This window comes from Porphyrobacter sp. SLTP (assembly GCF_009905735.1).
Lineage (GTDB): Bacteria > Pseudomonadota > Alphaproteobacteria > Sphingomonadales > Sphingomonadaceae > Erythrobacter.
The window spans coordinates 1-57,024 of record NZ_JAAALE010000016.1 but is presented as its reverse complement, the minus strand read 5'-3'; the positions used below and the strand labels follow the sequence as shown (position 1 = coordinate 57,024).

Annotated in this window: 49 protein-coding genes, 1 tRNA gene and 2 pseudogenes (1 of these 52 only partly in view); 30 read left to right on the top strand and 22 right to left on the bottom strand. The window is 65.3% G+C overall.

Going from position 1 to position 57,024, the window contains the following annotated elements; all coding sequences use genetic code 11:
* The 4 genes from GVM20_RS13145 to GVM20_RS13130 all read left to right on the top strand — a co-directional run.
* Positions 1-3,007 carry the 3' portion of a TonB-dependent receptor gene (locus tag GVM20_RS13145; protein WP_166547644.1) on the top strand. Its footprint begins 302 nt before the window's first position, so the window shows 3,007 of its 3,309 coding nt (coding positions 303-3,309); the start codon falls outside the window, past its left edge; the stop codon is at positions 3,005-3,007.
* A 168-nt stretch (positions 3,008-3,175) separates the two neighbouring features.
* Positions 3,176-3,904 carry a TonB family protein gene (locus GVM20_RS13140; RefSeq protein WP_166547643.1) on the top strand — a complete coding sequence of 243 codons (729 nt, stop codon included), beginning with the start codon at positions 3,176-3,178 and terminating at the stop codon, positions 3,902-3,904.
* Between the two features lie 86 nt (positions 3,905-3,990).
* Positions 3,991-5,031 carry a mannose-1-phosphate guanylyltransferase gene (locus GVM20_RS13135; RefSeq protein ID WP_166547642.1) on the top strand — a complete coding sequence of 347 codons (1,041 nt, stop codon included), beginning with the start codon at positions 3,991-3,993 and terminating at the stop codon, positions 5,029-5,031.
* Between the two features lie 23 nt (positions 5,032-5,054).
* Complete coding sequence (locus GVM20_RS13130) at positions 5,055-5,828, top strand: class I mannose-6-phosphate isomerase (protein ID WP_166547654.1); 774 nt, start codon at positions 5,055-5,057, stop codon at positions 5,826-5,828.
* Between the two features lie 3 nt (positions 5,829-5,831).
* Here GVM20_RS13130 and GVM20_RS13125 read toward each other — a convergent pair whose 3' ends face one another.
* From GVM20_RS13125 to GVM20_RS13105, 5 genes are all read right to left on the bottom strand, one after another.
* Positions 5,832-8,381 (bottom strand): HWE histidine kinase domain-containing protein, encoded by a 2,550-nt coding sequence (locus GVM20_RS13125; RefSeq protein WP_166547641.1) that lies wholly within the window; start codon positions 8,379-8,381, stop codon positions 5,832-5,834.
* Positions 8,378-8,968: a biliverdin-producing heme oxygenase gene (locus tag GVM20_RS13120; protein WP_166547640.1), complete on the bottom strand. Its 591-nt coding sequence runs from the start codon at positions 8,966-8,968 to the stop codon at positions 8,378-8,380. The genes GVM20_RS13125 and GVM20_RS13120 overlap by 4 nt, the downstream gene beginning before the upstream one ends.
* A gap of 162 nt (positions 8,969-9,130) precedes the next feature.
* Positions 9,131-9,430 carry a polyhydroxyalkanoic acid system family protein gene (locus tag GVM20_RS13115; RefSeq protein ID WP_166547639.1) on the bottom strand — a complete coding sequence of 100 codons (300 nt, stop codon included), beginning with the start codon at positions 9,428-9,430 and terminating at the stop codon, positions 9,131-9,133.
* 3 nt (positions 9,431-9,433) lie between these two features.
* Positions 9,434-10,261 (bottom strand): hypothetical protein, encoded by an 828-nt coding sequence (locus GVM20_RS13110; RefSeq protein WP_166547638.1) that lies wholly within the window; start codon positions 10,259-10,261, stop codon positions 9,434-9,436.
* Entirely contained in the window at positions 10,261-11,472 is a 1,212-nt protein-coding gene (locus tag GVM20_RS13105; protein ID WP_166547637.1) for a toxic anion resistance protein, read from the bottom strand. The genes GVM20_RS13110 and GVM20_RS13105 overlap by 1 nt, the downstream gene beginning before the upstream one ends.
* 217 nt (positions 11,473-11,689) lie before the next feature.
* Here GVM20_RS13105 and GVM20_RS13100 point away from each other — a divergent pair, with 217 nt between their 5' ends.
* Positions 11,690-13,228: a TIGR00341 family protein gene (locus GVM20_RS13100; protein WP_166547636.1), complete on the top strand. Its 1,539-nt coding sequence runs from the start codon at positions 11,690-11,692 to the stop codon at positions 13,226-13,228.
* 64 nt (positions 13,229-13,292) lie between these two features.
* Here GVM20_RS13100 and GVM20_RS13095 read toward each other — a convergent pair whose 3' ends face one another.
* Both GVM20_RS13095 and GVM20_RS13090 read right to left on the bottom strand, forming a co-directional pair.
* Complete coding sequence (locus GVM20_RS13095) at positions 13,293-13,619, bottom strand: hypothetical protein (protein WP_353653160.1); 327 nt, start codon at positions 13,617-13,619, stop codon at positions 13,293-13,295.
* Between the two features lie 188 nt (positions 13,620-13,807).
* Positions 13,808-15,541: a fatty acyl-AMP ligase gene (locus tag GVM20_RS13090; protein ID WP_166547635.1), complete on the bottom strand. Its 1,734-nt coding sequence runs from the start codon at positions 15,539-15,541 to the stop codon at positions 13,808-13,810.
* A 227-nt stretch (positions 15,542-15,768) separates the two neighbouring features.
* On the opposite strand from GVM20_RS13090, the gene GVM20_RS13085 reads away from it, so the two are divergent.
* The 4 genes and pseudogenes from GVM20_RS13085 to GVM20_RS16370 all read left to right on the top strand — a co-directional run.
* Positions 15,769-16,350: a regulatory protein RecX gene (locus GVM20_RS13085; protein ID WP_353653159.1), complete on the top strand. Its 582-nt coding sequence runs from the start codon at positions 15,769-15,771 to the stop codon at positions 16,348-16,350.
* Positions 16,344-16,841: a DUF192 domain-containing protein gene (locus GVM20_RS13080; protein WP_166547633.1), complete on the top strand. Its 498-nt coding sequence runs from the start codon at positions 16,344-16,346 to the stop codon at positions 16,839-16,841. Before GVM20_RS13085 ends, GVM20_RS13080 begins: the two co-directional genes overlap by 7 nt.
* Before the next feature lie 201 nt (positions 16,842-17,042).
* Positions 17,043-17,474 (top strand): NADH:ubiquinone oxidoreductase subunit NDUFA12, encoded by a 432-nt coding sequence (locus tag GVM20_RS13075; RefSeq protein ID WP_166547632.1) that lies wholly within the window; start codon positions 17,043-17,045, stop codon positions 17,472-17,474.
* Between the two features lie 68 nt (positions 17,475-17,542).
* A pseudogene (locus GVM20_RS16370) lies at positions 17,543-17,884 on the top strand (DUF2155 domain-containing protein); the annotation flags it as partial.
* A 35-nt stretch (positions 17,885-17,919) separates the two neighbouring features.
* On the opposite strand, the gene aat reads toward GVM20_RS16370, so the two are convergent.
* Positions 17,920-18,726: a leucyl/phenylalanyl-tRNA--protein transferase gene (aat, locus tag GVM20_RS13065; protein ID WP_166547631.1), complete on the bottom strand. Its 807-nt coding sequence runs from the start codon at positions 18,724-18,726 to the stop codon at positions 17,920-17,922.
* Positions 18,727-18,820: 94 nt separating this feature from the next.
* On the opposite strand from aat, the gene GVM20_RS13060 reads away from it, so the two are divergent.
* The 9 genes from GVM20_RS13060 (at position 18,821) to GVM20_RS13020 (ending at position 25,060) form a co-directional block, all read left to right on the top strand.
* Positions 18,821-18,896 (top strand) — tRNA-Trp (locus tag GVM20_RS13060).
* 376 nt (positions 18,897-19,272) lie between these two features.
* Positions 19,273-19,425, top strand: coding sequence for a hypothetical protein (locus GVM20_RS13055; protein WP_166547630.1), 153 nt, complete (start codon positions 19,273-19,275; stop codon positions 19,423-19,425).
* A 197-nt stretch (positions 19,426-19,622) separates the two neighbouring features.
* The gene (gene secE / locus GVM20_RS13050; RefSeq protein ID WP_166547629.1) at positions 19,623-19,865 is read left to right on the top strand and encodes a preprotein translocase subunit SecE; all 243 of its coding nucleotides are present in this window, start codon (positions 19,623-19,625) and stop codon (positions 19,863-19,865) included.
* 58 nt (positions 19,866-19,923) lie between these two features.
* Positions 19,924-20,460 (top strand): transcription termination/antitermination protein NusG, encoded by a 537-nt coding sequence (gene nusG, locus GVM20_RS13045; protein ID WP_166547628.1) that lies wholly within the window; start codon positions 19,924-19,926, stop codon positions 20,458-20,460.
* A 172-nt stretch (positions 20,461-20,632) separates the two neighbouring features.
* Positions 20,633-20,872: a hypothetical protein gene (locus GVM20_RS13040; protein WP_166547601.1), complete on the top strand. Its 240-nt coding sequence runs from the start codon at positions 20,633-20,635 to the stop codon at positions 20,870-20,872.
* 63 nt (positions 20,873-20,935) lie between these two features.
* A complete protein-coding gene (locus GVM20_RS13035) occupies positions 20,936-23,011 on the top strand; it encodes a putative bifunctional diguanylate cyclase/phosphodiesterase (protein WP_234032004.1) in 2,076 nt (691 codons plus the stop codon).
* 322 nt (positions 23,012-23,333) lie between these two features.
* A complete protein-coding gene (gene rplK, locus GVM20_RS13030) occupies positions 23,334-23,765 on the top strand; it encodes a 50S ribosomal protein L11 (protein ID WP_160760105.1) in 432 nt (143 codons plus the stop codon).
* Between the two features lie 4 nt (positions 23,766-23,769).
* Entirely contained in the window at positions 23,770-24,462 is a 693-nt protein-coding gene (rplA, locus tag GVM20_RS13025) for a 50S ribosomal protein L1 (protein WP_166547626.1), read from the top strand.
* A 280-nt stretch (positions 24,463-24,742) separates the two neighbouring features.
* On the top strand, positions 24,743-25,060 hold the full coding sequence (locus GVM20_RS13020; RefSeq protein ID WP_166547625.1) for a hypothetical protein: 318 nt from the start codon (positions 24,743-24,745) through the stop codon (positions 25,058-25,060).
* Here the strand turns inward: GVM20_RS13020 and GVM20_RS13015 are convergent.
* The 4 genes from GVM20_RS13015 to GVM20_RS13000 form a co-directional block, all read right to left on the bottom strand.
* A complete protein-coding gene (locus GVM20_RS13015; protein ID WP_166547624.1) occupies positions 25,019-25,918 on the bottom strand; it encodes a GNAT family N-acetyltransferase in 900 nt (299 codons plus the stop codon). The genes GVM20_RS13020 and GVM20_RS13015 overlap by 42 nt on opposite strands.
* Positions 25,919-25,927: 9 nt before the next feature.
* Positions 25,928-26,908, bottom strand: coding sequence for a polysaccharide deacetylase family protein (locus GVM20_RS13010; protein WP_166547623.1), 981 nt, complete (start codon positions 26,906-26,908; stop codon positions 25,928-25,930).
* A gap of 57 nt (positions 26,909-26,965) precedes the next feature.
* Complete coding sequence (locus GVM20_RS13005; protein ID WP_166547622.1) at positions 26,966-27,727, bottom strand: competence/damage-inducible protein A; 762 nt, start codon at positions 27,725-27,727, stop codon at positions 26,966-26,968.
* Between the two features lie 149 nt (positions 27,728-27,876).
* On the bottom strand, positions 27,877-29,385 hold the full coding sequence (locus GVM20_RS13000; protein ID WP_166547621.1) for a flavin-containing monooxygenase: 1,509 nt from the start codon (positions 29,383-29,385) through the stop codon (positions 27,877-27,879).
* Positions 29,386-29,513: 128 nt separating this feature from the next.
* Here GVM20_RS13000 and GVM20_RS12995 point away from each other — a divergent pair, with 128 nt between their 5' ends.
* Together GVM20_RS12995 and GVM20_RS12990 are read left to right on the top strand one after the other, a co-directional pair.
* Positions 29,514-31,571 carry a TonB-dependent receptor gene (locus GVM20_RS12995; protein WP_166547620.1) on the top strand — a complete coding sequence of 686 codons (2,058 nt, stop codon included), beginning with the start codon at positions 29,514-29,516 and terminating at the stop codon, positions 31,569-31,571.
* Positions 31,572-31,776: 205 nt separating this feature from the next.
* Positions 31,777-34,332, top strand: coding sequence for a TonB-dependent receptor (locus GVM20_RS12990; RefSeq protein ID WP_234032003.1), 2,556 nt, complete (start codon positions 31,777-31,779; stop codon positions 34,330-34,332).
* A gap of 222 nt (positions 34,333-34,554) precedes the next feature.
* Here the strand turns inward: GVM20_RS12990 and GVM20_RS12985 are convergent, their stop codons facing one another.
* Both GVM20_RS12985 and GVM20_RS12980 read right to left on the bottom strand, forming a co-directional pair.
* Positions 34,555-35,718: an acyl-CoA dehydrogenase family protein gene (locus GVM20_RS12985; protein ID WP_166547619.1), complete on the bottom strand. Its 1,164-nt coding sequence runs from the start codon at positions 35,716-35,718 to the stop codon at positions 34,555-34,557.
* Positions 35,719-35,853: 135 nt separating this feature from the next.
* Complete coding sequence (locus tag GVM20_RS12980; RefSeq protein WP_166547618.1) at positions 35,854-36,627, bottom strand: crotonase/enoyl-CoA hydratase family protein; 774 nt, start codon at positions 36,625-36,627, stop codon at positions 35,854-35,856.
* A 117-nt stretch (positions 36,628-36,744) separates the two neighbouring features.
* On the opposite strand from GVM20_RS12980, the gene GVM20_RS12975 reads away from it, so the two are divergent.
* The 6 genes from GVM20_RS12975 (at position 36,745) to bchJ (ending at position 43,737) form a co-directional block, all read left to right on the top strand.
* A complete protein-coding gene (locus GVM20_RS12975; protein WP_166547617.1) occupies positions 36,745-38,013 on the top strand; it encodes an acetyl-CoA C-acetyltransferase in 1,269 nt (422 codons plus the stop codon).
* Positions 38,003-39,550 carry an acetyl-CoA acetyltransferase gene (locus GVM20_RS12970; protein WP_166547616.1) on the top strand — a complete coding sequence of 516 codons (1,548 nt, stop codon included), beginning with the start codon at positions 38,003-38,005 and terminating at the stop codon, positions 39,548-39,550. Before GVM20_RS12975 ends, GVM20_RS12970 begins: the two co-directional genes overlap by 11 nt.
* Positions 39,551-39,620: 70 nt before the next feature.
* Complete coding sequence (gene hppD / locus GVM20_RS12965; RefSeq protein WP_166547615.1) at positions 39,621-40,730, top strand: 4-hydroxyphenylpyruvate dioxygenase; 1,110 nt, start codon at positions 39,621-39,623, stop codon at positions 40,728-40,730.
* A complete protein-coding gene (locus GVM20_RS12960; protein ID WP_166547614.1) occupies positions 40,727-41,290 on the top strand; it encodes a VOC family protein in 564 nt (187 codons plus the stop codon). The genes hppD and GVM20_RS12960 overlap by 4 nt, the downstream gene beginning before the upstream one ends.
* Before the next feature lie 193 nt (positions 41,291-41,483).
* Positions 41,484-43,097, top strand: coding sequence for a magnesium-protoporphyrin IX monomethyl ester anaerobic oxidative cyclase (gene bchE / locus GVM20_RS12955; RefSeq protein WP_166547613.1), 1,614 nt, complete (start codon positions 41,484-41,486; stop codon positions 43,095-43,097).
* Positions 43,087-43,737 carry a bacteriochlorophyll 4-vinyl reductase gene (bchJ, locus tag GVM20_RS12950; protein ID WP_166547612.1) on the top strand — a complete coding sequence of 217 codons (651 nt, stop codon included), beginning with the start codon at positions 43,087-43,089 and terminating at the stop codon, positions 43,735-43,737. Before bchE ends, bchJ begins: the two co-directional genes overlap by 11 nt.
* Here bchJ and GVM20_RS12945 read toward each other — a convergent pair.
* From GVM20_RS12945 to GVM20_RS12930, 4 genes are read right to left on the bottom strand one after another with little or no spacing between them, the layout of a single operon-like run.
* The gene (locus GVM20_RS12945) at positions 43,679-44,653 is read right to left on the bottom strand and encodes a hypothetical protein (protein ID WP_234032002.1); all 975 of its coding nucleotides are present in this window, start codon (positions 44,651-44,653) and stop codon (positions 43,679-43,681) included. The two genes, bchJ and GVM20_RS12945, sit on opposite strands and share 59 nt — an antisense overlap.
* Before the next feature lie 32 nt (positions 44,654-44,685).
* Complete coding sequence (locus GVM20_RS12940; RefSeq protein ID WP_166547610.1) at positions 44,686-45,012, bottom strand: hypothetical protein; 327 nt, start codon at positions 45,010-45,012, stop codon at positions 44,686-44,688.
* Positions 45,005-45,220: a type II toxin-antitoxin system antitoxin gene (locus GVM20_RS12935; RefSeq protein ID WP_166547609.1), complete on the bottom strand. Its 216-nt coding sequence runs from the start codon at positions 45,218-45,220 to the stop codon at positions 45,005-45,007. Before GVM20_RS12935 ends, GVM20_RS12940 begins: the two co-directional genes overlap by 8 nt.
* Before the next feature lie 7 nt (positions 45,221-45,227).
* The gene (locus tag GVM20_RS12930) at positions 45,228-46,130 is read right to left on the bottom strand and encodes an SPFH domain-containing protein (protein WP_166547608.1); all 903 of its coding nucleotides are present in this window, start codon (positions 46,128-46,130) and stop codon (positions 45,228-45,230) included.
* Between the two features lie 163 nt (positions 46,131-46,293).
* On the opposite strand from GVM20_RS12930, the gene GVM20_RS12925 reads away from it, so the two are divergent.
* Both GVM20_RS12925 and GVM20_RS12920 read left to right on the top strand, forming a co-directional pair.
* Positions 46,294-48,276, top strand: coding sequence for a TIR domain-containing protein (locus tag GVM20_RS12925; RefSeq protein WP_166547607.1), 1,983 nt, complete (start codon positions 46,294-46,296; stop codon positions 48,274-48,276).
* A 46-nt stretch (positions 48,277-48,322) separates the two neighbouring features.
* Entirely contained in the window at positions 48,323-48,568 is a 246-nt protein-coding gene (locus tag GVM20_RS12920) for a hypothetical protein (protein ID WP_166547606.1), read from the top strand.
* 56 nt (positions 48,569-48,624) lie between these two features.
* Here the strand turns inward: GVM20_RS12920 and GVM20_RS12915 are convergent, their stop codons facing one another.
* Positions 48,625-50,934, bottom strand: a complete 2,310-nt coding sequence (locus GVM20_RS12915) for a trypsin-like serine protease (RefSeq protein ID WP_166547605.1) — start codon at positions 50,932-50,934, stop codon at positions 48,625-48,627.
* Positions 50,935-51,043: 109 nt separating this feature from the next.
* On the opposite strand from GVM20_RS12915, the gene GVM20_RS12910 reads away from it, so the two are divergent.
* Positions 51,044-53,044: a hypothetical protein gene (locus GVM20_RS12910; protein WP_234032001.1), complete on the top strand. Its 2,001-nt coding sequence runs from the start codon at positions 51,044-51,046 to the stop codon at positions 53,042-53,044.
* A 14-nt stretch (positions 53,045-53,058) separates the two neighbouring features.
* Here the strand turns inward: GVM20_RS12910 and GVM20_RS12905 are convergent, their stop codons facing one another.
* The 3 genes from GVM20_RS12905 to GVM20_RS12895 all read right to left on the bottom strand — a co-directional run bounded on the left by GVM20_RS12905 (position 53,059) and on the right by GVM20_RS12895 (position 56,418).
* Positions 53,059-53,892, bottom strand: a complete 834-nt coding sequence (locus GVM20_RS12905) for a transcription factor jumonji, JmjC (protein WP_166547604.1) — start codon at positions 53,890-53,892, stop codon at positions 53,059-53,061.
* A gap of 106 nt (positions 53,893-53,998) precedes the next feature.
* Positions 53,999-55,834: a gamma-glutamyltransferase family protein gene (locus GVM20_RS12900; protein WP_166547603.1), complete on the bottom strand. Its 1,836-nt coding sequence runs from the start codon at positions 55,832-55,834 to the stop codon at positions 53,999-54,001.
* A gap of 47 nt (positions 55,835-55,881) precedes the next feature.
* Positions 55,882-56,418, bottom strand: coding sequence for a DUF2306 domain-containing protein (locus tag GVM20_RS12895; RefSeq protein ID WP_166547602.1), 537 nt, complete (start codon positions 56,416-56,418; stop codon positions 55,882-55,884).
* Between the two features lie 164 nt (positions 56,419-56,582).
* Between GVM20_RS12895 and GVM20_RS12890 the strand changes: the two are divergent.
* Positions 56,583-57,024: pseudogene (locus tag GVM20_RS12890) on the top strand (LytTR family DNA-binding domain-containing protein); the annotation flags it as partial.

Below are 57,024 nucleotides of genomic sequence, written 5' to 3'. Positions count from 1 at the left end.
CAATGCCGGTCAGGCCCAGCGTATCAGTGTTGCTCTGGCCGAGGTGGGCCAGACCATCGTGGTCACCGGCTCACGCACCCGTTCGTCAATCTCGCTCGGCACTGGCGCTGCCACCGTGTTGAGCGCCAACGACATTGCTGGCGTTGCCAACGTCAACCGCGACATCCGCAATCTTGCTGCGCGCGATCCGCTGGTGACGCTCGACGCCACTAACAACGGCGCGATCAGCATTGCCGGACAGAACAACCGCTTCAACCGCTTCACCGTTGACGGTGTGGCCTTCGGCGATCCCTTCGGTCTGGAATCGGGCGGCCTCGTGTCGGCGCGCGGCCCCGTGCCGCTTGATGCGATTGGCGAATTCTCGGTCGAAACCGCGCCGGTCGATATCCAGCAGGGCTTCTTCCAGGGCGGTGCGATCAACACCCAGCTCAAGTCGGGTGGCAACAATTTCACCTTCATGGGCGCGGCGTTCTACCAGAACGAAGATCTGCGCGGCAGCAAGGCGGACAACCTCCGCCGCGTCGGCGCCTTCGATTCGCAAGTCTATGTGGCGCAGGTCACCGGTCCGATCATCAAGGACAAGCTGTTCTTCGCGGTTACCTATGAACGCACCCGTGACACGGTCCCGGCTGACGTTGATCCCTCGCAGCTTGGCATCACCGATGCCGAAATCGACTCGATCAGTGCCACGGCGCAAAGCGTTTACAACTACGACACGCTCGGCGTTGCAAACGACATCGTGGAGAAGGACGACAAGCTGATCACCAAGCTCGACTGGAACGTCGCTGATGGTCACCGTCTGACTGCCACCTACATCTGGAACGATTCGGCGCTGCTCGCCGGCCAGACCGGTACGGGCCAGCTTTCTGCCATCGGCAACGGCAACCCGACCTACAACCTGCTGTCGAACAACTACACGCAGGGTGCGATCAACCACTTCGGGATCGTACAGTCGAACAACCAGTGGTCGGACGACTTCTCGACCCAGCTGCGCGTGTCCTATGCCGATTACGTGCGACTTCAGCAGCCGATTGGCGGCACGACCTTCGGCCAGTTCCAGGTCTGTCTCGACCCGGTCAACCCGGCGACCGGCGTCGGCGCCGCGCCCGCAGTGTGCTCGGCCGGTCAGGAGCGCATCCAGTTCGGTCCGGACATCAGCCGTCAGGCGAACGAGCTCGACAGCCAGTCGCTGGCGGTTGAATTCGCTGCGACCTTGAAGGTGGAAAACCACACGCTCAAGCTGATTGCCGAGCGTCGTCGTCAGGATGTGCGCAACCTCTTCGCTCAGCGCGTTTCGGGTGCATGGCTGTTCGACAGCGTCGCCGACTTCGAAGCACGTCGTGCCAACGAACTCGACTACGCTGTGCCGTTGCTGGGCGGCCTCGACACCGTCACCGCCGAATTCCAGAACAACAGCTGGACCTTCGGCCTGATGGACACGATCGATGTGACCGACACGCTGACGGTTGTGGCAGGCGTGCGTTACGACCTGTTCGATTCGCCGGATCGTCCGTTCTTCAACGAGTTCTTCCTGCAGCGCTTCGGCTTTGCCAACACCGCGACCCTCAACGGGCGCGACCTGTTCCAGCCGCGCTTCGGCTTCAACTGGCAGCCGACCGATCGTCTTCAGGTCCGCGGTTCGGCGGGTCTGTTCGGCGGCGGCAACCCGCTGGTGTGGATCTCGAACAACTTCTCGAACCCGGGGCCGACGCTCCAGCGCGTGCGCGTGCGTCGTAATGCCAACGGCACTTTCTCGATCCCCGAGCAGTCGGTTCTCGGCCTTACCAACGCCCAGGTGCAGACCCTCGGCGCGGCGACCCTGAACAACGTTTCGGGCGGTGAAGGCGTGCCCCAGGAGCTGATCGACGCTGTGCGTCGGGCCGGTTTCCAGGGCGCACCGACCAACGCGCTTGATCCGAACTTCAAGGTGCCTTCGCAGTGGCGCTTCTCGGGCTCGGTCGACTATGAAGCCGATCTCGGCTTCCTGGGTGATGGCTGGCGCTTTGGCACCGACGTGATCTATTCGAAGACCAACGACGCGCTCGAGTGGGTTGACCTGCGCTCGGTCGCACAGACCGGCACGCTTCCCGATGGCCGTCCGCGCTACAACGTGCTGGCTGGCACCGCCGGTGAAAACACCGACATGCTGCTCACCAACACGGGCTTCGGCGAAAGCTGGAACATCGTGGCCCGCTTCGACAAGGACTTTGATTCGGGCTTCTTCCTGAGCGGTTCGTACACCTTCCAGGATGTGACCGATCAGAACCCGGGCACGTCGTCGGTGGCGTTCTCGAACTACCAGAACACGGCCTTCACCGATCCGAACTTTGCGGCTCAGGGTATCGCCAACTACCAGCGCGATCACCAGTTCCGCCTGGTTGCGGGCTATGACGCCGAGCTGTTCGGTGACAACAACACCCGCATCGAGTTCTTCTACAACCTGCGTTCGGGCCAGCGTTACAGCTACACCTTCAACGATCCCACCAACGGGCGTTCGGCGGTGTTCGGCGTCAACGGTCGCGGCAGCCGCGGTCTGCTCTACGTTCCCAACGTGAGCAGCATCACGGCCGACCCGCTGGTCACCTACGATTCGCAGGCGACCTTCGCGGCGTTCCAGAGCTTCGTGCAGAACTCGGAGCTCAACGCCTACCAGGGCCAGATCTCGGAAAAGAACATCGGCAAGACCCCGTGGGTGCACAAGCTGGACTTCTCGGTGCGTCAGGAAGTGCCGTTCGTCTTCGGCGGCAAGCTGGAGCTGATGGCCGATGTTGAGAACGTGCTGAACATGATCGACAAGGACTGGGGCACGATCCAGCAGGTCGGCTTCCCCTACACCGCCTCGTTGGTCAACGTGACCTGCCTCCAGACCGCAAACGGCGCGCCGGCTACCACACCGAGCCAGCCCTGTGCGCAGTACGGTTACTCGAGCTTCCGTGCGCCGAACGAAGCGACCAACATCAACGGTTCGCTGTGGGGCGTCCGCTTCGGGGTTCGCGTCCGCTTCTGATCGCCTGAGCGATTGCTGAAACACGAAGGGGCGGTCCGGCAACGGGCCGCCCTTTTGCGTTGGAGCGCCTCCATCGCCTATTGCTCCCAGTCTGCTATAGTTTGACCCTGCGGCTTGCGAGGACAACCGCATCCGGAATGGACCGAACGCGAGGACAGGCCACAGCCCATGCCCGACAACCGCACCTTCCAGACCCGTCCGCGGCGGCTCAGCTGGCCGCTGATCGCCGGGATCGTGCTGCTGCACCTGGCGGCGCTTTATGGTCTGGCCCGCGCGCTCGCCCCCGATTTCACCGCCTCGGTCGAGCGTGATGTGTTGTCGACCTTCACCGTCACCATCACAGCGCCGCCCGATCCGCCCCCGCCGCCGGACAATCGGTCCGAACCGGATGAGGGCGCGCAGGGTGATCCGGGGCGCGACGCGGTCGCTCAGCCGGTCACCAGTCCGCCGCCGCGCGTGCGGGTGAAACAGGACAGATCGCTGCCCCGCGCCGCATCGACCGGAACGGCGAACCAATCCGGCGCGGCGGTAGCGGGCGACGGCACGGGCGCCGCCGGTAGCGGAACCGGCACGGGCAGCGGGAACAGCGGCAGCGGGCGCGGCGGGGTCGCGGTGTCCAAGCCTGTCCACATCAGCGGCAGCATCGACAATGCGCGCGATTATCCTGTGCCGCCGGGAGGCCGCGCGGCGCGGCGCGGCACGCAGGTGATCGTCCGGGTGACCGTCGGCACGGATGGCCGCGCGCGGGGGTGTTCGGTCTATCGCCCGAGCCCCGATCCCGAAGCGGATCGCATCACCTGCCAGCTGGTCGAAGCGCGGCTCGGTTTCCGTCCAGCGACCGATGCCAGCGGCAATCCCGTGGCTGCGCCCTTCTATTGGCGCCAGCAGTGGTTTTGATCGGACAAGTTGCGGAATTGTAGACGGATTAGAGATGTTTCCGAACAACGAGTTGTTATAGGCTTGCCCAAACGAAGGGTATTCAAGTGACTGCGATCCATCCTGTGATCTTGTGCGGCGGCAGTGGCACGCGGCTGTGGCCGGTCAGCCGCAAGGCTTGTCCGAAGCCGTTCCTGCCGCTGGTGAGCGATGAGACGCTGTTCGAACAGGCCGTGCGCCGCGTGGCAGGCGATGATCGCTTTGCCGCCCCTATGGTGGTGGCAGGTGCGGCCCACGCCGATCTCATTCTCGCGCAGCTGGGGGATACGCCCGGCGCACGGCTGGTGATCGAACCGGCGGCCAAGAACACCGCCCCTGCCATCGCGCTCGCCGCGGCGTTGCTGCCGGAAGATGCGGTGATGCTGGTCTGCCCGAGCGACCACCATATCGCCGATAGCGCCGCCTTCCGCGCCGCCGCGCTAGCCGCAGCGGCACTGGCGCGCGAAGACTATCTCGTCAGCTTCGGCATCGCGGCGGATCGGCCCGAGACCGGCTATGGCTATCTGCGGCGCGGGGAGCCTCTCGCGGGCGGCTTTGCGATCCGCGAGTTCGTCGAAAAGCCCGATCGGGCGCGGGCCGAGGCCTATCTCGCCAGTGGGGAGTATAGCTGGAACGGCGGCATCTTCGCTTTCCGCGCCGGGCATCTGCTTGCCGAGCTCGCCGCGTACCGCCCGGAGATGGCGCGGCTCGTGCGCGAGGCCGTTGCCAGCGGCACGGATGATGGCCCGCGCTTCCATCCGGCGGCTGAACCTTTTGCCGCGATTGAGGGGGATTCGATCGACTACGCCGTCATGGAGAACACCGCTCGCGCCGCGATGGTGCCTGCCAGCATGGGCTGGTCTGACATCGGCAATTGGGCCGCGCTGGGCGAAGCTCTCGCGGGAGAAGCGGACGCGGCGGGCAATGTGGTGCGCGGCAGCGCCGATCTTGCCCAATGCAGCGGCGTCTTTGCCATGAGCGATGGCCCGCGCATTTCGGCGGTGGGCCTCACGGATGTCTGCATCATCGTCTCCGGCGGCGAGGTGCTGGTCACCACGCGGGACGGCGCGCAGGCGGTCGGCAAGCTGCCGGGAGCCGTCAACCAGTGACCGCCCGCCAGCTTTCCACCCGGATGGTCGACAAGGTCTGGGGCCGCGATGTCCTGCCCGCGCCCTTCGTGGCCCCGCCCGGGGCGCGGATCGGCGAGATCTGGTTCGAACCTCCGCCCGAAGTGCCGCAGGTGCTGGTGAAGTACCTCTTCACCTCCGAGAAGCTGTCGGTGCAGGTCCACCCTTCGGATGACACCGCCCAAGCGGGTGAAGCGGGAAAGGAGGAGTGCTGGCTGGTGCTCGACGCCGAACCGGACGCGCGTCTCGCCATCGGGTTCGAGCGCGACGTGACCCCTGAGGACATCGCAGCCGCCGCGCTGGACGGCACGATCGAGGCGCTGCTCACCTGGCACCCGGCGCGTGCGGGCGATCTGTTCTATCTCCCCGCTGGCACCGTCCATGCGATCGGCCCCGGCCTGTCGCTGGTCGAAGTCCAGCAGACGAGTGAGACCACCTTCCGCCTCTACGACTATGGCCGCCCACGCGAATTGCATCTCGATCGCGCGCTCGCAGTGGCCGACGGCGTGCCTTATGCCGCCGAGCACCGCCGCTCGATTGCCAGCGGCCCCGTGCTCGTCGACGGCCCGCATTTCCGGCTCGACCGGATCGAAGGCGCGCCCGATGCCACCACGCTTCATGCCTATCCCGGCTCGCTGCTGGTGCTGCCGCTTGCTGGCGAGGTGGCCGCACGCGATGGGTCAGCGCGGGCGCGGGCGGGGGAATGTCTGGTTGCGGACGACCTCGCCAGCTTGGACTTCAGCCAGGCCGAAGTGACGCTGCTGACCCGCGCGGCCTGAGCCTCAGGCGTCGGCCAGCAAGCGTTCGATTTCGGTCATCCCGTAGGGCTTGCGCAGCACCGCGGCCGCGCCCAGCCGCTCAAAGCTGCCTGCGCCTTCGGCATAGCCGGTCGCCAGCACGAAGCGCACACCGGCGGCGCGCAAGGCATCGGCAATCGGTTCGGAGGATTCACCGCCGAGGTTGAAGTCGATGATCGCGAAATCAGGCGGGCTGTCGGCAATCGCTGCCAAGGCGCCGGTGACCGAGCTTTCGAGCTGCACATCGCCCACGCCCAGACGCTTCAGGTTTTCCTCGGTGTCGAGCGCGATGATGATGCTGTCCTCGACCACCAGCACGCGCCCCGGCTGGCTGGCGGCGGAGGGTGACGCAGGACTGCGCTGCGGCTCTGGCGAGCGCGAAGGGAGGGTGCGGGCGGCACCGTCGGGTGCGGCGAGATAGCGCGCGGGGACGAGGAAATCCGCTTCGACCCCGGCCAGCTTGTAGCGCACATCGGCCTCACCGCCGAGATCATGCGGGACCGAGCGGTTGATGATGGTCGATCCGAAGCCCGACCGGGTCGGCGCTGTCACGGGCGGGCCGCCCGCCTCGCGCCAGCGCAGCAACAGATCGCCAAAGGCGGTGCGCGCGAGGGTTACCTCGACCGATCCGGCGCGGGCCGACAGGCTGCCATACTTGGCCGAATTGGTCGCGAGTTCATGCACGACCAGCGCGAGGATGGTGTAGGCTTCGGGCGCGACCAGCACGTCATCCCCCACCACACCGAACCGCGCGCGGTCCGCACCGCAATAGGGTGCCAGCTCCGCCTCGATCAGGCGCATCAGGCTGGCCGGTCCCCAGTTCTTGGCGGTGATATTGTCATGTGCGGCGGCTAGCGCAGCGATCCGACCGCCGATGATCGCGGCGAACCCGGGCACCGAAAGCGCCTCGGCCTGCGATTGCGCCACCAGCGCGCGGATCAGGCCGAGGATGTTGCGCACGCGGTGGTTGAGCTCGGCGATCAGCAGGTCCTGTTGTTCGGCCGCCCGGGCACGCTCGCGGGTCAGATCCTCGCTCATGCGCAGGATCACCTCGATCAGCGTGCGGCGCAGCCTTGCGGCGATTTCGCATTCGTCGGCGCTCCAGTCGGCGCTGTGGCCGCGCACGGTTTCGGCCCAGGCGGCAAAGCTGGAACGCGGCTGGAGCAACGCACCGGGAGTCGCTGCCGCCTTGGTCGGATCACCGGCCCAGGTCACCACCCGGTCGAGCGGGCGGCGCCACAGCACCAGCGAATCGCGTGTCCCGCGCGACAGCGGCAGCACCAGCGCGCCCGCCGCGCGGTGAGCGAAACCGGCGGCTTCGGGGATCTGGTCGGCCAGCCGCGTGCTCGAATGGGTCGCCCCGCCCAGCGTGCTGGCGAGCAGCGGCGCGATGGCGCGGAATTCGGCTTCACTGGGCGCTTCGCCGCTGGCGCGATATTCGCCATCGGCGAACAGCGAGATGCCATCATGCTGGATTGTGCCGCGCAGCAGCTCCTTGATCATCGGCAGGCTGTCAGCCAGCGTCACGCCGCCTGCCAACCGCAGCAGCAGCCGGTCGTTCAACTGCCGCGCGCGTTCCCGCAAAGCCTCGGCCTGCGCCACCAGAATACGGTCGAGCATCAGCGAGAAGGTCTGGCTCAGCAGCTCTGCCACGGTGCGCAGCGAGTAGGGCGGCAGGCGCGCTTCGCGGTGGTGGCACGAAATCATGCCCCACAATCGGTCATGCCGGACGATCGCAATCGCCAGTGACGCGCCCACGCCCATGTTGCGCATATAGGCGAGGTGCATCTTGGAGTGGGAGCGCAGCATCGACATCGACAGATCGAGCGGGATGTCGTCCGGGCCCATAGCGGGGAGGATCGGGACGGGCTCCGAATCCATGTCGGCGATGATGCGGAAGCGGTTGCGGCGGAACAGTTCGCGCGCTTGCTGCGGGATGTCGGCGGCGGGGTAGCGCAGGCCCTTGAAGGGTTCGAGCGCCTCGTCGCGGTCCTCGGCGATCACCTCGCCGCTTTCGTCGGGGTGGAAGCGGTAGATCATCACCCGGTCATAGCCGGTCATCTGCCGCACCAGCCGCGCGGCGGTGTCGCACAGGGCGGCGACGGTCGCAGCCTGTTCAAGCTGGGCAATTACGGGGACGATCATGCTGACATGGTCGGCAAAATCATTGCGGGCGTGGTGTTCGAACTCGATCACCCGCAGGCTACCGCTGACATGCACCGCGCAGTCGAACTGCTGGCCCTTGCCCGTCAAATCAAGCCCGAAGCGGCGCTCAAGAGTGTCGACCCCGGTGAGACCGGCGAAGGCCTGATCGAGGGTTGCCAGAGCGTCAGGCGCGATGATCGCGGCCAGCGTGGTGCCGGGGGCGGGGCGGTCTGCCAGCCCGAGCAGATCGGCGATATTGGCGGAGGCCTGCACCATCCGGCCGTGCGGATCGGCGGCGATCAGCCCGCCGAAGTTCTGGACCGCAGCAATATGGTGGATCGCCTCACGGTCACACTCGGAGAGCGTGTCGTTGCGCTGGTGCAGGTTCATGCGGGGAGGCTTTCCGGCGCGCGACCATGCTCTGCAACGGCGAGGAAATGGGCGAAGACTGCTTCGGCGGCGCGGGTCGCACCCTCGGCTTCGTCCGGTTCGGCAGGTCGTTCGATCCGGGCGCGAAGCCCTTGCCAGAACGCCATCATCGTGTCGTCACCGAGGAAAGCGGTCGGCCATTCGCCGCCGCTGATCCGGGCCACCTGCTTGGCAATCGCCCGGTTGCCGAGCGCCGATCCGGCCAGCACCCACGCCGTGCCGAGCACTTCGCCGGGCAAGGGGAAGGCTGGTGTCAGACCCGGCGCTGGCTCAGGCACGCCCAGCCCAAGCGCAGCCAGATCGCGGGCGAGCAGCGGCGTTTGCGGCGGAGGGGAAAGATCACCGGGCGCATGGCGCGCCAGCCAGTCTTCCAGCGGAACGCGTGCGGCGTATTGAAGCGCGAGGAAGCGGGCATAATCGGAGCGAGTCTGCCATCCGCTCGCGGCCTGCATGGCGTGATCGAGCAGGTCATGCGCGGCCATGGTGGCGGCGCGCAGGTGCGTTCTCAGGCTGTTGTCTGCCGCTGCACTATCCTTGACTGGTGCCATACCACCCGCCCTTTCCGCCCGAATCGGCCTCGCAGCCGAATTGCCCATCGTCCTCGGCATCTGACCCGAGTGTAAGGCAAATTGGGCAGTTAATTGTGTCCAATATTTATGACACAGGGCTTGTGGCTTGGCAATGGGAACCGGGTGGCCGAGGCCGGACCGTCAGGGGGCGAGCAGCCGCCCGCCTTCCTTCTTCACCGCCGCTTCCAACGGCCCTTTCATCACGCTGAGCAGCAGCGGCAGTTCCATCTCGATCACCACGTCGTGATCGCGCACTTCGACCATGCCGGGAATGGTCTGGCCGACCACCTGCGCGGTGATCGTCATGCGGTCTTCATTCGGCCAGTCGGTCGTCACCTTGGCGAGGCCCGGCGGAAAGAAGCTGCCGATCTCGTCCGCATGGGTGCGCATCCGGCGGCGCACTTCGTCTTTGGTGAGATCGTGGGGAAGGGTCACGCGCATGGCTCAGCGCTCCTGTTTGCTGGGAACGGCCGAGAAATCGGGGAGCGGCACGCCGGTATCGGGCATCCCGCCGCCGCCAGTCAGATCCTCCAGCGCCTCGGCCCCGCCATAGCGGTATTCGAGATAGCGGCTCTTGATCGCAAGATCATCGAGTGCACCTTCGGCCAGCCGCCGGGTGACGCGGTCCACCTCGCCCGACAGCTTGTCGAGGCTTTCGGTCAGCCGCATATCGGCGGTCTTGCCGGCATATTCCTCCGCGCGCAGATGCACCGGAACCTTGCGGTAGTTGTCGATCGTCTCGGGGATATATTCGCCCACCAGCTCGCGCACTTCCGCCATCGCCGGATGCGCGCCATCCAGTCCCTGCAATTGCAGCCCCAGCGCATCCAATTGCACGCCCAACCGGTCAATAATCGCCTGCGCGGGCGGCGGCAGGGCGGGGCGCTGGGATTCGAGCCATAGCTCGGTGCGGGCGACCATCTGCTGCGGGTTGCCTTGCTTTAACTCGGCGCGCTGCGGCACCTTTACCTTGGGAACCACCGCGAACATGGCAAAGATAAAGGCGGTGAGCGCAACGACGGTCATCACCCCCCAGAAGCCGATCCCGCCGATGATCGCTCCAGTGATCCCGACGCCCACATAAAGCGCCAGAAGCGCCAGCACGACATTACGCACCTTCTTGAGAAGAGCCTTCGTCTTCAGCTCGGCCGACCCACGCCCGATGCTTGCCCCGCGCAAGCCTGGCCGATGCGTCCCGCCATCGCGCTGCACCGCGAGGCTGGTTTTCGCCTCGCGCAGGATGCGGTCGCTCTCGCGGGTGGTGTCGGGCATTATTTATCCAGTGCCAGCAGCGAGGGCGTCTGCGAAGCGACCTTGGCCTGCGCCTGCGATTGCCCTTCGGCGCGCGCGATATAGCCCTTCGACTTCTCGACCTCGGCGGTCAGCACGGTCACGGTCTGCTTCATCGAGTCGAGCGCGCGGACCTTGAAATTGTCGACCTCATCCATCGTGTCATAGATGTTCTGGAAGGCGCGTTGCAGCGTTTCCAGCGGGATGGTGGCAGAGGCCGCCTGCTCGTGGATCTGCGCGGTCTGTTCGCGCAGCAGCGTGCTGGTCGAATCAATGATGTCGCTGGTGGTCTTGTTCAGCGCCGTGATCTGGCCGAGCACCAGCCGCTGGTTGGTCATCGCCTGCGCCACCGTCACCGCGGTGCGCAGCGCGCCCACAGTGGTCGTCGAAGCGCGGTCGACGCCCTTCACCAGTTCGACATTGTTCTTCTTGACCAGATCGAGCGCGAGGTAGCCCTGCACGCTCACCGCCATCTGGGTCAGCAGATCCTGCGTGCGCTGGCGGACATAGAACAGCGCGCTTTCCCGCAAGGCCTTGGCCTTGGCCGGATCGGAGCTGTCGAGTTCGAGCGCCTTCGCTTCCAGCCGCGCATCCAGCGTCTTGGCGATGTGGATCATCTGCTCCAGCTCGCCCATCGCCGCCCACAGCTTCTGCCGCTCGGTGTCGATGGCGGCATTGTCGAGGTGCAGTTCCTTCTTGCCGCTTTCCAGCCGCTGAAGGATCGAGGCGATGTGCCCCTGCGCGCTGGTGTAGCTGTCGAAGTAGTTCTTGATCTTGTTGCCGAAGGGAATGATCCCGAGGATCTTGCGCGGGCCCGACAGCTTGCCCTGCCGGCCCGGATCAAGCTCCTCAACCGTGCGGCGCAGTTCGGCCAGATCCTTGCCCACCGTGCCATCGCCATCCATCGCGCGCACCGGGCGATCGAGGAAGCGGTTCGACATGGCCGCGGCCGAGCGGATCTGCTCCTGCCCCATGCGGGTGATCTGATCGACCTTCTCGCCAAAGGCGGGCGAGTTGGCGTCGATCGTCACCAGTTCATTGACGAAGGCATCGACCTTGGTGTCGAGCTTGGACTTCTGCTCGGTGCTGACCGGCACAAGGCCCGCCGCCTGTTCGGGCGCGACCTGCGGCACCGGATCGGGCGGGGTCAGCGAGAAGGGGGTCGCGGTTGCCGTCTGCGTTTCGGTGCTCATGCCAATTCGTGCTCCCTCAAACCCGCGCCGCAGCGTCAGGGCAATCGCTACTGTATTAGTGATCTAAAACACGCCTTTCAAGCGGGCTTGATGATCGTAGGCCGGAATGGCCCCCCGCGTCCATCGCGCCGAGGGCCTCCCGCGTCAGGGTTTGCGTGGCAATCGCGGATGCTGCAAGCTATCGCTGGAAACAGGACACACGGCCAAGGGCTTCTCCATGAACGACACTTCCGGACCTGGCGTCTCGCCCGAAGCTGCCAGCGCTGCCACACGCCCGACCAATCTGCGCTCTCTTATCGGCGATCTGCGCGAGTGGTGGACGGTGCATGTCATCGGCCAGGTCGATCAGGCCGAAGTGACCGAGCGGCGCCGCGAAGACGGCAAGCTGTCCGAACACTACCTGTTCATGACCGCGATGGCGGGCGGGATCGCGATCCTTGGCTTGCTCTTGTCCTCGCCTGCCGTGGTGATCGGCGCGATGCTGCTGTCGCCGCTGATGGGGCCGATCATGGGGCTGGGCTTTGCGCTGGCGATTGGCGACTGGGCATGGCTCAAGCAATCGGTGCTGACACTGGTGATCGGCAGTGTGCTGGCGGTGCTGCTATGCGCGGTGCTGGTGTTCGTCTCGCCAATCCAGACCATCACGACTGAGATTGCCGCGCGCACCCGGCCCAATCTGTTTGACCTGTTCGTGGCGCTGTTTTCGGCGATGGCCGGAGCCTATGCGATGATCCGCGGGCGCGAGGGGGCCATCGTTGGCGTGGCGATTGCGACCGCCTTGATGCCGCCGCTCGCGGTGGTCGGCTTCGGTCTGGCGACCTGGAACTTCACGGTGTTTTCCGGCGCACTGCTGCTGTTTGTGACCAACTTCATCACCATTGCGCTGACCGCCTTCGGCATGGCCAAGCTTTACGGCTTCCGCGCCAAGCTGACCAAGGGCCAGTCGCAGGCGCAGAGCTTTGCAGTGCTCGTGGTGTTTGTCGCGCTGGCAATCCCGCTCGCCTTCTCGCTCAACCGGATCGCGTGGGAGACCAATGCCCAGCGCATCGTGCGCAGCGAAATTCGCGAGCAGTTCGACGGGCGTTCCCAGCTCGATCTGCTGGAGATCGACTTTGCCGCTGCGCCGGTCGGCATTCACGCGGTGGTGTTCACCCCGGTGCTGCGGCCCGAGATCGAACAGGCGGTGGCCGCCTCACTCGCCGAGCGGTTGGGGGAGACCGTCAAGCTCGACCTGGTGCAATACGAGGTCGGCACCAATGATTCAGCGGCGGAACGCGCGCAGCTTTCCGCCGCCCGCGCCCGCGAGGAGCGTGAGGCCTCGGCCCGGGCCGAGGCACTGGCGGAGCGGCTGTCGCTGGCGGCGGGAGTGCCAACGCGCGAAGTGCTGATCGACGAAGCCCGCCGCCGCGCGCTGGTGCGGGCCAAGCGTTTGGACGGCGCAAGCCTTGCGACCTACCGCGCGCTTGAAGCGCGGATTGCGGCCGGTGAGCCGGACTGGACCATCGAGCTGATCCCGCCTGCGGGCGCGCTCCCTGCCACGATCCCCTTCGAGGGCGGCGAGCCGACCGAGGCAGGGCAAGCCGCGCTCAATATCACCGGTTGGGCCGCCCAGCGGCTTGGCCGGGGCGTGGTTCTGGTCGGCCCCACGGGCGAGGCTGAAGCGGTGGCCAAGGCGCTGCGCGATCAGGGCGTCAGCGTGGAAACACGCCCGGGCGCAGGACCGCTGCGGGCGGGGTGGGATAGCGAGGAAGGGTAGGCGAGCCGCGTTTCGGGTCAGCGGGACAAAAGCCGTCGTTCTGCTATCGATCCCGAAGCGGAGGTTAGCCCAATCGGTTAGGGGTCGGATCGCCTCTTTCGGCAATCAATTGCTGCCGGGCTTCGCCAGAGAAATGTTCGTAAGTGCGCGCCAGATCTTCACGTGAGAGTGAGGATTGTTCTGCAATCAGGTCAAGCAGGGCTGCTTCATCTCGGAGCGCGATCTCGCCCACCAAAGCTGCTTCGTTCAAACCGAGATTTCGGGCGAGCAAGCGTGTCGCGCGGACCCGCTGTCTGAAGTCGAAGTCCATGAGCCGTGCCGACTCGAACTCCGCCTTCTTGCGCATTGCTTCGCCTAAGTCCCAGACCATACCAGCAATATAGAGCAACACATCATGGGCTCAACCGAGCGGCAGCGCCCCACCCATTTACGGTCATTTCTGACGCTTCGGCGCAATGCCGAAACCTGCCGTCTCCCGTCATCCCAGCGCAAGCTGGGACCTACAGCCTCATGGAGGGGCGCTTGTTGCCCCGGACTTGATCCGGCGCAGGCAAGCACGCGGTGACGTTGCTTTGGCTCTTAAGCCGCCAGATCGATCGGGACGATCTCACCCGCAAGATAGAGCTTCTTCGCCTTGGCGCGGCTGAGTTTGCCCGATGACGTGCGCGGCAGGGTGCGGGGCGGGACCAGTTCGACGATGCAGCTCATGCCCGTAACCGAGCGCACCTTGTCGGCGATCTGGTCGCGCAGTTTCACGCGTTCCTCGGGGTCGGACACCTTGCAATGCACCAGCACCGCAGGGGCTTCCTCGCCGTTCTCCATCTCGATCGAGAAGGCGGCGATGTCGCCGTGGTTGAAGCCGGGGAGCTGCTCCACCGCCCATTCAATGTCCTGCGGCCAGTGGTTCTTGCCGTTGATGATGATCATGTCCTTCGCCCGGCCGACGATGAACAGATAGCCATTGGCGGTGTAGCCCATGTCGCCCGTGTCGAGCCAGCCGTCGACGAGGCAGTCATTGGTCGCCTCGGGGTTGCGGAAATAGGAGTGCATCACGCTGGGTCCGCGGCACCAGACCTTGCCGATCTGGTGATCGCCGCGGCGGCTGCCGTCCTCGCCCTTGATGGCGACATCCATGTCAGGCAGCGCCTTGCCGCAATTGACGATCGCGCGGTAGCGGGCCGGGCGGGAAAGGTCGCGCGGGGCGCCCGACAGGCGTTCTTCCTCGACCAGTTCGACGCGGATCCCTTCGCCCGGCGGCATCACCGTCACTGCCAGCACCGCTTCGGCGAGGCCGTAGGACGGGGTGAAGGACGATGCCCGGAAGCCTGCCGGCGCAAAGGCGTTGACGAAGTTCTGCATCACGTCCGGGCGGATCATATCCGCGCCATTGCCTGCGATCCGCCAGCGCGACAGGTCAAAGCGTTCCGCGACGTTCGACTGGCTGGAAATGCGCCGCGCGCAGATGTCATACCCGAAGGTCGGCGAATAGGAGAGCGTGTTGCCGGGATTGCGGCTGATCATGTCGAGCCAAGCCAGCGGACGGCGCGCGAAGGCATCGGGCTTGAGATAGTCGCCCGAGACTTGGTTGGCGATCAGCGAGAGCAGGCAGCCGACCAGCCCCATGTCGTGATACCACGGCAGCCAGCTGACACAGCGGTCGTTCGCGCCCAGCTCCATCGTGGTCGAATGACCATAAAGGTTGTGCAGCAGCGCGCGGTGGGTGACGGCGACGCCGGTGGGGAAGCGGGTCGAGCCGGAGGAGTATTGCAGGTAGCAGATATCGTCCGGGCTGGCGGTGGGCAGCACGCAATCTGGCGCGGGGCGGTGGGCGAAATCCTGCCAGCTTTGCGCCTCGCAGCCCTGACGGGCCGCGGCAGCCGACGCCATCTCGGCGATTTCCTCAGGGTAGAGGAGAATTTTAGGATCCGAGCTTTGCAGCTGGATTGCCAGCTGGTCGATGAAATTGTCCTTGCCGCCGAAGGTTGTCGGCAGCGGCAGCGGCACGGGCCACGCACCGGCATAGACACAGGCGCAGAACAAGGCGGCGAAGTCTGCGCCGGTCTCGGCGATCAGGGCGACGCGGTCTTCCTTGCCGATCCCCGCCGCGATCAAGCGCCGTGCCATGATCAATGCATCTTCGCGCATGGTCGTATAGGGGTAGACGCGCGCCAGTTCCCCGCGCATGTCGTGGAAATTGAGCCCTTTCAGGCTCTGCGCAGCATAGTCGATCGCTTCATTGAAGGTTGCAAATTGCGCACGGACCCGCGGCAGATCACAGTCATTCGGCGTCGGCGTCAAAACGGCCTCGGTCATATTTTTCAACGATACCCGTCAGTTGCGGCGCGTTTCATGATGGTATCACGTACGCGCTCTGGCATAACCCCGTGTCGCCGGGCATTATCCGGCAGCGTCCTATCTCAGGCATATGGCAAGGAAAGTGGCACGAATAAGGCGAAATGGTTTCACGTAAAGCGAATTCGTCATCACCCGGTCGCCAAACCGGGGAGGATTCCAGGCAGGAACGCCGGACGGCGAAGCGGGTGAAACCTCCGCTGGGAGAGGCCACTTTGCGCGATTTGGCGCTGCATTATGCGGCGCGGTTCGCCACCACCGGCGCGCGGCTGGAGGGCTATCTTGTGCGCAAGATTCGGGAACGCGGGCAAGCCGAGGATGCGGATGGCCGCACCATTGAGATAGACATTCCCGCACTCGTCGCGCGGCTGGTGGAGCTGGGCTATGTCGATGACGATGCCTATGCCCGGGCCCGTGCCCGCGATCTTGGCGCGCGGGGCTATGGCGCACGCCGGGTCGAGGAGACCCTGCGCCATGCCGGTGTGGGTGAAGGGCTGCGCCAGGCTCACGCGCCCGGCGAGGCGGCAAGCCGCCGTGCCGCTGCGCTGATGGCAAGGAAGCGGCGGCTGGGCCCCTATGGTGCGTCTGCCGAGGAGGGCGGCGATCCGCTGGCCGCGCGCAAGGCCCGCGAAAAAGCCGTTGCAGCAATGCTGCGCGCAGGCCACCAGTACGAGCACACACGCTTCATCCTCGCGGCCCGAAGCCTTGAGGATGTGGAAGAATGGCTCGGCGAAGCTGCCGACGAGGAAGGGACGGACGAACAATGGTAAGGCACCTCTTGGCAAGCGCGGTGATGGCTGCGGGGTTGCTCGCGGCCTGCTCTCCCGGGACCAGCGCCACGGCCAGCGCGCAGACGCCTGCTCCGGCCACAGCGGGGCGTCACCCGGTCTCGGGCCTTGAAGTCATCGACCTGGTGGTCGAGCGCGGGACCAAGAAGCTGGCCTTCAAAGTCGAAGTCGCCGCCAGCCCCGAAGCGCAGGCCAAGGGCCTGATGTTCCGCACGTCGCTGGGCGATGACGAGGGCATGATCTTCCCCTCCGCCGTGCCCGAGCCGAAGAGCTTCTGGATGAAGAACACCCCGCTTTCGCTCGACATCATTTTCATCGGGCCGGACGGGCGGATCACCAATATCGCGGCGAACACCGTGCCCTATTCGCTCGATTCGGTGCGATCGAGCGGGCTGGCAAGCGCGGTGCTGGAATTGCGCGCGGGCCGCTCGAAGGAGCTGGGAATCGTGCCGGGGGACCGGGTAAGTTTCTGATTGCACAGTGCCTCCCCGTCCTGAAGGGATGGGGAGGTGGCAGACGCCGCAGGCGGCTGACGGAGGGGGCTATCCCGCCATCGCGCCTTACCCCTCCCTCACCGCTGCGCGGTGCCACCTCCCCATTCGCGGGCGAACTGGGAGGGACTGGTGAACACACCCCCTTGGCGCTCCCCGCCAATTCCGCTAGGCGCACGGCCTATGGGTATCCTCGGAAAAATCTTCACCTGGTGGGACGGTGCCACGCTCGGCACGCAGCTCTGGGCGAGCCGCGCGGGCGGTGAACATGTCGGCACCGATGGCGCGGGCAATAAGTACTACCGCGAAAAGCCAAAGGCGGCCGCGCTCAACACCGGTTCCTACACCAGCCGTGAAAAGCGCTGGGTGATCTACAACGGCGCCAATGATGCGAGCCGCGTGCCGGCCGAATGGCATGGCTGGCTGCACGGCACTTATGATGACGTGCCCGAAAGCCACCTGCCGCCGCCGCGGATCTGGGAGGCGGATTATACGCCCAACGCCACCGGCACCGTTCAGGCCTATCGCCCGCAAGGCGCCCTGGAGCGCGGCGGCCAGCGCGCCCGCGCCGTGGGCGATTACGAAGCGTGGACCCCCGGCAGCGCGGACAGCTGAGGCGCGCGGTGCGGCAGTTCGGCCTGGCCCTCCCGCTGGCGAGCGTGCTGTTGCTTGCCGCTTGCGACATGGGCGCATCCCAGAACGAAGCGGTGGTGGTGCCGCTGGGTGAGGCAAGCCCCGTGGCTGCGGCCAGCCCGGCCGCGCCGGTCAATGATTACGGCGCGACCCCGATGAACGAGCGCATCGCCGTGCTCGGCCTGCTCAACAAGCGCAACAATGTCTCCGAAGAGATCAAGCTCAAGCCTGGCGAAAGCCGCGAGATCGGCCCGGTGATCGTCCGTGTCTCCGCCTGCGAGCGCACCGCGCCATGGGAAATGCCGCAACAGACCGCGGCCTTCGTGCAGGTCGATATCAAGGGCCGCGGCGAAGCGCAGCACAAGCGCGTGTTCTCAGGCTGGCTGTTCCTCGAATCGCCCAGCCTCAACGTGGTCGAACACCCGGTCTATGATGTCTGGGTCAAGGATTGCACGATGCGCTTCCCGGGCGAGGAAGGCTCGGCAGCGCCGTCGCCCGATCCTTCGGGCAAGCCTGCCGCGCGTCCGTCGGCCACGCCCACGGCGGCACCCAGCCCGACCCCGGCTCCGACCCCCGACGCATAGCCCCGGCTGAAGTGGCGCCACGCGGTGCCGAGGCTGTCATGCGGCTGGCCTTTGGCCTGCTCCACCAGACGCCGGTAATCCGCCTGCGCCAGCTCAGTCGCCCCCATTGCGCGCAGGTGCTCGGTCATGAACTGGCAGTCGAGCAGGGCGAACCCGGCGCGCCGCATCATCGCCACCAGCCACGCCAGCGCGACCTTGCTCGCATCCGGCACCCGGCTGAACATCGATTCGCCGCAGAACACCCGGTCGAAATTGACCCCGTAGAGGCCGCCCACCAGCTGCGGCGCGCCATCCTCGCCCGCCAGCCAGCATTCAACCGAATGAGCGTGCCCGGCGCGATGGAGGCCGATGTAGCTCTGTACGATCCGTTCGCTGATCCAGGTTTCGGGATGATCGGCGCGCGGCTCGGCGCAGGCGCGGATCACCTCTTCGAAGGCGCGATCAACCGTCACGGTGAAGCGATCCATGCGCAGCACCTTGCGCAAGCTCTTGGAGATATGCAGCCCGTCCAGCGGAATGATCGCCCGGTCGCGCGGCTCGACCCAGAACACCTCGGCGTCTTCGCGTTTGTCCGCCATCGGGAAGATTCCGCTGCGATAGGCCAGCAGCAGGGTCTCGACAGGGATAGGAGGGCGGATCGGCGCGTGCATGGTTGCAGCGCACAATACATGGCCGCGCGGGATGAGGCAAAGAGCATTGCCTATCGGATAAGCCTTCGATAAAGGCACCGCTCCAACGCGCTGCAGGGGTGTAGCTCAGTTGGTAGAGCATCGGTCTCCAAAACCGAGGGCCTGCGGTTCGAGTCCGCACACCCCTGCCATTCGTGTGTGTTTCGAACCGGCCTCCACCGGTTCGTCCTCCCGGCTGATCCTCCATTCCGCTACGCTGCATTCCGGGCCGGTCCGGGCGCGCGGTCGCGCTTGCGACGCCCTTGGCATCGTTTGTGTTCCGCATCGCTTCCGCGATGCGAAATCCTCGCTCATGCTGGCTGCGCCAGCGTCTCTGCGGGCGGCCGGTCGGCCTTGCGGTGTCTGCGACACCGAATCCCACGCGTTTTGAACGTGCGGATCCTTCCGGGCATCGAGTGACCGTGCTTTTCGGCGCCCAATCCCATCCCATCCATTCATCCTCCCGTAAGCCGAGTCGTGTATTCCTGTCGACGAACCGATTGACCGCCCTCGCACAGGAGACACAGGATGAGCGCCTATACCTTCCGTTCCTCGCGGCCCGATCAGTGGGTCAGCCCGCGTCCCACACGCGATCCGGCACGGGGCCGGGCGATCCACGGCCCGCTCCTGCCGATGCAACCCAGCGGTAGCCTGATCGCCCGGCTGTTCGGGACGCGCTGAGGCGCGCCGCCCGCGTGCGCATCCGCGCCCCAAGCAATCTTGCATTTGCGCTGTCCCGCGCGTAAGAGCCTCGGCGTCTTATCCGACATCGGTAGATCTCCAGCCCCTCCGGCGACCTTGTCCCGGGCGGCGCGGCCCCCTACCTGAAAGCCGTCTCGGACAGGACGAGCAGGCATTACGCGAAGGAACGGGCTATCATGGCCGATCAGAAGAACGCCGAACTCGGCAAGGTTGAAGAGAAAAAGCGCAAGACCTCGCCCGGCGAGTTCTTCAGTCAGGTCAAGGCCGAGACGAACAAGATCGTCTGGCCGACCCGCGAGGAAACCGTGCGCACGGCGATCTTCGTGTTCATCTTCATGATGATTCTCTCGATCTTCTTCCTCGGTATCGATAGCCTCTTCGGCGCGGTCGTGCGCGGCGCGATCAGCCTGCTGCAATAAGGCGCACGGCGCGCCCGAATATCTCTGCCCGTCAGATCTCTATTTCCAAGGACTCTCCATGGCTCGCTGGTACATCATCCACGCTTACTCCGGTTTCGAGAACAAGGTTCGCGACGCGATCATTTCGGAAGCCGAACGGCTCGGCCTGTCGGACGGGGTCGAAGAAGTTCAGGTGCCGACCGAGACCGTGACCGAAGTAAAGCGCGGCAAGAAGGTCCAGGTCGAACGCAAGTTCATGCCCGGCTATGTGCTGGCCAAGCTCAACCTGACTGACGATGTCTACCACCTGGTGAAGAACACCCCGAAGGTGACCGGTTTCCTCGGCTCGATGAACAAGCCGCAGGCGATTTCGGAAAAAGAAGCCTCGCGCTATTTCGGCGGCGTCGCCGATGCGCAGGCCGCACCCAAGCGCGAGATCAGCGTCGATTACGAGATCGGCGATTCGGTCAAGGTGCTCGATGGCCCGTTCGCCAGCTTCAACGGGATCGTGGAAGAACTCGATTTCGACAAGGCCAAGGTCAAGGTCAGCGTTTCGATCTTCGGCCGCGCCACCCCGGTGGAGCTCGATTTCGAGCACGTCGAATTGGCGAAATAGTGGTTGCGCACCCGCCTCCGCGGGTGCGTCCTCGGCGCGGTTCCTTCGTCGCTACGCTCCTACGGGCGCCTGCGGGCGGGCGTCCTTGTCGGCCTACCGCTGCGCTGCTTGAGGCTCAACCACCCTTGCGGCCTCTGGCGAGGCCGTTCCATCGCCCGAGAATTATCGTGTCGTGAAAACCCGCCCCGGCATCTGCCAGCGCAAGCGCCGCTATGCGACCCGCGAGGAAGCGGACGCTGTAGCGGTTCGGGCGGATGTGACCTTGCGCACCTACAAGTGCGCGCTGTGCCACAAGTTCCACCTCACCAGTCGCACCAAGGGGCTGCGGGTGCCGCGCGCTGTGCAAGACGGTGCCGTCATCCATACGCAACAGGCCGCTGCCATGTCTGACGCACAGCGGGACGCGCTGTGAAGGTATAAACACGTATCGAACAACATACTGATTTGAAATGCCGTTGTTCGCAAAACTGGCGGCATGAAGAGAAGTGATCTCACCTCCTTTGCCATCGAGGCCCTTGACAGCGTCGGACAGGGCACTTGGGCGGTACTCCCCAAAGGCCGCTGGACGGTCTTATGGAGCGAGGGGATGTTCGACATTTACGGGCTCCCCCGTGGGTCCGAACCGCCCAACAACGAGACGGTCTTCAAACTGAACCACCCTGACGATGCCAATTATGTCGCTCGGCAATGGAGGCAGTTTCTGGAAGCCGGCGGAACCCATAGCTGGCGGGAACGCATTGTGAGACCCAGCGGGGAGATTCGCCACGTCATCGTCAAGGCGGTGCAGTTGCCTCCCGACGAAGATGGCGAGACCTGGCTGCTGGGATCGATGAACGATGTTACCGAGCTCGTCGATACGAATAGCCTCGTGGAATCAGAGCGTGCATACCGCTTTGTCGCCGAAAATATTCGTGATGTGGTGCTGCGAACTTCGGCAAGCGGACGGATTGAGTTTGTATCGCGATCGGTAAGGCACTTGCTCGGACGGGAGCCCGAAAGCCTGATCGGTCACTATGTCAGCGATTTGATACATCCCGATGATGTGGAACGCATAAACGAGGTCTTCCGCGTGCAATTGGCCGATCGGTGCCAAGTGCGAAAAGAAACAACCGAATACCGGGTATTGAAGGCGGATGGGCAGGCGGTCTGGATCGAGAGCTCCCCCCGGCTTGTGTTCGATGCCAATGACAACTTCATAGGCTGGGTGGATGTCGTCCGTGACATCACGCAGCGCCGCGCTGCGGATGCCCGCATCGCCCATATGGCGCGTCACGACTGTCTGACGGACCTCCCTAACCGCGTAGAATTTGACGAGCAGCTGGCGAAAGCGCTGTCCCGTTGCCGCGGGCGGCGTCGGCTTGCCGTGCTTTGTCTTGATCTCGACCGGTTCAAGGCGGTCAATGACACGCTCGGTCACGCTGCCGGAGATGCGCTCCTGGTCCAAGTGACAAAGCGTTTGTTGGCCAACGTACCGGTCGACCGCAGCCTTGTCGCCCGGATCGGAGGGGACGAATTTGTGCTGTTCGTGGCTGGTGCCGGTCCCGAGGAAGCCAGCGTACTTGCCGCTGACCTGATCAACAGCGTCGGCGCGACATATGAGATTGAGGGACAAGCAGTGAGCATCGGGCTCAGCGTCGGGATTGCGCTGGCTCCGCGCGATGGCAACGACCCTCAGGGGTTACTCCGCACAGCGGACATGGCGCTTTATCGAGCGAAGGCTGAAGGGCGCGGCATTTTCCGGTTCTTCGATGCCGAGATGGGGTTACGCATTCAGGAGCGGCGGAAGCTGGAAATGGACCTTCGTCGGGCCCTCGCCGATGGCCAGTTCCAACTCGACTTCCAGCCATTGGTCGACCTCGCGTCGGCCCGTATAGTCGCGGCCGAGGCTCTGGTCCGCTGGCGCATGTCCGACGGGCGGCTTGTCCCGCCAGACGAATTCATCCCACTGGCCGAAGAGATCGGACTGATCGTTCCACTCGGCCAATGGATCCTTCAGCACGCATGCCAAGTCGCCTCAACTTGGCCGGAGCATGTCCGCTTGGCGGTCAACCTGTCCCCGGTCCAGTTTCAACACCCGGGGCTGGTGAGCGTAATCACCTCAGCGCTCATCAATGCCGGGCTGAGCCCCGACCGGCTCGAATTGGAGATCACGGAAGGGGTCCTGATGCAGAGTGACCTTGGGACCGTTGACCTGCTGCACCAACTCAAGGCTCTGGGCGTTCGCATCGCGCTCGATGATTTTGGCACCGGCTATTCCAGCCTGAGCTATCTGCGTTCGTTCCCGTTCGACAAAATCAAGATCGACCGATCGTTCGTGGCTGACATGGATAGTCGTGCGGACGCGGCAGCGATCGTCCAGGCGGTCGCGAGTCTTGGGGCTAGCCTCGGGATGACGACGACCGCCGAGGGGATTGAGACGCAGGCCCAGCTTGACCAGCTGCGCGCAGAGGGCTGCACGCAGGTACAGGGATTTTTGCTCAGTCCTCCGCTCGATGAGCGTGGGTTTCGCGCGCTCTTAAGCAAAGAAAACGGTGACAGCCTCGCCGCCTGACGGGCTTTGCCGACACCGACATACGGGAAACGCGCAAGTTGCGCTGTGCCGATGAGGTATCCTGAACGCGGGACAGGTTTCTGCTTCTGATCAGTGTCTCCTGCGCCTCCAACAGTCGCCATGCGGAGCATTGGCCGGTCCTGGAGTGGGTCACGCGGGCTTGCATTGCGCGGCAGAACCGCTATGCGCGCGCCTTCGCTGGCCCCTGAGGCCGGTGATTCCGTGCGGGAGCCTCTGCAATGCACGAAGCAGAGGCGCTGGACCGCTTAACATGAGCCCGGATGGAAACAGCCGGGCAACAGTGCGACAGGAGTAAGGCCACATGGCCAAGAAAATTGAAGGCTATATCAAGCTGCAGGTGCCCGCGGGCTCTGCCACGCCGTCGCCGCCGATCGGCCCGGCGCTGGGTCAGCGCGGCGTGAACATCATGGAATTCTGCAAGGCGTTCAACGCTGCCACGCAGGAAATGGAAAAGGGCATGCCGATCCCGACCGTCATCACGGTCTACGGCGATCGCTCGTTCACCTTCATCACCAAGACCCCGCCCGCGTCCTACTTCCTCAAGAAGGCCGCTGGCCTGAAGTCGGGTTCGAAGGAGCCCAGCAAGATTTCGGCCGGTACCATCAAGGAATCGCAGATCCGTGAGATCGCCGAAGCCAAGATGGCAGATCTGAACGCGAACGACATTGATCAGGCGATGAAGATCATCGCCGGTAGCGCCCGCTCGATGGGCCTCGAAGTGGTGGAGGGCTAAGCACATGACCAAGATCACCAAGAAGGCGAAGGTTCTGGCCGCGCTCGATCGCGAAAAGCTCTACACCGTCGATGAAGCGCTGGCTGTGCTGCGCGAGTACAAGACCAAGTTCGACGAAACCGTCGAAGTGGCCATGAACCTCGGCGTCGATCCGCGTCACGCTGACCAGATGGTCCGCGGCATGGTCTCGCTGCCTTCGGGCACCGGCAAGGACGTCAAGGTTGCTGTGTTCGCGCGCGGCGACAATGCTGAAAAGGCACTGGCTGCCGGGGCTGACAAGGTCGGCGCCGAAGACCTGATGGAAGACATGCTGGCGGGCAACCTCGATTACGACCGCGTGATCGCCTCGCCCGACATGATGGCCGTTGTCGGTCGTCTGGGTAAGACGCTGGGCCCCAAGGGCCTGATGCCGAACCCCAAGCTCGGCACCGTCACCCCGAACGTCGCGCAAGCGGTCAAGGACGCCAAGAGCGGCCAAGTCGAATACCGTGTCGAAAAGCAGGGCATCATCCACTCGGGCATCGGCAAGCTGAGCTTCACCGATGACGCGCTGAAGGCGAACTTCAAGGCGCTGACCGAAGCGGTGGTGAAGTCCAAGCCTGCGGGCGCCAAGGGCAAGTACGTGCGCAAGGTTACCATGACCTCGAGCATGGGCCCGGGCCTGAAGGTCGACCTTTCGGAAGTCGAAGGGGCTTAATTTGGGGGAGGCGAACGCATCCGCGCTCGCCTTTCCTCGCTCATGCGACCTGACGGTCGCGTCGCTGCGGGCGGCCCGTCGGCCTTGCGATCCCTGCGGGATCGGTTTGCGGCGGTGAGTTAATTCATGAAGGGTCGGAAGGCGGTTGCTTTCCGGCCCTTTCGTTTGGGCGGGATAAGTCATTCTCCCCACTTGTCTTTGGTCTGCGCCCACCCATTTTCAGGAGAACGACGCGGGTCCTCTCTCCTCCCCGGCCGCGTTGCATGAAAGAGGTTGCCTGATGCCCTTTGCTTCCGAACGCCTTGCCGGTCGGCTTTCGCCCAAGTGGCTGGTGGCTGGCGTCGCGCTGGCTGCTGATGGGTTGCTGATGAGTTACGACCTGCGCCTCGGTATCGCGGCGAGCGTGTTGCTCGGCGTGATCGTGGCGATGTGGCTCTATCTGGCGCTGCGGTACGGATCGCTCAGCGGTGCGCCGTCGGGCCGTTCTGCGCTGGTAGCGCAGGTGCGCGTGCAGGAGAGCAACCGCCGCCGCGCGGCCGCGACCATGCGCGGCAATTCAGGCCCGCAGCAAGGCGCGGATCCGTCCCAGCGCCCCTGAGCGTTCCGCCAGCGCCTTGGCGCCGAGCACGCTCGCATCAAACCCCGCCCGCGCGCCCAGAAGCGTGCGGTTGGCCAGCGTCGGCTCCAGCAGCACGAGGCTTGAACAGGCTGCCGCATGGGTGCCGAACATCTCCTTGTGCGCGCCGTCGCCCTCGGTGAAATCGAACCAGCGGTAGCGCTCTTCGGCAAACAGGCGTTCCAGCGCGTCCATCTGGAGCACCGTGCCAACCGACAGCCGCGCCCAATTGGGATCATAGCCCAGAAACGCATAGACCAGTGTCTGCCCGGCGAGCGGTAGCGACAGGTAGGCGACCGGCTGTCCGCTCGCATGGAGCAGGAAGGCGCGCATCCGGTCAGCCTCGGCTGCCTCCAGCATCGCGCGGCGCGCCTCGGGGCTCTCGGGCAATCCGGCATCGAGCAGCCGCGCCTGATAGGTCCGCGCCGACAGCGGGAGGGCAGCGGCGAGGAAGGCTTCGATTTCCGCCGGGGTGCGGTGTTCGGTGACGGTGTAGCCGCCCGCTTCGTCCATCAGCTTGCGCGCCTTGCGCCGTAGGGTCGAGCGGGTCTTGCCCGAGAACTGCGCCATGTAGTCATCGAAGCTCAGGCTCATGTCGATGTAGTGGCGGCGGTAATCCTGACGACCGCCCGCGATGAAACCTGGGTAGCGCGCGGTGATTTCGGCGAGGCGCGCAGTCGGGGCGGAAAGCACGCGTACCCCGTCACGCCCGCTCGGCGGCACGGCAGGCAGGGCGCCGGCGAGCACATCCTCAAGACTGAAGACCCAGGTGGAAAGCTGGCGCGGCACGCTCAGCAGGCGGCGCGATCCCACGGTGAAGTCGATGGCGGCGGTGCCCACGGCGCGTCCTCAGAGCGCGCCGTAAAGCGCGTTGGAGACGAATTGTTCGGCCATCCGCCGTCCCGTCCGCATCGCGCTGGGCGGCAGTGGCTGACTGGCCCGGATCGGCGAGCGCACGCCGGGCGGGGTGTCCGCATAGGTGCCGGTTGTCACCCCGGGCATGGCCTCAAGCGCCTTGATCAGCCCTGTGAAGCGATGGCGCACCACGCGGTTTGCGGCGAGCTTGCGGCGGTTGATCAGTTCGAAAGAATGGCTGACGAGCGTGAAGGTCTCTTGCCCACTTGCCGCCGCGTGGCGGATCGCGGCGAGCATCTCGCCCAAGGAAAGCGCGGTGATCTGGGCATGGCGCTGTCCCCCACCCATCGCGCCGATGCTGCCGACCGGGACTTCGATCACGCCCATATGCTCGATCGGATCGTGTACGTCCGGGCCAAGGCCGATCCGGCATGCGCTCTTTCCGACCATCGCCGGGCAATGGCTTGTATCATAGGCGATGCCGAGGCCGGCGAGCGCCCTCAGCGTATCATCATTGGCGCCGTAATTGCCCGCCCGGAACGCGACTGGCGCGGGCGCGCCTGCGGCCATCAGAGTGGTTCGCGCATAGTCGAGGATCTGGCATTGCTCCTCGAACGGGAAGTCGGCGAGGTTCTGCCCGGTGTGCTTTGACGCGAGCGGGTTGGCGTCTCCGGCCAGGCCGAGCCATTCGGTGTGACAATGCAGCTGCACGTCCTGCCCGGCGGCGATGATGGGCGCGACAATGTCTTCAATCGCGGCCACGCCCCATACCAGCGCGGGCATGGGATCGACGAAGAACACCGCTTTCTGGCCGTGGCGGGCGAGCAGATCGAGCTTGTGCGCAACGCCCGCCGGGCCTTGCGGGGTGTTGCACGCGATCGAGCGGGCAAAGTTGTCCGCCCGGTCTGCCGCGCCCGGCCCGGTGTAAAGCCCCGAGGAGTACTCGGTATCAATCGTGATAAAGACCCGCGTCATGACCCGGGCTATGTAGCGCAAGAGGGTTAAGACCGCGTGATGATGTCTCTTGGCGCGCTAGATGCCGCCCGGCGTGACCGTGTGACCGTTGCTGGTGAGCCCGTCCGTCAGGCTGTCGGAGCAGGCCTTGAGGTCTTCGGCGCTGACCGAGCGGATCACAAAATTGGCCCCGACCCGGCCTTCGCGGAAAAACGGGTAGGAGCCGATCTGGCAAGTCGCGTGTGCCGCTTCGGTCTGGCGCAGCAGCTCGGCGACCTCGCTTTCGGCCACCCAGCAACCCAGCGTTTCGGAGAGCAGCGGCGCGCCACCTTCAAGCTGGCCGGTCAGCGCGTCGAGCATGCCTGCGGTGATGTGCGGCACGCCCGCCATCAGGAACAAGTTGCCGCGCCGGATACCGGGCGCGCCCGACATGCGGTTGGGGATCAGCTCCGAACCTTCCGGCACCCGTGCCATCCGCAAGCGGCCCTCGTTGAGGCCCCCGCGCGTTACGTAATAGCGCTCCAGCAGCGCACGCGCCTCGGGGTGGATGACCACCGGCACCCCCAGCGCGGCAGCGACGGCATCGACGGTGATATCGTCATGCGTCGGCCCGATCCCGCCGGTGGTGAAGAGGTAATCATAGGCGAGGGTGAGCGCGTTGACCGCCTCGACAATCCGCGCCTCGACATCGGGCACCACGCGAACTTCGGCAAGGCGGATGCCTTGCACCTGCAACCAGGTCGCGACCTGCGCGATGTTCTTGTCCTGCGTGCGGCCGGAGAGGATTTCGTCACCGATGACGATGAGTCCGGCGGTCCAGATTTTTTCGGGAGAGGTCATGTGGGAGGATTAGGGGAGTTTGGTGAACTGCAAAAGTGTTTCGTCATGGCAAGGAGCCGAAGGCAACGAAGCAATCCATGGACCAAGCACTTCCCGCTCCTTCAGGCCCTGGATTGCTTCGCTACGCTCGCAATGACGAAGAATGGCGGTTATTCCGCCGCTTCCAGCTGTTCCTCGCCAGCGCGCGCATTCGCGCCCGGCTTGGTGAAGGTCAGGATGCCGTCGGTCAGCGGATCATCCTTCATCCGCTTGCGGTCGACGACATATTCCTGATTGAGCCGCCACGGATAGCTGACCGAATTGCGCGGCATGATATGCTTGCCGCGCTGGATGTAGCCGGACGAGAAATCGAACACGTCATCCTCGATAATCGCCGCCTCGCCCGCAGGCGTCAGCACCGGGGTGGCGATGGTCGTGCCGGTCTTGCGCATATGTTCGAGCACCCGGCAGACGTAATCCGAGTTGATGTCCGCGCGCAGAGTCCAGCTCGCGTTCAAATAGCCGAACACCACCGCAAGGTTGGGCAGGTTCGAGAACATGCAGCCCTTGTAATAGAAGCGCTGGCTGAACTCGACCGGCTCCCCATCAACGGAAATCGCGATCTTGCCCGCGACCGCCAGCTTCAGACCTGTTGCGGTGACGACGATATCGGCCGGGATGAACTGGCCATCTGTCAGCAGCACGCCGCCCTTTTCGAACTTGGCGATATGGCCGGTGATGACGTCGGCCTTGCCTGCCTTCATCGCGGTGAAAAGGTCCTGATCCGGCACCAGGCACAGCCGCTGTTCCCACGGGTTATAGGGCGGGGTGAAAGCGGCCTTGTCGTAATCCTTGCCCAGCGCCGCTTCGATCTTCTTGTACAGCGCGTCCTTCACCTTCTGCGGATTGTCGCGCGCCAGCTTGAAGCTGAAGTCCTGCATCTTGATGTTCTTGAACCGGGTCAGCCGGTAAGCGAGCTTTTCCGGCAGGATCTTGCGCAGGAAATTCGCCACGGCATCCTTGGCCGGGCGCGAGAACATCCAAGTCGGCGTGCGCTGGAGCATAGTCACATGCGCCGCCTCGCGGGCCATCGACGGAACGATCGTCACCGCCGTAGCGCCCGATCCGATCACGACGACATTCTTGTCCTTGTAATCGAGGTTTTCAGGCCAGAACTGCGGGTGGAGCACCTGCCCTTCGAAATCGCCGAAGTCAAAGCCCGGATCATAGGGTTCGTCATAATCGTAATAGCCCGCGCCAAGATAGACGAAGTTCGCCGTCATGTGCTTGCGCGCGCCATCGGCCGTTTCCAGCTCGACGTGCCAGCGTGCGTCATCGTGGCGGAAATCGGCGCTGATCACCTTGTGGCCGAAGCGGATGTGCTGGCGGATGCCGCGTTCATCGACGATCCGATCGAGATAATCGAGGATCGCGGGCGCATCGGCGATGCTCTTTTCGTGCCGCCAAGGCTCGAAATCGAAGCCGAGCGTGTGCATGTCGCTATCCGAGCGGATGCCGGGGTAGCGGAACAGATCCCACGTGCCGCCGAGATTGTCGCGGCGTTCGACGATGCAGTAGGAGTGGTGCGGGGCCTTCATGCCCATATGCGCGGCCATCCCGATCCCGGAAATCCCGGCACCGACGATCAGCACGTCGAAATCTGGCGGTGTGGCAAGCATGACGGGCCCTCTCTCTCCCTTGTTGACACAGATGTAACCACAGCGTGCTGGCAAAAGCGAGTCTTGAATGGCAAAGTGCAACTGAGTTTGGGGTGACGGGGCGGACGCGAGCGTATAGGCGACGCGCCATGACGATCCGCCACCGCCTGCTCGCCTCCGCCCTGCTTCTCCCCGCCGCCGCGCCGCTCGCCGCACAGGACGAGAGGCCGTTGCCCGACGAGGCGCTGGAGGCGGACTCGATGGTCGAAGAGTTCCCCGAAGAGATCATCGTCACCGGGCGCGGGCTCGATGCGGCGCTGTCGACCGGGATCTACGCCACCACCACGCTGGAACGCGAAGTGATCGTCGCCAGCCCATCGGGCCGGATCGAGGATGTGCTGCGGAATGTCGCGGGCTTCCAGCAGTTCCGCCGCTCGGACAGCCGCTCGTCGAACCCGAGCGCACAGGGCGTGACGCTGCGCGCGCTGGGCGGCAACGCGACGAGCCGCGCGCTGGTGCTGCTCGACGGCGTGCCGCTGGCCGATCCGTTCTTCGGCTACATCCCGCTCTCCGCGATTCCGCCCGAGACGCTGGGGCAGGTCCGGGTGACGCGCGGCGGCGGGTCGGGGCCGTTTGGCGCAGGCGCGCTGGCTGGCACGATCGAGCTGGAAAGCGCCGGACCGGATAGTATCGCGCCGGTGCTGGGCAGCGCGGCCATCAACAACCGGGGCGAGACCGAGCTTTCGGGCGTGCTGACCCAAAGCCTCGGCCGCGGCTTTGCCACCGCAAGCGGCCGCTGGGACCGCGGGCAGGGGTTCTTCACCACGCCGCAAGATCAGCGCGTCCCTGCCACCGCGCGCGCCGGGTTCGATAGCTGGAACGCCGCCCTGCGCGCCGCCGCGCCGCTGACCGACACGGTCGAAGTCCAAGCCCGCATCGCCACCTTCCGCGACACGCGAACCTTGCGCTTTGCAGGCGCGGATTCCACCAGCGAAGGCGAGGAAGCCTCGATCCGCTTTGTCGGGCGGGGCGATTGGGCCTTCGATGCGCTCGCCTATGTCCAGACGCGCGACTTTTCGAACATCGTGATTTCATCGACCCGCTTCACGCCGACGCTCGACCAGCGGCGCACGCCTTCCACTGGCATAGGCGGCAAGTTTGAACTGCGCCCGCCGATCCTCGAAGGCCACGACATCCGTATCGGCGCCGATTACCGCCGTGCTGATGGCGCGTTGCAGGAGGAGGCGATCAATGCCGTCTCGGGCGCGATCACCGAGCGCCGCCGCGCCGGCGGGGCCACCAGCAATCTCGGCATTTTCCTTGAGGATGACTGGCAGATCGGCCCGCTGCTGATCAACGGCGGTCTGCGCGCCGACCGGAGCAGCATCACCGATGGCTTCTACCGTGCCGTCAGCGCCAATGGCGTGCCAGTCAGCATCCTCATCGCGCCTGACCGCAGCGACTGGACGGTCAGCTGGCGCGCGGGCGCGTCGTTCAACGCGACCCGCCGGCTCGATCTGCGCGCGGCGGCCTACACCGGGTTGCGCCTGCCGACCCTCAACGAACTCTACCGCCCCTTCGTGGTCTTCCCGGTCGTGACCGAGGCCAACGCGGCGCTGGAGAACGAGCGGTTGGAAGGCTTTGAGATCGGGTTCGACTGGCAGCCGGTCAATGCTCTGGTGGTTTCGGTCACGGCGTTCGACAACAAGGTCGAAAACGCCATCGCCAATGTCACCATCGCCCCCAATCTGCGCCGCCGGGAAAACCTGCCCGCGATTGCGGCGCGCGGGATCGAGGCGAACGTCGCGGCGCGGTTCGGCGCGGTCAGCATTGAAGGCGCACTCGCCTGGACCGATGCCGCGGTTCGGGGGGAGGGCGCTTCGCTCGATCTCGACGGCAATCGTCCGGCCCAGACCCCCGAATTTGCCGGAAGCCTGACGCTCGGCTGGGAGCCGGCTGCGGGCTGGCGGATTGCTGCCACGCTGCGCCACGTCAGCGCGCAATTCGAAGATGACCGCGAGACCGACCGACTCGCTCCGGCCACCACGATTGACGCATTTTTAGCCGCGCCGCTCGGCAAAGGCGTGTCGCTGATTGTGCGCGGCGAAAACCTGACTGACGAGCCGATCATCACGCGCAACCAAGGGGGATCGATTGATCTCGGTGTTCCGCGCACGTTGTGGTTGGGTTTACGTTACGGCTTCTGACATCTCCACAATAGCCTGAAATAATCTTGCGACCCGCAAGGCCAGAGTGAAGTCATGCTGCGTCGCAACACAAGATGTGGCATTTTTGCTACTGTTTGCTATAAGTTGACTATGACTCTTGTTAGGGCGTGCGACGCTGATAGGTTCCGCTTCACAACCCATGACCGGCATCAAGACCGGAGGGTTTTGTGGAGAGAGGAAAGCCATGACGCGCAAGTTCGCACATATCGCCTGCGGCCTGTTGGCCTGCAGCGCGCTGACCACCCCTGCCTTTGCGCAGGATTCTGAGGCCGAAGCCCAACCGACCCGGGACGACAACGTCATCATCGTGACGGCCACCCGCCGCGCGCAGGACGTGCAGGACATTCCGCTGGCGGTGACGGCGATTTCGCCGCAGCAGCTCGACAACCAGGGCGTGGTCAACATCCAGCAGGTCACTGCGCTCGCTCCGAGCTTCAGCAGCTCACAGGCGCAGCTTGCCTCCGGCTCGGTGGTGCTGCGTGTGCGCGGTGTCGGGACGACATCGAACAATATCGGCTTTGAAAGCGCGGTCGGCATCTTCATCGATGGCGCCTACCAGTCGCGTCCCGGCGTTGCTCTCGGCGAATTTGTCGACGTGGAACGCGTGGAAGTGCTGCGCGGCCCGCAGGGTACGCTGTTCGGTCGCAACACTTCGGCAGGTGCGCTGAACGTCACCAATGCGCGCCCTGACGTGACCGAGTTCGGCGGCTTCGTGAATGCCGGCTACGGCAACTTCAACGAAGTCAGCGTTCAGGGCGCGGTCAACGTGCCGATCGTGCAGGACACGCTGGCGATGCGCGTCACGGGGGCTTACCGCCAGCGCGACGGGTTCCTCGATGTCGTCAACCGGACCGGCGCGAAGATCGGCGAAACCAATGATGTCGATCAGTGGCTTGTGCGCGGCCAAATCGGCTGGGATACGGAAAGCGGTCTGCGCGGCCGTATCATCGCCGACTACTCCAAGAGCAAATCCAGCTGCTGCGGCGCAATCGAGCTCTACCAGTCGCCGCTGGTGACGGGCGGTGCCTATGCCGCCGTTGGTCTGGGCGCCAATGGCGGCAATGGCCAGCCTTCGGTTGCCACCAATCGCGACGATCAGGGCGCATTCGAGGAGGCGATGGACAATCGCATCGTATCCGCCAATGAAGTCCCGCAAGCGGACATCGACAACTACGGCGTCACCGGTGAACTGGAATTCCCGCTGTCCGAAAACGCCGACCTGATCTTCATCGGTTCCTATCGCAAGTACAAGAGCTTCGAAAAGTACGACACCGACTTCTCCGGGCTCGACATCTTCAACGTGGATGCGCTGAATCTGGAAATCGACAACTGGACCGCGGAATTGCGGCTTCAGGGCGAAAGCATGGGCGGCGCGCTCAACTACATGGTTGGCGGGTTCTTCTCGGACGAAACCATCGACCAGTCGCAGACCTTCTCGCTCGGCGCGGATTATGGCGAGAACGTCGGTGCGCTGCTGTTCGTGCCGACTGGCGGCGCGCTCGGCGCCAATCCGCTGACGGTTTTCACCGGCCGCGATCCGGCTGGCACCCGCACCACCAACCGCTTCCAGCAGGACGCCAAGAGCTACGCGATCTTCACGCACAATTCGCTGGAGATCACTGACGGGCTCGAGCTGACAGTCGGCGCGCGGTACTCGTGGGAAGAAAAGTCGGGCGGATTCACGCAGACTGCGACCAACAACCAGATCTGCCCGTCCACCTTGGCTGCACTTGGGGCCATCCCGGCGGCGCTGCGGCCTTCGTTCATCGGTCTGGGCTGCTTCGGGTTCACCGCGCCGGCCGACCTTCCGCAGGCCGCGGTCTTGCCGCTGGTCCGCACCTTCCAGTCGGACTTCGATGACGAGGAACTGATCTACACGGTCAAGCTCGGCTACGAATTCAGCCCCTATGTGAACAGCTACGCCAGCTTCACCCATGGCTACAAGGCAGGCGGCATCAACCTTGATACCACCGCAGCGGTTGCCGGGGCGGATCCGACCTTCCTGTCGGAAGAGGTCGATGCCTACGAAGTGGGCGTCAAAGCGCGCACAGCCAACGGCGCACTGACGTTGAACGTGGCGGCGTTCTATGAGGAATTCAGCAACTTCCAGGTGCTGGAATTCACGGGGACGGCGTTTGCCACCTTCAACGTGCCTTTGGCCGAAACCAAGGGGATCGAAATCGAAGGTCTGGTGCGTCCCAGTGACGAACTGACCCTGAACTTCGGCGCCACCCTGCTTGATGCGAGCTACCCTGATGATTGCGCAGGCACGCAGACATCGGTGCAGGTGCTGTCGCTGTGCGGCAACGAACTGACCAATGCGCCGAACTTTGTCGGCCTGATTGGTGCCTTGTGGGAAAAGCCGATCAACGACTCGACCGAGTTCTTCCTCTCCGGTCAGGTTCGCATGGAAAGCGACCAGCGCACGTCGACTCAGGCGATCATCCTTCCGGGTGCTGCCGAAATCGCGGCCAACGGCGGCTTGCAGCAGGCGATCGACGCGGCTCCGCCGATCATCGCTGACATTCAGGACGGCAAGGCTTTCGTGAACCTGCGTGCTGGCCTGAAGTTCAACAATGGCGCCTATGCGATCGAAGGCTGGGTCAACAACCTGACCGACGAAGTGGTACGCGGGGTGACCTTCAACACCACGCTCCGCGGTTCGGGCGCGGCCAACTCGCGTTCGGCCTTCACCCTGCCGCCGCGTCAATATGGCGTTACGCTGCGCGCCAAGTTCTAAGCGCGAGCAGCAGTAAAGAAGTAGGGGCGTCCGGACACCGGGCGCCCCTTTTTTGTGGCCGGGTTTCCGTCAGGCACGAAAAAGGCGGCCCGTTGCAGGGCCGCCTTCTCCGATTTCGATCTTCGCGCTGATCCGGTCGCGTCATCGACCGCAAGGCCGACCGGCCGCCCGCAGCGAAGCGAAGGACGCCTGGCGAGGACGCAGCCTCGGAGGCGGCTATGCTCACATAGAACGCGCGATCAGCATCTTCATGATCTCGTTCGACCCGCCGTAGATGCGGGCGATGCGCGTGTCGCGGTACATCCGGGCGATGGCGTAATCATTGATGTAGCCCGCGCCGCCGTGGAACTGGAGGCACTTGTCGACCACTTCGCTCTGGAGCTCGGTAACCCAGTACTTCGCCATGCTGGCAGTCGACACGTCGAGCTTGCCTTCGAGCAGTTTGGCGATGCAGTCGTTGACGAACACCCGCGCTGCCGTGCCCCGCGCCTTCAGGTCGGCGAGGACAAACTGGGTGTTCTGGAAATCCCAGATCGTCTTGCCGAACGCCTTGCGGTTCTTGACGTAATCAACCGTCACATCGAGCGCCTTTTCGATGCCCGCAATCGCGTTCATCGCGATCACCAGGCGCTCCTGCGGCAGCTCGCCCATTAGCTGGTAAAACCCGCGCCCTTCGACACCGCCCAGCAGATTGTCGGCCGGAATGAAGACGTTGTCGAAGAACAGCTCGCTGGTATCCTGCGCATCCAGCCCGATCTTGTCGAGCTTCTTGCCGCGCTGGAAGCCTTCGGCGCCATCGGTTTCGAGCAGCAGCAGCGAGATGCCCTTGGCGCCCTCTGCCGGATCGGTCTTGGCGACGACGATGATGAAATCGGCGAGCTGGCCGTTCGAGATCCAGGTCTTGGAGCCGTTGAGGCGGTAGCCGTTGCCGTCCTTCAGCGCGGTGGTTTTGATCGACTGGAGGTCGGAGCCGGCATCGGGTTCGCTCATCGCAATCGCGCTGACGAGGTCGCCGCTGACGAGACGGGGCAGGTACTTCAGCTTCTGCTCTTCGGTGCCGTGGCGCACGAGATAGGGCAGAATGATGGTGTTGTGCAGCGAGGCACCGAAGCCATCGACGCCGTGCTTGCCCTGCTGGTCGATCACGACCATGTCATGCCGGAAGTCCCCGCCGTGGCCGCCATATTCGGTCGGCACCGACACGCCGAGCAGGCCCGCTGCGCCCGCCTCGCGCCAGAATTCACGCTCGACCATCCCATCCTCGCGCCACTTTTCGACCCGCTTTTGCGGCGCGTGCTGAGCGTAGAACTTGCCGACCGCGTCGGCGAAAATGGCGATTTCTTCTTCTTCCATGAAGGCCGGCGGCGGCACATCGATGACGGGCATTTCTCTCTCCTGATGGTCAGCGAAGGCCGGGATGTTTCACGTGAAACAAGGGCCTTGAGGGGAACGGGGCAACAACGGGTGGCCAATGACGCGGCAACGGGCAGTCGATGCGCCGCGTCCGGGCCAGCGCTAGACTTACTTGCCCGTCCAGTTCGGCTTGCGCTTTTCGGCAAAGGCGGCCGCGCCTTCGCGGGCGTCGTGGCTGACGAACACCGGGCCGATCAGCTTGCCCTGATTGGCGTAGCGATCTTCCATCGCCCAACCGCGCGATTGCTTCATCACCTGCTTGGAGACCTTCACCGCGAGCGGGCCATTGGCCGCGATCTTCGCTGCGAGCGCCTTGGCACCCTCCAGCGCAGAGCCTTCGGTCACTTCGTTGATGAGGCCGAGCTGATAGGCGCGCTCCGCCCCGATGAAATCGCCGGTCAGCGCGAGTTCCAGCGCGATCCGCTCGGGGATCTGGTCGGGCAGCATCATCACGCCGCCCGCCGCCGCGACAAGGCCGCGCTTCACTTCGGGAATGCCGAACTTGGCGTTCGCGTTCGCCACCACGAGGTCGCAGGCGATCATCAACTCAAGCCCGCCGGCCAGCGCATAGCCTTCGACCGCGGCGATCAGCGGCTTGGCCGGAGGGGCCTGCACCACGCCGCCAAAGCCTTTGCCTTCGACGCTGGGGCTCTCGCCGCGCAGGAAGCCCTTGAGGTCCATTCCCGAGCAGAAGGTGCCGCCCGCGCCGGTGATGATGCCGACGCGCAAGTCGTCGTCCGCATCCAACCGCTCCATCGCCGCCGCGATTCCCTCGGCCGCCGCCTTGGTCATCGCGTTCTTGGCTTCGGGGCGGTTGATGGTGACGATGAGGACGCCGTCCTCGACTTCGGTCAGCACTTCGGGGGCAGCGGTATCGCTCACGGGCTCTCTCTCCTGTCAAAAATGTGATTGCGATTTGAAACGCAATTCTTGTGCGACTGGTGCAGTGGGTTTACGGACGCGTCAACCGCAATTTCGCTATAAATGGAGAGGACCATCATGGCCGAGGCTTACATCATCGACGCAGTGCGCACCCCGCGCGGGATCGGCAAGCAGGGCAAGGGCGCGCTGGCCGCCGAGCATCCGCAGCATCTGGCCGCGACGGTGCTGAAGGCGATCAAGGAGCGCAACAATCTCGACACCGCGACGGTCGATGATGTGATCTGGTCGGTCAGCACGCAGGATGGGATGCAGGCGGGCGACATGGGCCGCATGGCCGCGCTCGATGCGGGCTTCGACATCACCTCGTCCGGCACCACGCTGGACCGTTTCTGCGGCGGCGGGATCACCAGCGTCGCGCTGGCCTCCGCGCAGGTGATGAGCGGGATGGAAGATTGCGTCATCGCCGGCGGCACCGAGATGATGAGCCTCACCGCCGCGATGTCGCAGGAGAAGATGCGCGCCGGGATCAAGCCGCCAATGATGGGCAGCTATAACGAGCGGCTTCAGAAGGTGCACCCGCAGTCGCACCAGGGCATTTGCGGCGATGCGATTGCCAGCATGGAAGGCTTCACCCGCGAGGAGTTGGACGAAGTCGGCTACCGCTCGCAGCAGCGCGCTGCCGAGGCGATGGCCGCGAGCCGCTTCGCCAAGTCGGTGGTGCCGGTGGTGGCCGATGATGGCACGGTGCTGCTCGACCATGACGAGTATCCGCGCCCGCAGACCACCCGCGAAGACCTCGCCAAGCTGGAGCCGGCCTTCCCCAAGATCGCCGATGTGCCGCTGGATGCCGAGGGCACGACTTTCCGCAAGCTGATCAACCAGAAGTACCCTGATCTGGAGATCAAGCACTTCCACCACGCGGGCAATTCCTCGGGCGTAGTCGATGGGGCTGCGGCGGTGCTCATCACCTCGAAGGATTATGCGCAGAAGCACGGGTTGAAGCCGCGTGCGCGCATCGTCGCCACCTGCAACATGGGCGATGATCCGACGCTGATGCTCAACGCGCCGGTCCCTGCGGCTAAGAAGGTGCTGGCGAAGGCGGGCCTCACCAAGGACGATATCGACCTCTACGAAATCAACGAAGCCTTCGCGGTCGTCGCAGCCAAGTTCGTGCGCGACCTCGAGCTTGATTGGGACAAGGTCAACGTCAACGGCGGCTCGATTGCGCTCGGCCACCCGATTGGCGCCACGGGGTCGATCCTGATCGGCACCGTGATCGACGAGCTGGAGCGTCGCGGCGGTCGCTATGGCCTCGTGACGATGTGCGCAGCTGGCGGCATGGCCCCGGCGATCATCGTCGAGCGGGTGGACGGCTTTGTCGACTGAACCGGGGGGTTACGTTCCCGACAACACCCCGGTCGTGATCGGGGTGGGCCAGTATTCGGAGAGGGTGGGCGAGCCGGGCTACGAAGCCCTCTCCTATATGGACCTCGCGGGCCGCGCGCTTGCGGGGGCGATTGCCGATAGCGGAGCGAGTGGGTCGGTGGCGGATGCCATCGACACCCTCGCTGCGATCCGTGCCTTCGAAATGTCTCGGCCTGACCGGAAGCCGCCCTTCGGTGCGGCGGACAATGTGCCGCGCGCGATTGCCAAGCGCGTTGGGGCGAACCCCGCGCGGGCGATCCTGACGACCACCGGCGGGCAGACCAACCAGCAATTGGTGGGCGAATTCGCCACCGCGATTGCGGCGGGTGACAGCCAGTGCGCGGTGATCGTCGGCTCCGAAGCGATCTCGACCGTGCTCGCGCTAACTGCGAAGGGCGAGATCCCCGACTGGTATGAAGCCATCGGCGGCGACTTTGAGGATCAGGGTTTCGGGGTCGAGGAACTCATGGAGCCGGTGCTGTTCATGCACGGCGCGAGCGGGGCAATCCCGCTCTACGCGCTGGCGGAGAACGCGCGGCGGCATAAGCTTGGGCTGGGGCTGGAGGAATACCGCCGGGAAATCGGCAAGCTGTTCGCGCCTTTCACCAAGGTCGCGGCGGCGAACCCGCATTCGGCGGCTCCGGTGGAGCGGACGGCCGAGGAACTGGCGACCGTCACCGACCGCAATCGCATCGTCGCCGAACCCTATCCGCGCATGACCGTGGCGCGCGATCAGGTGAACCAGGCGGCGGCGGTGATTGTCGCGAGCGCAGGTCTTGCCCGCGCCTTGGGCGTGCCGGAGGACAAGTGGGTGCACATCCACGCCGTCACCGCCGCGACCGAGTTGAAGCTCTCGCAGCGGCCCGATCTGGCGGGCAATCCGGCCTCGCTTGCCAGTGTCGATGCGGCGCTGGCGCGGGCGGGGAAGTCGATGGCCGACATGCGCTATATCGACTTCTATTCCTGCTTCGCGATCCCGGTGTTCAACCAGTGCGACCACTTTGGCCTGTCGGTCGATGATCCGCGCGGGCTGACGCTGACGGGCGGGCTGCCGTTCTTCGGCGGGGCGGGGAACAACTACTCGGCCCACGCCATCGCCGAAGCGGTGCAGCGCGTGCGCGGCGACCGCGGCAGCTTCGCGCTGGTCGGCGCAAACGGCGGGTGGATGAGCAAGTATGCGACCGGCATCTACTCGACCGAACCCGCCGATTGGAGCGGCAATGACCGCTTCGCCGTGCTCCCCAAGGCGACCGACAAAGTGCCGGTTGCACGCGAGCCGGTCGATGCCGCAACGGTCGAAACCTACACCATCAACCGCGGCCCCAAGGGTGCCGAGGCGATTTTCATCGGCCGTAGTGACGCGGGCGAGCGGGTGGTGGGCAATGCCGACCTTACGGATGCGGTGACGGCTGAGGCTTTCGAAAGCGGGGAGCCTTTCGGCAAGCGCCTCACGCTTACGCAGGACGAGCGCGGGCGGACGGTGGGGCGCCTCGCCTGACCTTGCGCGAATCGCGCGTTTGCGGTAGATGGTTTCAATTGAAACTATCTCGCCAGCGGGGATTGATACGATGAACGCGCCCACAAAAGACCTCTTCGACAATCCCGCCGGGCTCGACGGGTTCGAATTTGTCGAGTTCTGCGCGCCGGAAAAGGGCGTGCTGGAGCCTGTGTTCGAAGCGATGGGCTTCACCCGCGTCGCGCAGCACCGCTCGAAGGACGTGCATCTGTGGCGGCAGGGCGGCATCAATCTCATCGCCAATTACGAGCCGCGCAGCGCCGCATGGTACTTCGCGCGCGAGCATGGCCCTTCGGCCTGCGGGATGGCGTTCCGGGTGCGTGATGCGGCCAAGGCCTATGCCCATTTGATCGCCCAAGGAGCGGAGCCGGTCGCCAATGATCCCGGCCCGATGGAACTGCGCATCCCGGCGATTCGCGGCATCGGCGGGGCGATCCTGTATCTGGTCGACCGCTATGCCGGCGCGGGCAACGACCTCACCATCTATGATATCGATTTCGATTATCTGCCGGGGGTCGAAAAGCATCCGGTCGGCGCGGGCTTCCACACCATCGATCACCTGACCCACAACGTCTACACCGGGCGCATGAAGTACTGGGCCGACTACTACGAGACCCTGTTCAACTTCCGCGAGATCCGCTTCTTCGACATCAAGGGCGAATATACCGGCCTCACCTCCAAGGCCCTGACCGCGCCGGACGGCAAGATCCGCATTCCGCTCAACGAGGAAGGCGAGGGCGGGAAGGGCCAGATCGACGAGTTCCTCAAGGCCTTCAACGGCGAAGGCATCCAGCACATCGCGCTCATCTGTGACGATCTTCCCGCGTGCTGGGACCGGCTGCAAAAGCTCGGCGTCCCCTTCATGACCGCGCCGCCTGCGACCTATTACGAGATGCTGGAAGGCCGTCTCCCCGGCCACGGCGAAGATGTGGACGCGCTGAAGATGCGCGGCATTCTGCTGGATGGCACCACTGAGGGCGGCTCGCCTCGCCTGCTGCTGCAAATCTTCGCGCAGGCGCAGGTCGGGCCGGTTTTCTTCGAATTCATCCAGCGCAAGGGCGACGACGGCTTCGGCGAGGGCAACTTCAAGGCCCTGTTCGAAAGCATGGAGCGCGACCAGATCATCCGCGGTGTGCTCAATGTCGAGGAGCCGGCCGAATGACCCACCCCGTCAACCTCGCCGGAATCCACCACGCCGCCTATCGCTGCAAGGACGCGAAGGAGACGGTGGAGTGGTACGCCCGCGTGCTCGGCATGACCTACACCACCGCCTTTGCCGAGGATCATGTGCCCTCGACGGGCGAATATGACCCGTACATGCACATCTTCCTCGACGCGGGGAACGGCAACATTCTGGCGTTCTTTGAACTGCCGAACCAGCCGGAGATGGGCAAGGACCCGAACACCCCGGCATGGGTGCAGCATCTGGCGCTGAAGGTGCCTTCCGAGGAAGCGCTGCTCGCCGCCAAGGCGCATATCGAGGCGCAGGGGATCGACGTGCTCGGCCCGACGCATCACGGCATCTTCAAGTCGATCTATTTCTTCGACCCCAACGGGCACCGCGTGGAACTGGCCGCGGATATCGGCACGGCGGAGCAATATGAAGAACTCGCCCGCGTCGCGCCGGTGATGCTGGAGGAATGGTCCGCGACGAAGAAGGCCCCGCGCCACGCGGATTGGCTGCATGAACTGGCGCGCAAGGAACACGCAGCGAAGGCCTGATTCTCCCCTCCCCAGCGGGGAGGGGTCGGGGGTGGGGGCTCCACGGTGATGCCGTAGAGCGAGCAGTCGGACGTCGAACCCCCATCCCCAACCCCTTCCCCAAGGGGACGGGGCTATGTCTTTTGATCCAGCGCAAAGCGCGTCAGCCACGTCTCCCCCACTTTGGGCCATCCAAAGAAGGGGGAATCGGCCCATGCGTATTCTGTTCGTTCATCCCAATTATCGCTCCGGCGGGGCCGAGATCGCAGGCACTTGGCCACCCGCATGGGTCGCCTATCTCTCTGGCCCGCTGCGCCGCGCCGGCTTCGACGACATCACCTTCATCGACGCGATGACCGAAGGCCTGAGCGACGAGGAACTGGCGGCGCGGATGGAGGCGCTCCAGCCCGATCTGGTTGGCACCACAGCTATCACGCCGAGCATCTACGCCGCCGAACGCGTGCTGGAAGTCGCCGCCTTGACCGTGCCACGCGCAGTGCGGGTGTTGGGCGGCATCCATGCGACTTTCATGTACACGCAGGTGCTCGCCGAAGCTCCGCATATCGACGTGATCGTACGGGGCGAGGGCGAGGAGATTGCGGTCGAACTGTTCACCGCCATCGCCGAGGGCCGCTGGCCGCAGGATGCGCGCCAGATCAAGGGCCTCGCCTATCGCGACGGCGACAAGGTCATCGCCACCGAAGCCGCCGACACGATCAAGGACATGGCCTCGATCAAACCCGATTGGGACATCCTCGACTGGAACCAGTACACCTACATCCCCTTGGGCACCCGCGTCGCCATCCCCAACTTGGCGCGCGGGTGTCCGTTCACCTGCTCCTTCTGCTCGCAGTGGAAGTTCTGGCGCGACTATCGGGTCCGCGACCCCAAGGATGTGGTCGACGAGATTCAGGAGCTCCACGAAAAGCACGGCGTCGGCTTCTTCATTCTCGCGGACGAGGAACCGACCATCAACCGCAAGACCTTCATCAAGTTCTGTCAGGAGCTGATCGACCGCGGCCTGCCCGACAAGGTGAAGTGGGGCATCAACACCCGCGTCACCGATATCTACCGCGACAAGGAATTGCTGCCCTTCTACCGCAAGGCAGGCCTCGTCCACGTCAGCCTCGGCACCGAGGCGGCGGCGCAAATGAAGCTCGACCGGTTCAACAAAGAAACCAAGGTCGAGGAGAACAAGGAAGCGATCCGCCTGCTGCGCGCCGCCGACATCTTCGTCGAGGCGCAGTTCATCGTTGGGCTGGATAACGAGACGCCCGAAACGCTGGAGGAGACCTTCCAGATGGCGTGGGACTGGCAGCCTGATCTCGCCAACTGGGCGATGTACACGCCGTGGCCCTATACCCCGCTGTTCGAGACCCTGAAGGATCAGGTCGAGGTTCACGATTTCAGCAAGTACAACTTCGTCACCCCGATCATGAAACCCGCCGCGATGGAGCGCGGGGAGCTGCTCAACGGGGTGATGAAGAACTACCGGCGGTTCTACATGAGGAAGGCGCTGTTCCACTATCCGTGGCGGGGCACGGGCTTCCGGCGGCGCTACCTGTTGGGGTGCCTCTATGCCTTCCTGCGAGCGGGCTTCAAGCGCACCTTCTATGATCTCGGCAAGGCGGGATACTGGGGGCCGCAGACCGCCAAAAAGGTGGAATTCCACTTCGACGAAAGCCGTCTCGCCGCTGCTGATGCCGCGACCGATTGGGTGACCAATGCCGACAAGGCCGCGCAGGCGCAGGAACGCCGCGAGGCGGTGCGTGCGCAGATGAAGCAGCGGGGTGAAAGCCGCAAGCGGGATCGGATCAATGTCGAATAGGGCGCGCATTCACGCCCGCCGCCGTCCCGGTGCGCTGATCGGGCCGAATGCAGTGCTGCAAGCGGTGGCGGTGATGGAGGAGCGGCTGGGCGTTGCCGAAACCGCCGCGATCCTTGCCGATGCGCAGATCGAGCGGCTCCCCACGGGCAAGCACATGATCCCCGAGGTCGAGGCGCTGCGCCTCCACCGCTGGCTGGCGCTGCACGATCCGATGGGGGCTTTCCTGATTGCGGAGGAGGCGGGCGCGCGCACCGCCGATTACATCATCGCCAAACGTATCCCGCGCGCGGCAGTGTGGCTGCTGAAGCACCTGCCGGCCGCGCTGGCCGCGCCGCTGCTGATGGCCGCGATCCGCAAGCACGCCTGGACCTTCATCGGCGCGGGCAACTTTGCGCCCGACGGTGCGTGGCGCTTTGCCATTGACCGCAGCGCCGCGGACGACACCGTCCAGCCGCCCGACAGTCTGTTCTTGTGGTACGCGGCGGTCTTCACCCGGCTGTATCGCGTCCTGGTAGCGCCGGACTGCACGTGCCGGATGGCCGAGCCCGAACAGGACTTCCCGCCGCGCCGCACTTACGCGATCATTCGGGCGCCGGGCCGCAACTCAGGCGGATTTCGCTCTGCGCGAGATCATAGGTGATGCGCGAACAATGGCCGATCTGGTCGCGGCCGATGCGGGTCAGCAAGTCAGGCCGGCCTCGCCCCTTGCGGCGGCTGACGAGGATCTGGCTCTTGTCGAAGCGCGGGTCATTGGCACCGATCTCGCCCACCCGTTTGGGTTCGCCATAATCCTCCACCCGCACCGCGAAGCGATCCATCGCCAGATCGCCCAGCAAGATCGGCTCGGCGATGCGCATGATCCGGGTCGGCCGCTCGACTGCGAAGTTCATGATCGCCGTCCCGTCCGATCCGGGCTCGAACCCGCCTTCCTGATGGGTGGCGATGAAGTTGGCGGTGGGCGCGGTGATCAGGTTTTCGGCCCGCTGGAGCGCGAAGATCATCATCAGCTTCTTTGTGCCGACCACCACTTCGGTGCCAAGCCGCGCCTCGGCCTCGCTCCCGCTGCGTTTCATCGGGAAGCGCTGGACGGTTTCCCCTTCCACCGGCGGGGCCAGCCTGAAGGTCACGCGGGCATAGGGCAGGTCGTGGACACCGATCGTGCCGTCCGCCTTGCGCGAGGCGAAGCGTTCCGCCCAGCTGATCGTCTTGGCGACCGGGCCGCCGCCGAAATCGACCAATTGCACCGCGCTCATCCCGTCAACCACAACATTGCCAAAGCGCCAGCCGCGCCGCGTCTCGGCAACCAGTTGCAGCCGTGCGGCGGCGTCACTGTTGATCACCGGCGGCCCGAAGCTGTCGGCATTGACCTCAAGCTGCAGCGGCGTGCCGTTGACCATGACGGTGATGATGTTGTCGCCTTCCAGCACCAGCTCGTCCGGTAGCGGGACGACAGGGACCGCCGCCTGAACCGGCGCAGGCTCCTGTGCGGCAACGGCGTGGGCCGGGCCCGCAAGCAGGAAGGGCAGCAATGACACAAGCAGCGGGCGTACGACCATCCCGCATCAACGCGGCTGGCGGGACAGCGTTCCTACCGCCCGCCGCGCCGCTGCTTGCGTTCAGCCTCGCGCTGCTGGCGGAGCAGTTTCTCGATATCGATCACTTCGGCACGGGCCATCATCCAGCGGATGCTCGCGATGCTCCAGACCAGCGTTGCCGCCAGATAGAGCGCCAGCGCGGCCCAGAATTCCGGGCGACCTTCGACGCTCTCGGCATAGAGGGCAAAGGCAATGGTCGGCACTGCGAACACCGCCATCCACGCGCCAAACTGTGTCCACCCGGCTTTCCCGCGCGGCACGATGGTGAAATTCCATGGCCCGCGCCGGTACATCACGAAGGGCTTGTCCTGTTCACGCATCGCTATCTCCTTCGGGTGCGGCGCCCGGCGGCCTTCCGCGCCGCGGCGCTTCGCTGCGCGCCACCTTCACCCCGCGCCGGCTGAGCGCCTCGCGCAGCAGCACCTCGATCTCGGCATTCACGCTGCGCAGCTCGGCATCGGCGAGCCGCTGGACCGCATCGTGCAGCGCCGGATCGAGGCGCAGGGGGAAGGCTTTCTTGGCGGGCATGGGACGGTCAGTAGAGCGACCCTGCGTTGACCACCGGCTGGGTGTCGCGTTCACCGCACAGCACCACCATCAGGTTCGACACCATCGCCGCCTTGCGTTCGTCATCAAGGTGCACAACGCCGCGTTCACTCAATTGAGCGAGCGCCATCTCGACCATCGTCACTGCGCCTTCGACCAGCTTCTTGCGCGCCGAGATCACCGCTTCAGCCTGCTGGCGGCGCAGCATCGCACCGGCGATTTCCGGGGCATAGGCCAAGTGGGTCAGGCCGCATTCGTCCACTGTGATCCCGGCCACTGCCAACCGCTCGATCAAGGCGGCGCGCAATTCCACGCCCACTTCCTCGTGATTGCCGCGCAAGGTGATCTCAAGGTGCTCGATATCATCATAGGGGTAGCGCGAGCCGATCGACCGTACGGCCGCTTCGATCTGTGCGGTCACGAATTCGCGGTAATCATCGACATCATACAGCGCCTGCGCGGTATCGGTCACGCGCCACACGACTTGCGCTGCCATCTCGATCGGGTTGCCGCGCGCATCGTTGACCTTGATGGTCTGCGAGATGACGTTGTTGGCGCGCACCGCGATCTTGCTGCGGGTGAGCCAGGGCAGCACCCAGCGCAGGCCTTCGTTGCGGTCGGTGCCCTTGTAGGCGCCGAACAGCTGGATCGCGGCGGCTTCATTGGGATTGACCATGTAGAAGCCGCAAAGGATCAGCAGGCCGATAAAGCCGGTGATGATCGCCCCGATCATCCGCAGCCCGTCAACCTGCTCCGGCGCAACGGCGCTGATGAACAGCAACACCGCCGCAGCGACCAACACCAGGCTGACCAGCAACATGACATAGCCGCTTTGGGTCAGGGCCGCGAATTCGCGGCTCCGATTGAGCGCGTAGGGTTCAGCAGAGGACATGACGAATCTCCATGTACGATATAATTAAGATATCATATTTATATCATAGGTTGGGGCCGTCAAGCCGATTTGGCGTGCGCCGCGCCATCATCACTTGGCGGAACCCCATGTTTGGCTGTAGCAAGAGGTTCTGGGGACTTTAGGATCGGGGAGGCAAGCGGCAGTGGAGAGCGGCGACGACAACCCGGCCCCGCCGCGCCCCGTGCTCTTCGTCAGCTATTCCCGAACCGACCTCGTCCACGCCCGCCCGGTGATCGACCTGCTGGAACAGGCCGGGTTCGACGTGTGGTGGGACGGGCGGCTGGAGGGCGGGGAGAATTATCTCCAGACCACCGAACATGCGCTTGAGACATCCGACTGCGTTGTCGTGCTGTGGTCGGCGACCTCGGTGAACTCGCATTGGGTGCGGGACGAGGCGCAGCGTGGGCGGGAGCGGGGGTGCCTCGTGCCGCTGACGATTGACGGGACGATGGCGCCGCTCGGTTTCCGGCAGTTCCAGCTGCTCGATATCAGCAGTTGGGACGGCGCGGCTACCAGCCCTGAAGCGGCCCGGATTCTGGTGGCGGTTCGGGCGAAGGCCGGCGCGCCCATGCCCACGCCCGGGCCTGCCCCTGTCTCAGCCCCACGAGCACCAGCGCCGCCCTTGCCCCCGGCGGGCGGCTTGGCGCTGTCGCGGCGCTCGCTGATGATCGGCGGCGCGGCCGCGGTGGGGGGCGCGGGGCTGCTCGGCGCATGGCAATTCGGGTTGTTCGGCTCACCCGCTTCGGCGGCGATTTCCATGGTGGTGCTGCCCTTCGGCAACGAGACCGGCGATCCCGACAAGAAGTATTTCTCTGACGGGCTGTCACGCGAACTGCGTGCCGTGCTCGCCCGAAACCCGCGGCTCAAGGTGGCAGCGCCTGCGTCCTCCAACGCGATCGAGGGGGAGGATGACTTCGCCATCGGCCGCAAGCTGGGGGTGAGCAATATCCTGCGTGGCGGCGTTCAGCGCGATGCCGAGCGGGTGCGCGTCACCGCCGAGCTGGTCGCGATTGATAACGGGGAGCTGCTCTGGGCCAAATCCTTTGACGGCGCGCTGGAAGATGTTTTCGCGGTGCAATCCGAAATCGCCGAGGCGGTGGCCGTCTCGCTGGTCGCCGAAATTGCGTCGGACGCCGAGGCCAAGCAGTCGCTCGCCGCACAAAGCGAGATTGGCGGAACGCAAGATGTCGAGGCCTATGAGGCCTTCCTGCGCGGCATGGCGCTGTATGATCTGGGCGCCGGCGGGGATTCCAACCGCAGCGGGCTTGCCCAGTTCGACGCCGCCATTGCCGCCGACCCCGATTACGCCGCCGCCCATGCGATGCGCGCGACGATGTTGCTCAACCTCGCGGTCGAAAGCAGCAACGCGGCCGAGACGCGGCGGCTGTTTGCCGAAGCGATCGCCGCCGCCAAACGTGCCATCGCGCTGGAGAAGCGGCTGGCGCAGGGGCACCTTGCGCTGGGCTTTGCGCTCAACAACGGCCAGCTCAATCGTGCTGCGGCCTTGCCATCCTACCAGATCGCCGAGCAGCTGGGGGCGGGCGATGGCGACCTGTTGCGGCAGGTCGCGACCTTCTATTCCTATGGCGCCGAACATCAACGCGCCGGGCAGATAATCGAGACCGCGCTGGAGCTTGATCCGCTCAACGCCCGCGCGTTCCGCTCGGCGGGGTTCGTCGCCCTGCTGGCGCATGATTATCCCAAGGTCATCAGCCGGATGGAGCGGGCGCTGGAACTGAACCCGACCCTCGCCAGTGTCTATTACGCGATGGCGGTCGCGCGGCTGATGCAGGGCGATGCGGCGGGCGCCTTGACGCTGGCGGGCAAGGAGCGCACGCCGATCTTTCGGCTTACTGCCACCGCGATCGCCGCCGCGCGGCTGGGCGATGCGGCGGGATCGGCCAGAGCCTTCGATCAGACCGTCGCCGATTATGGCGATGCCTCGCTCTACCAGCAGGCGCAGATCAAGGCGCAGCAGGGCGACACGGCGGCGGCGCTGGCGCTGCTTGGCCGCGCGATTTCCGAGGTCGATCCGGGCCTGCTCTGGGCTCCGAATGACCCGCTGCTCGATCCGTTGCGCGGCGAGCCGGCGTTCAAGGATTTGCTAATCCGCCTTGGGTCATGATAGCTTCCCGCCCGGCCCAGATGGGGGCGGCAATAGGGGAAATCCGATGAAGAAGATCATGACTGTAGCGGCCTTGGCCGCAGGCGCGCTGGCGCTGTCGGCCTGCGGTGCCAAGAAGGAAGAAGCTCCTGTGGCCGAGCCGACTGCCGAGGAAATGATGGCACCGGCCACCGAAACTCCGGCAGCGGACGATGCGGCCGCGGCGGCCGAAGGGCTCGATCCGACCGGCAACCCGATCGGCCCGGGCGCCCCGGCAGCGGCCTCCGGCGAGGCTGAAGCCGCAACGGAGTAATTGAACGGCGTCCCCTTGCGCGCATGATTCCTGTGAAACAGCGCGCAAGGGCGACCCTAAGGCCTGCCGGTGCCTGGCAGGATCGAATTGAGCCAGCGCTGCACCAGCGGATGGGCAATCCGGGTGAAGCGGCTCGGCACGCTGGTCCGCCCGCACTTCACCCCGGCGCTCACCACACCCAGCAAAGTCGGCACGCCGCCCGCGTCACCATAGGTGATCAGCGGACCGCCACTGTCGCCAAAGCACGCCTGCTCGCCGCGCGCGCCGGCAGCGCAGAGCACCGCGTCGCGGCGCGTGTCACGGAAGCTGGTGAGACGGGTGCAGCTGTCCAGATCGCGCAGTTCCAGCCGCGCCCCGCGCAGTTCCTCAGGCGGGGCGCCGCCTTCCAGCGCGGTGCGGCCCCAGCCAAAGGTATAGGCCGGCATCCGTGCCCGGATCGTGCGGGTGGTGATAGGCTGCGGGTCGAGCCGGATGCGCGCGATCGGATAGACTTCGCCGCCCAGCTTCTCGCCCTTGGGATCATATTGCACCAGCGCGACATCGAAAGCGAAGGTCGACGGCTGGAAATCGGGATGCGGGATCACGCGCAGGATGCGGTAGGTATACCCCTCGTTATCGAGCGGATTGTAGAGGCCCAACCGGATGCGGTGCCCGCCGGTCAGCACCGGGACCCCGCCCTCATCGGTCAGGCAATGCGCGGCGGTCAGCACCCAGCCGGTGCGGATCACTGCGCCGCCGCACAGCACCCGCTGGGCGGGGGTCAGGCGCTTACGGCCCAATTTTTCGGGACGCCACAGCAGCGCCTGCCACGGCGCATCGCCGGCTTTGACCGCAAAGCCATCGATCACCGCCACCACCTGCACGCAGATGGTATCGGTATAGATCACGCCGCGAAATTCGACTGTGGTGGTGGTGCAGGCGCGCTCGTTCTCTTCCGCTTCCTTACGCAGGCGTTCCTCCTCGGCGATCCGGCGCTGTTCAGCGATTTCCTCGGGGCTGAATTCCGGCGGAGACAGATCGCCGCCTGCCACCAGCAGCGGCGCGCCGGGATCAGTGCGGATCGCTTTGCGAAGGCCCGAGCAGCCGCTCGAATAATCGGCGTCGCACAGAGCTTCATACAGGGCGAGTGCGCGCGGCTGGTCAGTGGGCAGGACCGTGCCGGACCACAGCGCGTCAGCCAGGTTCGCGCAGGCGCTGTTCGATCCCGCCGCGCAGGCCGCGGTGTAGAGCCCATCGATCCGCGCCGGATCGGCGGCAGTGCGGGCTTCGTCGCTGCCGTTCTCGGCCTGATCAAGCGTCAGATTGCCCGCGGTCTCGCACAGCTCCTGCGCCTCCTCCGCATTCCCGGCAGTCAGGCACGCCGCGCTCAGCAGTTCGATCCCGCGCGGCAGGTCCTCCAGCGGGCCGCCTTGCCGGACGTATTGCTTGCCGATTGCTATGCAGGCGGTGCGCTCCCCAAGCTCGCAGGCAGCGCGCTGGGCAGGCTCGTCACGGACAGCTTGGGCGGCGTCGCAATGATAGGGCGTGAGCTCGCAGGCGCGCTGATAGAACGCGATGCCCGCTTCGCGCGCCTCTGGCCCGATGCCATTGCGCAAAGCCCGCTTGCCAATCTCCTCACAGGCCCAGGAATCGCGCGCCCGGCACGCGAGTGATTGGTATTCGCGGGCGCGCGGGCCGAAGCCGCCTTCGACCCCGATCCAGTGGCGCACCGCATCGCCGCAATCCCGGCTCTCGCCCGCGCGGCATTGGCGGTCGAGCAGGGCAAGGCCCTCGGCCTGTTCCTCGGCGCTGCGATCGGAGCGCATCAGTTCGGCGGCGAGCGTATTGCAGCTCGGCGCGCTCCCGCCCGCGCAGGTCGCGCGGCGCAGCGCCAGCGCGGCGTCAGGATCGGAGACGCCCGTGACGCCGGCCTCCAGATCATTCGCCTGCGCATCGCACCCGGAGCCTGAACCCAGCTCGCAGGCGCGCACGAACAGCGGCGCGGTTTGGCTCCAGTCGCGGCGGTCATCGGCAAAGCGCAGCAGCTTGCCGAGCCGGTAACAGCCTTCTGCCGCCGCGCCCTCGCACGCCTGACGGTAGAGCAGTTCCGCCACGGGTCGGTTCTGCGGACGGCCATTGCCCGTCTCGAAGGCGGTGCCCAGTGCGGTGCAGCCGGTCAGGTCTCCGGCATCGCAAGCGGCGGCGAAACTGTCAGCCACCTGGGCTTCGCGGGTGAGGGTTTCGGGCGACTTGCCGGTATAGGCGCGTTCGAACCCGGTGGTCGGATAGAGGCGCGGGATCGGCGCATCTTGGGCCGCAACGGGCGAAGCCGCTGCGAGCAATCCGGTCAATATCGCGCCCCACAGCGCCGCGAGAGATTTGCGCATCGAAAAGCTCCCCCAAGCTTGCGCAAAGACTGCGCTTTTCCCGAAGGATCGTCAAACCTTCCGTATCGGCGCTTGTAAGCGGGCGGGGCGTGCGATTAAGCACGTTGCCATGCCTGCGGCTGCGCGCGGGCGGGAGACGCCGCGCCTCATGCCTTCCCATCTGCCCGCCCGGATTCATGACAGCTGGCAACCGCATCTGGCGCTGGGCATCACGGGTCACCGCGCCTCCAACCCTTCGTACCGCGCCCATGCGGCGGCGATTGCGGCTGCGCTCGCCGCGCTGTTCGCCCGGATCGAGACGATTGCCGACAGTCTGCCGGGAGCCCGGGGGGCGGTGCGGCTGCACAGCCTGATGGTTGACGGGACGGACCAGGTCGCCGCCGAGCTGGCACTGGCGCAGGGCTGGGAGCTGGCGGTGCCGATGCCGTTCGGCGCGGGGCTCAACTGCGCGATCAACGCCCACCCTGAAACGCTCGCCGATGCCGATGCGCTGTTGGCGGGCGGTATGGCGAGCGACCCTGCGGTCGAGGCCAAGGCCGCCGCAATCCGCGCTGTCACCGCGCGCGCCTGCCTGTTCGAACTGGCTGACCGCGATGCCGAGGTCGAAGCCCTCTGGCGCGCGGTGATCGCCGACCCAGACAACCGCGCCGCCGCACGCGCGTTCGAAGCGCTGGCGTCGGACAATGTCGCGCTGGCGGGGCGGGTGATGATCGAGCGGACCGATCTCGTCATCGCAGTGTGGGACGGCAAGGTCGCCAATCTGCCGGGCGGGACGGGGCACACTGTCGTCGCCGCGCTCCAGATGGGGACGCCGGTGCTGCTGATCGATCCGGCTGCGCCCGAGGCCTGGCGCATTCTCACCCGGCCCGAAGAACTGGCCCAGCCCGATTGCGACGGCGCGCCCGATAGTGCCCGGCTGGAAGCGATCATCCGCGCCGCCGTGGTGGTGGAGGACTGGAGCCCGGCCAACCTCGCCAAGGAACAGTGGCGCCCGCACAGCTCGCGCGCCTTCGGCCTTTATCGCCGGGTCGAGCGGATGTTCGGCGGCGGGGGCAGCCCGTTCGCCTCGCTCAAGACCGCCTATGAAGCGCCCGATGCCATTGCTACCGGTAGCGGCGCGGGCGTGATGGCGGCGGCGCAGACCATGCCGGGCGGCGATGCGCAAGTGACACGCCAGCTGGCCGAGGATGTGCTGCCACTATTCGCCTGGGCCGATGGTATCGCGAGTCGCCTCGCCGATGCCTATCGCAGCGGGATGACGGTCAATTTCGTGCTCGCCGCGCTGGCGGTGATGATCGGGATCGCGTTTCTGCCCACCGGGATGGGCGATATCAAATGGGCCTTTGCGCTGGTCGAGCTGCTGCTGCTCGGCGGGATTCTGGTGATGACAGCGGCGGGATCGCGGCTGGGCTGGCACCGGCGCTGGTTCGCGATGCGCCGCGTGGCCGAATACCTGCGCCATGCGCCCGCGCTGCTGCTGCTGGGCATCGCACGGCCCACCGGACGCTGGGCGCGCAGTGGTGACGGCGCCGAGTGGCCCGAACACTTCGCCCGCCATGCGCTGCGCGATGTTGGCCTGCCGCAGGTTCAGGTGACGCGCGACTATCTGCGCGCGGGGCTGACCGGCGTTGTCCTGCCCCATGTCACCGCGCAGGCGAGCTACCACGAGGCTAAGGCCCACCGGCTGGAGCGGGTGCACCACCGGCTCGATAAGGCGGCGGAGACCTGCTTCGCGCTCGCGGTCGCATCGGTGGTGGCCTATCTGGCGCTGAAGGGCGCGGGCCTTGCCGGGATCGTGTCCAAGCACCTCGCGGCTGATTGGTCGCCGTTCTTCACCTTCTGCGGTGTGACCTTCCCGACGCTGGGCGCGAACCTTGCCGGGATCCGATACTTCGGCGATTTCGAACGCTTCGCCGCGATCTCGCAAGTGGCGGCGGAGAAGCTGCGCGAGATCGAGGCGCGGATCGGCCTGCTGCTATCAGGCGCGCCCGCCGCGCTGACCTATGGCGCGACGGCCGATCTGATCCATGCGCTGGATGAAGCGGTGGTCGAGGAAATCGCCAGCTGGCAATCGGTGTTCGGCGCCAAGCATCTGGCGCTACCCGCCTAAGGCGCGCCACGGCATCAGACCAGCCCGATCCTCTGGGCGGCGCGGCTCACCGCGGCGCGCAGCAAGGGGGCGCTGGGCTGCGCGACCGGATCATAGGCGGGCAGGCCGACGCGGCGCAGCAGCGGGTTGAGGCTCAGGGCATCGGCAATCGCGCGGCTCTTGCGGCTTTGCCACGTCACCGACAACGAGATTGAAGGCTTGAAACCGGCTTGGATCCAATGCGGCGCGGCATAGGGGACGAAAAGCGCGTCGCCCCGCGCCAGCGTGTGCTGTTCCCCCAGCGCCGCGTAATGATGCTTCCATTCGAGCAAGTTCTGGCCCGTGCGATGATAGGCTTCACGCCGCGCCAGATCGAGGAAAGGCGGAGCGGGCGGATAGGCGGCCAACACCTTGTCCCCGGCAATCTGGAACAGGATGCTATATTCGGCATCGAAATGGTAAGGGGTGTGGGCGCCGGGTGCGCAGATGAAGACGAAGCCCTTGAAGTTGCGCAACGCCTCGGTCGCTGAGCCGATGACGGGGGCAATCTCCCCCAGCAGCCGTTCGAGCAAGGCGCGATAGGCGGGCAATTGCTCGATAGAGCGTAGCATGATCCATCCCGAGCCCGCGCCGCCAGCCGCAATTGCGTTGGCGAGGTGCGCGTCACTGTCCAGCACACGAAAAGCCTCGCCATTGCTGGCATTGTGAACGCGCCGTGCGACATGCTGGCGCGGCAGCGTGCGCGCGGCCTGAGCCAGCGCTGGGTAACTCAGCAGGCTCTCGGCAGCGAGGTGATGGCGCAATCGTCCCGGCTTGCGCGGAAAACGCGCGCGCAAATGGGACAAGGAGGTGGGGTCAATCAGCGACATGAATGCGGCCCTGTCAAAGAATTCCCGGATTGATAACAAGTATTTATCCGGATTCCGTGAAGGCCTCGTTAACGCAAATTGCCGCCCTGCATACCGAGCTTGCGGCTCAGTAGCCGCTGGCTTGCCCGTCCTTTCGCATTTCGGTCGCACCGGTATAAACGCCGCTCACCGGATCGCGCACGATCGCCTGATAGCCGCCGAAGGGGATGCCGGTGCCCTCCACTTCAACATTGTGGCCCATCGCCCGCAACGCCTCGACCGTCGCCGCCGGGATGCCGGGTTCAAGCTGGAGCACGCCAAGCATATCGACCGGCGCGGTGTCGGCGGGGCTGCCCGCCAGCGCGTCGGTCGGCTGGCGCCCGCCATCATGGTGCAGCCGCGCCGCATCGCCTGCTTCCTGCAGGTTCATCCCGTAATCGACGAGGTTGATCAGCACCTGCACATGGCCCTGCGGCTGCATCCCGCCGCCCATCAGGCCAAAGCTCATCCACGGCTTGCCGTCCTTGCGGATGAACGCCGGGATGATGGTCTGGAACGGGCGTTTGGCCGGGGCATAGGCATTGGGGTGCGCGGGATCGAGGCTGTATAGCTCGCCCCGATCCTGGAACATGAAGCCGAGCCCGTCGGCCACCAGCCCGCCGCCCATGCCGCGATAGTTTGACTGGATGAGGCTCACCATCATCCCGTCCTTGTCGGCGACGGTGAGATAGGTGGTGTCGCCCGGCCCCTCCAGCTTGGGCGCGATCAGCGCGCCGGGTGTGAAGGCGGGGGTGGCCTTCGCGGGGTCGATCAGAGCGAAGCGCTGCTTGCCGTATTCGTCTGAGAGCAGTTCTGCGGGCGCGCGGGCGAAGGCCGGATCGGCATAGAAGCGGGCGGCATCTTCAAAAGCAAGGCGCTTGGCCTCGGTGATATAGTGGATCACCTGAGGGCTGCCGCGCTCCCATTGGCTGAGGTCGACGTTCTTGAGGATGTTGACCATCTGGAGCGCCGCGAAGCCTTGCGAGTTCGGCGGCAGTTCGCACAGCTCGTAACCCTTGCGGTATTCCACGCAGGCGACATCGACCCACGTGCTGTCATGCGCAGCAAAATCGGCGAGGGAGAAGGCGCTGCCTTGCCGCTGGAGGTAATCGACCATCGTGCGGGCGGTTGCGCCCGCGTAGAATTCATCGCGGCCGCCTTTCGCAATGCGTTCCAGCGTGTTCGCCAGATCAGGGTTGCGGAACATCTCGCCTGGGCGCGGCGCGCGGTCTTCCTTGAAATAGGTCGCGCGGGCATTGGTGAAATCAAACGGCGTAGTGGCGCGCTGGCGTTCGTAGTTCTTCAGCCCGCGCTCCATGTACATCGCGATCACCGGGGCGACTGGGTGGCCTTCGCGGGCGTAGCGAATGGTCGGGGCCAGCACGTCGGCCATCGGCAGCTTGCCGAACCGCGCGTGGAGATCGAACCATGCATCGACGGTGCCGGGGATGGTGACGGGCAGCACGCCCACGGGGGGCAGGCTGGTCGCGCCGGCGGGCAGCTTGGCCTTGAGTTGATCGAGTGTCTGCCCCGCAGGCGAGCGGCCCGATCCGTTGATGCCGATCAGCTGGCCGGTCTTGGGATCATGGACAATCGCGAACAGATCGCCGCCGATCCCGTTGCCGGTCGGCTCCATCAAGCCGAGCGCCGCGTTGGCGGCAATCGCTGCATCGACCGCAGAGCCGCCCGCTTTCAGAATGTCGAGCGCGATCTGGGTCGCCAGCGGATGGGCAGTTGCGGCCATGCCGTTGGGGGCGACCACCGGACTGCGGCTCCACTGCGCTCCCACCGGGCGCGCGCCGGGGCCGATCCCGGCGGTGGCCTCGGGGGTGCTGGTGGCAGGGTTGGCTGGTGCATCCTCTGCCAAAGCGGGGGCGGCGAGAAGGGCGGTTGCGGCGAGCAGCAGGGGGGCGCGTTTGATCATGGGGCCGCACCCTAAGCCGCTCGTCGCTCTGCGCAAGGCTGCTCGGCTCAACCCAGCAGCATCACGTTCATCAGCCGCCCGGGGACCGCGAAGGCGGCAATGCCGGGGATCATCAGCGCGGTGAGATAGGTGCGCACTAGGTGGGCCTTGTGCGCCCTGATATCGCCCTTGCGCGCCGTCGACATCACCTTCCAGGCGGCATGGAAGGTCAGCGGTACGAACAGGTGAATCCAGCTGAAGGTGCCGCTTGTCTGGATGAAGATCGCGGTGGTGGCGGTGATCAGCATCAGCACCAGCCAGACCTTGCCCAGCTGCTTGTGCAGCGGCGTGCCCTTCCGCGCCAGCATCAGCCAGCCGCCGAGCGGAATCGTCGGCAGGACGGCAGCGACGTGGAGGATGATCGGCAGCTTGGCATAGGCCTCGATGCCCTCGACCATGCCGAGCGCCGCCTTCCCCAGTGACACCACCACCGCAAAGCACAGGGTGAAGCACGACAGGCTGATGGCGGTGCGGGCGACCGGGCCGATATCGAAGCTGGCGGAAGCGGGACGGCGGACGGCGAAGGGCAGGGTGATGGTGGTCATGGCGGATCTCCTGAAGGGTGCAAGGTGGTTGCTGAGGTCAGGATGCCGCCGGGCCATTCGCGGGCAATCGCCCTTGCGCCAATCGCGCAGGCTGTGCGTGAATTGGCCGGAAAGCCGGTGCTTTGCCACTTTACGAAGCGCGAATGGGCAGTCAGACCAGCGCCATGAACGCTCAACCGGCCTCACCGCGACACGCGCTTTTGCGCCGGATCATCATCGATCTGGCGGCGATGGCCGTGATCGGGGTGTTCCTCGCCATCATCGGTCCGTTCGGCAGTATCGCCGCCCCACTGGCCGAGCGGCTGGTGACGTGGATCGGCTTCGCATGGCTCGGCTATGCCTGCTACCGCCCGATGCAGAGCGTGGCGAGCTGGGGGTCGCGGGTGCTGGCCTTGCCGCGCTGGAGTATGCTGGCGGCGACCTGTCTGGTGGGTACAGTGCCGATGACGATCGCGGTGCTCGCCATCAACCGGGAGCCGTTCGGCACGCTGGGCTGGCCCGGGCTTGAGGTGGTGATGGGCACCTATTTTTCGGTGCTGGTGATCGGCGGTGCGATAACGGTGCTGTTCAATCTTGTGCAGGGCCCGCGCGAGGTGACTGCGGTGC

Coding starts and splice junctions, on each gene's coding strand:
- GVM20_RS13055 (WP_166547630.1), top strand. CDS start 19,273: ATGAGCGCCTATACCTTCCGTTCCTCGCGGCCCGATCAGTGGGTCAGC.
- GVM20_RS12990 (WP_234032003.1), top strand. CDS start 31,777: ATGACGCGCAAGTTCGCACATATCGCCTGCGGCCTGTTGGCCTGCAGC.
- GVM20_RS12975 (WP_166547617.1), top strand. CDS start 36,745: ATGGCCGAGGCTTACATCATCGACGCAGTGCGCACCCCGCGCGGGATC.
- aat (WP_166547631.1), bottom strand. CDS start 18,726: ATGCACGCGCCGATCCGCCCTCCTATCCCTGTCGAGACCCTGCTGCTG.
- GVM20_RS12945 (WP_234032002.1), bottom strand. CDS start 44,653: ATGGTCGTACGCCCGCTGCTTGTGTCATTGCTGCCCTTCCTGCTTGCG.
- GVM20_RS12920 (WP_166547606.1), top strand. CDS start 48,323: ATGAAGAAGATCATGACTGTAGCGGCCTTGGCCGCAGGCGCGCTGGCG.
- GVM20_RS12940 (WP_166547610.1), bottom strand. CDS start 45,012: ATGCGTGAACAGGACAAGCCCTTCGTGATGTACCGGCGCGGGCCATGG.
- GVM20_RS13005 (WP_166547622.1), bottom strand. CDS start 27,727: ATGACCTCTCCCGAAAAAATCTGGACCGCCGGACTCATCGTCATCGGT.
- bchE (WP_166547613.1), top strand. CDS start 41,484: ATGCGTATTCTGTTCGTTCATCCCAATTATCGCTCCGGCGGGGCCGAG.
- rplA (WP_166547626.1), top strand. CDS start 23,770: ATGACCAAGATCACCAAGAAGGCGAAGGTTCTGGCCGCGCTCGATCGC.
- GVM20_RS13020 (WP_166547625.1), top strand. CDS start 24,743: ATGCCCTTTGCTTCCGAACGCCTTGCCGGTCGGCTTTCGCCCAAGTGG.
- GVM20_RS13080 (WP_166547633.1), top strand. CDS start 16,344: ATGGTAAGGCACCTCTTGGCAAGCGCGGTGATGGCTGCGGGGTTGCTC.
- GVM20_RS13090 (WP_166547635.1), bottom strand. CDS start 15,541: ATGACCGAGGCCGTTTTGACGCCGACGCCGAATGACTGTGATCTGCCG.
- GVM20_RS12905 (WP_166547604.1), bottom strand. CDS start 53,892: ATGTCGCTGATTGACCCCACCTCCTTGTCCCATTTGCGCGCGCGTTTT.
- GVM20_RS12985 (WP_166547619.1), bottom strand. CDS start 35,718: ATGCCCGTCATCGATGTGCCGCCGCCGGCCTTCATGGAAGAAGAAGAA.
- GVM20_RS13075 (WP_166547632.1), top strand. CDS start 17,043: ATGGGTATCCTCGGAAAAATCTTCACCTGGTGGGACGGTGCCACGCTC.
- hppD (WP_166547615.1), top strand. CDS start 39,621: ATGAACGCGCCCACAAAAGACCTCTTCGACAATCCCGCCGGGCTCGAC.
- GVM20_RS12910 (WP_234032001.1), top strand. CDS start 51,044: ATGCCTGCGGCTGCGCGCGGGCGGGAGACGCCGCGCCTCATGCCTTCC.
- GVM20_RS13105 (WP_166547637.1), bottom strand. CDS start 11,472: ATGAGCACCGAAACGCAGACGGCAACCGCGACCCCCTTCTCGCTGACC.
- GVM20_RS13110 (WP_166547638.1), bottom strand. CDS start 10,261: ATGCCCGACACCACCCGCGAGAGCGACCGCATCCTGCGCGAGGCGAAA.
- bchJ (WP_166547612.1), top strand. CDS start 43,087: ATGTCGAATAGGGCGCGCATTCACGCCCGCCGCCGTCCCGGTGCGCTG.
- rplK (WP_160760105.1), top strand. CDS start 23,334: ATGGCCAAGAAAATTGAAGGCTATATCAAGCTGCAGGTGCCCGCGGGC.
- GVM20_RS12960 (WP_166547614.1), top strand. CDS start 40,727: ATGACCCACCCCGTCAACCTCGCCGGAATCCACCACGCCGCCTATCGC.
- secE (WP_166547629.1), top strand. CDS start 19,623: ATGGCCGATCAGAAGAACGCCGAACTCGGCAAGGTTGAAGAGAAAAAG.
- GVM20_RS13130 (WP_166547654.1), top strand. CDS start 5,055: ATGGTCGACAAGGTCTGGGGCCGCGATGTCCTGCCCGCGCCCTTCGTG.
- GVM20_RS12935 (WP_166547609.1), bottom strand. CDS start 45,220: ATGCCCGCCAAGAAAGCCTTCCCCCTGCGCCTCGATCCGGCGCTGCAC.
- GVM20_RS13140 (WP_166547643.1), top strand. CDS start 3,176: ATGCCCGACAACCGCACCTTCCAGACCCGTCCGCGGCGGCTCAGCTGG.
- GVM20_RS13115 (WP_166547639.1), bottom strand. CDS start 9,430: ATGCGCGTGACCCTTCCCCACGATCTCACCAAAGACGAAGTGCGCCGC.
- GVM20_RS12915 (WP_166547605.1), bottom strand. CDS start 50,934: ATGCGCAAATCTCTCGCGGCGCTGTGGGGCGCGATATTGACCGGATTG.
- nusG (WP_166547628.1), top strand. CDS start 19,924: ATGGCTCGCTGGTACATCATCCACGCTTACTCCGGTTTCGAGAACAAG.
- GVM20_RS12900 (WP_166547603.1), bottom strand. CDS start 55,834: ATGATCAAACGCGCCCCCCTGCTGCTCGCCGCAACCGCCCTTCTCGCC.
- GVM20_RS13035 (WP_234032004.1), top strand. CDS start 20,936: ATGAAGAGAAGTGATCTCACCTCCTTTGCCATCGAGGCCCTTGACAGC.
- GVM20_RS13125 (WP_166547641.1), bottom strand. CDS start 8,381: ATGAACCTGCACCAGCGCAACGACACGCTCTCCGAGTGTGACCGTGAG.
- GVM20_RS13100 (WP_166547636.1), top strand. CDS start 11,690: ATGAACGACACTTCCGGACCTGGCGTCTCGCCCGAAGCTGCCAGCGCT.
- GVM20_RS13000 (WP_166547621.1), bottom strand. CDS start 29,385: ATGCTTGCCACACCGCCAGATTTCGACGTGCTGATCGTCGGTGCCGGG.
- GVM20_RS12895 (WP_166547602.1), bottom strand. CDS start 56,418: ATGACCACCATCACCCTGCCCTTCGCCGTCCGCCGTCCCGCTTCCGCC.
- GVM20_RS13010 (WP_166547623.1), bottom strand. CDS start 26,908: ATGACGCGGGTCTTTATCACGATTGATACCGAGTACTCCTCGGGGCTT.
- GVM20_RS13120 (WP_166547640.1), bottom strand. CDS start 8,968: ATGGCACCAGTCAAGGATAGTGCAGCGGCAGACAACAGCCTGAGAACG.
- GVM20_RS12995 (WP_166547620.1), top strand. CDS start 29,514: ATGACGATCCGCCACCGCCTGCTCGCCTCCGCCCTGCTTCTCCCCGCC.
- GVM20_RS12930 (WP_166547608.1), bottom strand. CDS start 46,130: ATGTCCTCTGCTGAACCCTACGCGCTCAATCGGAGCCGCGAATTCGCG.